The organism is Nocardioides sp., assembly GCF_964229035.1.
Lineage (GTDB): Bacteria > Actinomycetota > Actinomycetes > Propionibacteriales > Nocardioidaceae > Nocardioides.
In genome coordinates this window covers 1-54218 of record NZ_CAXRAZ010000004.1, presented here as the reverse complement: position 1 = coordinate 54218, position 54218 = coordinate 1, and the positions used below count along the sequence as shown (strand labels likewise).

Genomic DNA, 54218 nt, shown 5'->3' with positions numbered 1-54218 from the left:
GGTGTAGGTGGACGTCACCGCGTCGCCGAGCATCCACAGATGCTGGGCACCGGCGAGCAGCGAGCTGTACGAGGACGCCGACGAGGAGGCCGCGAGGGCCGCGACGCTGGCCGCCGAGAGCGTGGTGAGGATGCGGAAGACACCGGAGATCCGACCGGTGAAGTAGGCGACGGGGCTGCCGCTGAGACCGTTGGTGTCGGTCCACCCGACGTGCCACCAGGAGTCGCTGCTCGTGCCGACGAGCAGCACGCCGTCGTTCTGCACGTCGGCGACCGCGCCGTCGACGTACAGCACCATGTCGGTCGTGAGCGACTTGCGCGCCACGGTGAGCGTCACCTGGTGCCACGCTCCGTCGCGGTAGTCGCGACCGCTGGGCGAGGCCAGGGAGAAGATGACGGGGATGACCAGGATCGGCGCACCGTCGAGACGCGCGCGGACGCGACCGTTCGGGTCGAGGAAGATCGAGGGGTTGGCGCCGAGGGTGGTCGTGTCCACCGGACTCGCGTTGAGCGAGAGCAGTCCCCCGCCGCTCGACCCCGCGGCCGCGCGGAACCACAGGCCGATCGAGTAGGACGCCCCGGCCACGATGCCCGTGGTCGTCGGGACGACGTCGGTGGCGTACTGCGTGCTGCCGTCGAAGGCCGCGGCGACCGTGCCACCCCAGGGTCCGGTGACGTTGCGGGTCACGCGGTTGCGGGGCAGCAGCGGGTCCGAGGGCGTGGTGCTGTTGGCGAAGCGGGCCGGCGCGCAGGAGACCACCTGGCCCTGCTGGGTGTAGCCGACTCCCCCGCCGGTGCTGTTGGTGAAGGTGTCGGCCACGCTCTGCGTGCTCCCCGAGGAGGCGGCGGTCGTCAGCAGCGAGCCGGTGCAGGAGGCGTCGGCCGGTCCGGACCCCGAGCAGGTGCCGCCCGGCCACGAGTGGCTGGCGACGAGCCGGGAGGTCGCGGCGGAGTTCGCGGCGTCGACGACGCCGGCCGTCGTCCACGCGGCTCGGGTGCCGGTGGCGGTCAGCAGCGGCAGGACCGCCCCGATGCCGGCCAACGCGAGGAGCACGCGGCGGCCCACGACCTCACACCCCGAGCGTCCAGGTGAGCGGCTGGCTCACGGTGATGTTCTGGCTGGCGATCACGGCACCCGCGCTGAGGGCCACGGTGAAGCGGCAGGTCCACTGCGCGGCGGCGTTGAGCTCGGACCCGGTGGCGGTGTGGGTGCGCGTTGCGGTGGGCGGAGCGGCGGCCGCGTAGGCGAGGTCGCTCCAGGCGGTGCCGGCGCTGTAGGTGGCCCCCGGCGAGCACGACACGGCGACGGTGAGCTCGCCTGCGGTGCACAGGTTGGTGGCCGCGGGGGTGCCGCTGCCGGCGACCGGGCTCTGCGTGCACGTGCCGGGTGCGAGGGCGAAGGTGCTGCCGTTGGCCGATCCGATGTTGGTGAAGGTCACGTCGACGGTGCGGGAGGCACCCGGCAGCAGGGTCGTGGTCGTGCCGCCGTACTTGTTGATGGTCGTGCACGTGGCGGTGTTGCTGGTCTGGTCGCTCGAGCGGCAGGTGGTGGAGCCGTCGGTCTCGGCGAGGATCACCGCCTTGGCGGTGGCCACGGTGTTCGTGTCGTTGCCGATGATCGCCGACGTCCAAGCACCGAGCGTGCCCGAGACCCCGAGCACGAGGACGACGGCCGCCACCGCGCCGGCGACGAGCAGACCACCGGCGCCGGACTCGCGCTCCGCGGCATGGCGCGGCCCACGCGGCACGTCGTCGCCGTGCGCGAGGCGCGCACGCCCCGACGGCGCGGCGTGCCGTCCTCGGGGCGCGGTTCGTGTGCTCACGAAGGGCCGATCGGTCGCCGTTGTGGGGACCTGAGCCCTCGGGCCGCTGTTCCTCATCGCGACGGCGGCCGCCCCCGGGAGGGGACGGCCGCCGTCGTGTGGTTCAGCGCTCGCGTGAGCGGCGGTTCACCAACCGCGCTCGGCGAGCCGGTGCGGCTGCGGGATCTCGTCGACGTTGATGCCGACCATCGCCTCGCCGAGACCGCGCGAGACCTTGGCGATCACGTCGGGGTCGTCGTGGAAGGTGGTGGCCTTCACGATCGCCTCGGCCCGCTGCGCCGGGTTGCCCGACTTGAAGATGCCCGAGCCGACGAAGACGCCGTCGGCACCCAGCTGCATCATCATCGCGGCGTCGGCCGGGGTCGCGATGCCGCCCGCGGTGAAGAGGACGACGGGCAGCTTGCCGGTGCGGGCGACCTCGGCGACGAGCTCGTAGGGCGCCTGCAGCTCCTTGGCCGCCACGTACACCTCGTCCTCGGCGAGCGAGGAGAGGCGACGGATCTCCTTGCGGATGGTGCGCATGTGGCCCACCGCGTTCGAGACGTCGCCGGTGCCGGCCTCGCCCTTGGAGCGGATCATCGCCGCGCCCTCGGTGATGCGCCGCAGCGCCTCACCCAGGTTGGTGGCACCGCACACGAACGGGACGGTGAACTCCCACTTGTCGATGTGGTTCTCGTAGTCGGCCGGGGTCAGCACCTCGGACTCGTCGATGTAGTCGACGCCGAGGGACTGCAGGACCTTGGCCTCGGTGAAGTGGCCGATGCGGGCCTTGGCCATCACCGGGATCGAGACGGCCTCGATGATGCCGTCGATCATGTCGGGGTCGCTCATGCGCGACACGCCGCCCTGCGCGCGGATGTCGGCCGGCACGCGCTCGAGGGCCATGACGGCCACGGCGCCGGCGTCCTCGGCGATCTTCGCCTGCTCGGGGGTGACGACGTCCATGATCACGCCGCCCTTGAGCATCTCCGCCATGCCGCGCTTGACGCGGGTGGTGCCCTGCTCCTGCTGCTCGCTCATACCCAGAATGGTAGAGCGTCGGCACCAGCGATCAGGCCGCAGGCCCCGGCGCCGGACTGCCTCCCGCGCCGGCCTCGGCGTCGAGGGCCAGCGCCTGGCGCCGCACCTTCAGCACCCGGAAGATCACGGTGTAGGTGCTGGCGAAGGCGAGCACCCAGAGCGTGAGGTACATCAGGAAGTAGAAGTCGAACAGGTCGGCGAGGCCGGTCATCACGAGGATCGCCACGAGCCGGTCGGCCCGCTCGGCGATGCCGCCCTTGGCGTCCATCCCGAGGGACTCCGCGCGGGCGCGTGCGTAGGAGGTGACCGAGCCCATGACCAGGCACCACAGCGTCACGTACAGGTAGACCCTGCTGTCGCCGGGGCCGGCGAAGTAGAGCACGAGACCGCCGAAGATGGCGCCGTCGCCGATGCGGTCGAGGGTGGAGTCCCAGAAGGCTCCGAACGCCGACACGCGTCCGGTCTCGCGGGCCATCCGGCCGTCGATGAGATCGCTGAAGACGAAGGCCGTGATCACCAGCACGCCGACGAGCAGCTCGCCGCGCGGGAAGAACGCCAAGGCACCGACGCTCACCCCGAGGGTGCCGACGAAGGTGACGGCGTCAGGGCTGATGCCGAGACGGATGAAGAGCTGGACGAACGGTCGCAGGACCACGCCCGCCCAGAACTCCTTGAAGCGATCCAACACGGGGCGAGAACCTATCCCACCCCGGGGACGGCGGCCCGCTGCGCCTCGTCCCACGCCTCGACGAGCAGGTCGCGGGTGTCCTCCAGCAGCTGGGGCAGCGTCTTGGTGCCCGCCACCACGGTCATGAAGTTCGCATCGCCCGACCAGCGCGGCACCACGTGCTGGTGCAGGTGCCCCGAGAGCGATCCGCCGGCCGGCCCACCCAGGTTGAGGCCCACGTTGAAGGCGTGCGGCTGCGAGATCGCCCGCAGGGCGCGCAGCGCCTCCTGGGTGAGGCTCATCAGCTCGGCGCTCTCCTCGGGCGTCAGCGCGTCCAGGTCGGCGACGTGGCGGTACGGCAGCACCATGAGGTGCCCGGAGTTGTAGGGGTAGAGGTTGAGCACCGCGTAGGCGGCACTCCCCCGCCGCACGACCAGGGCGTCGTCGGCGGACGTCGCCGGGTCGGCGGTGATCCGGCAGAACGGGCACTCCGGCAGGTCGGGGTCGCGCTCGGGGGCGGCCTCACCGCCGGTGACGTACGACATCCGGTGCGGCGTCCACAACCGCTCGAGCGCGTCCGGACGACGGGGGGTGCTCACGCGGTCTCCTCCAGGTCGAGTGCCTCGGGGGCGGGCGTGCCCAGGGCGACGAGCACCTCGGTGAGGGGCAGGCGGGGCAGGTCGAGCCCGCGCCGGCGCGCCATGCCGTCGACCTGGCTCCACGTCGACGCTGCCAGCACGCTCGCCAGCACCTGGGCGGAGGGCTCGCGCACCTCGCGCTCGAGCCAGCGGCGCACGGCGGCGAACACCGCGCCGAGCAGGCCGAAGATCCAGGGGTCCATCACGGCGCGGTCGTCGTCCTCGAGCTGGACGCCGATCGCCCGCAGCACGCCGGTCATGAGCGACTCGATGCTCGCCGCCAGTTGGGCGATGGCCTCGCCGAGAGGGCTGGCCCCCCACCCCGCAGGGTCGCGGTCGACGAAGCGGTAGAGCGTGGGGTGCTCGACGGCCCAGGTGACGAAGGCGTCGATGAGGCGGTGGATGATCTCCTCGGGCGTGCCGTCGGGTGCCAGACCCGGCACGAGGCGGGTCGCGATCTCCTCGCAGATGTGCTGCTGCACGGCGCGGTCGAGATCCGCCCGGTCGCCGAAGTGCCGGTAGATCACGGTGCGGCTGACGCCGGCGGCCTCGGCGACCGCCTGCAGCTGCAGCTCCTCGCCCGGGGCCTGGCGCTCGATGACGTCGACCGCAGCCATCACGATCGCGAGGCGTCGCCCCTGGTTGTGCGCGCGCCAGCGCACGCGACGGCCGTCGGCGACCGCGCCGGCGGAGGCTGCAGGGGGAGCGGCGGGGGTCATGGCGTCCACCCTCTCATCCCTCGCGGGCTCATCGCCGGGGCTCACTTGAAGCGGTGGAAGTAGCGACCCAGGTCGGCCGCGATGCCCGGGCAGGTGAGGTTGCGGTCGCGCTGCTGCTCGACCCACTGCCCCATGACGGCCCGCCCGCCCTGGATCGACCAGTCGTCGCCGCAGCGGCGGCGCGCCTCCTCGCGGGAGGTCTGCCCGGCCGCGCGCCACTCCGGCACCCCGCCGAGTCGCAGGCCCCCGACGACCCGCCGGTAGAGCGCGGGCGTCGAGTAGACGCCGATGTCGAAGCCGGCGTCCACGTAGCCGCGGGCGACGCCCTCGATCACGGCGGCGTTGGCCCGCAGGTCGCTCGACCACTCGAACAGCGGCACCGGCTCGATGTCGATCCAAACGATGGGGCTCACCAGGCCCACCCGGCCCATGGTCGCGATGTTGAAGCGGGCCTGCTGGTAGCCCACGTTGCGCAGCCGGTCGAGGCGATCGGTGGCGTCGTAGGGACCGTCGCCGCCGAACTCCTCCAGCTGCGCGGCACTCGGGAAGCTCGACACCGAGTAGGCGGCCACCAGCACCTGGTTGGTCTTCGCCCACTGCACCTGGTCGGCCAGGCACGGGTTGGGGGTGAAGCCGGGGCCGTTGGTGAGTCCGAGGACGACGTACTCGGCGTCGGGCAGCGGGTAGGGCAGACCCTTGCCCTGCTTCTGCGGGATGCCGGTGCCGACGGGGCACTGCGGCCAGCTCATGTCGCCCCCGAGCACCTCGCCGTCGCGGGGTGCGATGTCGGAGGTCGGCCCGCCGCTCGCGCGGGCGAGGTCCTCGGCGGCCTTCGCCAGGTCGCTGGCTCCGGCGCCGGGGTCGCCGGCGTCGCCACCCGGTCGGGCACCGGCGCTGGTGGGCGCGCTGCTCGCCGCACCCGAGGACGGCGGCCGCGCGGGCGGCTGCGCCGACCCGCCGTCGTCGTCGCTCGCGGAGCAGCCGGCCAGCCCGCCCGCGACGGTGAGCAGGGCGAGGCTCGCCAGGACGACGCGGCGCGGCCGCGTTCGCCCCGGACCCCGTCGCACCGCACCCACGACTCAGACCTGCTCGCGCGCCTCGACGGCGGCCACGACGCGCTCGATCGCCTCGGCGATCGGGACGCCGTTGTCCTGGCGGCCGTCGCGGTAGCGGAAGCTGACGGCGCCCGCCTCGACGTCCTCACCGCCGGCGATCAGCATGAACGGGACCTTCTGCAACTGCGCGTTGCGGATCTTCTTCTGCATGCGGTCGTCGGAGTCGTCGACCTCGATGCGGATGCCCCGCGTGCGCAGCTGGCGGGCGACGTCGTGGAGGTAGTCGCTGAAGGCGTCGGCCACCGGGATCGCCTGCACCTGCACGGGGGCCAGCCACGGAGGGAAGGCGCCCGCGTAGTGCTCGACGAGCACGCCGAGGAAGCGCTCGATGGAGCCGAACTTGGCCGAGTGGATCATCACCGGCTGCTGCTTGGTGCCGTCGGAGGAGGTGTACTCCAGCCCGAAGCGGGCGGGCTGGTTGAAGTCGTACTGCACCGTGCCCATCTGCCAGGTGCGACCGATGGCGTCCTTGGCCTGCACCGAGATCTTCGGCCCGTAGAAGGCGGCACCGCCCGGGTCGGGCACGAGCTCGAGCCCGGTGTCGGCGGCGACGTCCTCGAGGACCTTGGTGGCCACGGCCCAGTCGTCGTCGGAGCCGACGAACTTGTCCTTCTTGGCGTCGTCGCGGGTGGAGAGCTCGAGGTAGAAGTCGTCGAGCCCGAAGTCGCGCAGGACGCTAAGCATGAAGTTCAGCAGGTGCTTGACCTCGGCCGGCGCCTGCTCGGGGGTGCAGTAGGAGTGCGAGTCGTCCTGCGCGAAGCCGCGCACGCGGGTCAGGCCGTGGATGACGCCGGACTTCTCGTAACGGTAGACGCTGCCGAACTCGAACAGCCGCAGCGGCAGCTCGCGGTAGGAGCGCCCGCGGCTGCTGAAGATGAGGTTGTGCATTGGGCAGTTCATCGCCTTCAGCTGGTAGTTCGCGCCCTCGAACTCCATCGGCGGGAACATGGTGTCGGCGTAGTAGGGCAGGTGGCCGGACGTGTGGAACAGGCCGTCCTTGGTGATGTGCGGGGTGCCGACGTAGGAGAAGCCCTCCTCGATGTGGCGGCGGCGGACGTAGTCCTCCATCTCCCGCTTGATCACACCGCCCTTCGGGTGGAAGACCGGCAGGCCGGAGCCGATCTCGTCGGGGAAGCTGAACAGGTCGAGCTCGCGCCCCAGCTTGCGGTGGTCGCGGCGCTCGGCCTCCTCGATGCGGTGGAGGTGCTCGTCGAGGGCCTCCTTGGTGGGCCAGGCGGTGCCGTAGACGCGCTGCAGCTGCTTGTTCTTCTCGTCACCGCGCCAGTAGGCGGCCGCCGAGCGCATCAGTTTGAAGGCCGGGATGCGCTTGGTGGTCGGCAGGTGCGGGCCGCGGCAGAGGTCCTTCCAGGCCACCTCGCCCTTGCGGTTGACGTTGTCGTAGATCGTCAGCTCGCCGGCACCGACCTCGGCCGATGCACCCTCAGCGGCGTCGGCCGCCGAGCCCTTGAGGCCGATCAGCTCGACCTTGTAGGGCTCCTCGGCGAGCTCGACGAGCGCGTCGGCGTCGGTGGTGACGCGGCGCTCGAAGCGCTGGTTCTCCTTGATGATCTTGCGCATCGCCGTCTCGAGCTTGACGAGATCCTCGGGCACGAACGGCGTGGGCACGTCGAAGTCGTAGTAGAAGCCGTCGGTGATCGGGGGCCCGATGCCGAGCTTGGCCTCGGGGAAGAGCTGCTGCACGGCCTGGGCGAGCACGTGCGCGGTCGAGTGGCGCAGGATGTCGAGACCGTCGGGGCTGTCGATCGCCACGGCCTCGACGTCGTCGCCGTCGGCGAGCTCGTAGGAGAGGTCCTTCAGCGCGCCGCCGACGCGGGCGGCCACGACGTCGGCGTCGTCGCGGAACAGCTCCCAGGCCTTGGTCCCGGTGGTGACCGTCGTCTCCTGACGCGCCTCGGCGGAGGTGACGACGACCTTGATCTCGGACACGGGATGCTCCCTCGGCACAGCGGCGTACGACGTGGACGACGACCGGCCGGTCGCCGCGGCGATCGTACCGAGGCCGCGACCCGAAACTCGAAGGGATGCGGTGAACCGCGCCGAAGTGGTTACCGCCTCTGCATGGCCAAGAACCCGACCCTCCACTACACGACTCCCGGTCTCGAGCCTGCCGACGCCCAGCGCGTCGTCCAGCTGCTGCAGGACCGCCTCTTCGCCGCCAACGACCTGCACCTGACGCTCAAGCACGTGCACTGGAACGTCGTCGGCCCCCACTTCATCGCCGTCCACGAGATGATCGACCCGCAGGTCGAGACCGTGCGCGGCTTCGCCGACGACCTCGCCGAGCGCATCGCCACCCTGGGCGGCTCGCCGCAGGGCACCCCGGGCTCGCTCGTCGAGAACCGCAGCTGGGACGACTACTCGATCGGCCGCGCCGGCACCCAGGAGCACCTCGGTGCGCTCGACGTCGTCTACCAGGGCGTGATCACCTCCTACCGCGAGGGCATCAAGGAGCTCGACGAGCTCGACCTGGTCACCCAGGACATGTTCATCGCGCAGACCGAGCAGCTCGAGCTGTTCCACTGGTTCGTGCGCGCCCACCTCGAGGACAAGGGCGGCAATCTCGCCACCGCCGAGGCCTCCAGCGAGCAGGAGGCGGCCAAGGCCGCCAGCTGATCGACGGCGACCCGATCATCTGATCGGTCACGAGAGGCTCCCCGCCACTGGCGGGGAGCCTTTCGTGCGCTCGGACCGGTGCGCGAAGGCGGTCACATCCGCTGGAGCAGCAGCTCCAGCGGGCGCGGCAGCCGGTCGAGCGGCACGGCCTCGCTCAGCAGCGCCGCGTAGCGCGCCTTGTGGCCCGAGCGCCCGGCGATGAACCGGCGCATCTGCTCGGCCTGCGGCAGGCGGCTCAGTGCCGGCTGTGCCTGGAGCCGTCGGAAGGAGGCCGACGCCCGCTGCTCCTCCAGCACCTCCAGGACGCCGCGCTCCCCCACCGCCGCGATCAGCTCGGCCTCGAGGTCGGGCTCGCAGGCGAAGAACCCGAGCTGCTCCAGCCGCCCCCGGTCGTGCACGGCGCCCAACCCCGCCTGCTCGATCGCGCGGGCGAAGAAGTGCTCCTCGGCCTCGTCGTAGAGCCCGCACACGCCCAGCCCGCGCCGTCCCGCGAGCGCGGCGCGCAGGAAGCGACCGATCGTCGCCGCGCCACCCAGCTCGACGACCTCGACGCCCTCGGCCGCCAGGTCGCGGCCGAGCCGCCGCGCCAGCGTGTGGACGGCGATCCGGTCGCTCGCGCCCTCGACGGCGACGAGGCGGCGGTGCGCGGGGTCCACACGCTCCATCGTGCCGCCCGGGAGAAGCGAACAGCCCCCGCCAGCCTGGTGGCCGCCGGGGGCTGTGCTCGCGGTGGGCGATACTGGGTTCGAACCAGTGACCTCTTCGGTGTGAACGAAGCGCGCTACCACTGCGCCAATCGCCCGCGTGCGGGCCGTGAAGCACCGCGGTCGGAGACTCTAACGCATCGTCGCCCACCGTTCACATCGGGGCCGCACGCCCCTGCCTCAGCGCAGGTGGTGCACCTCCTGCAGGCCGAACACCGGCGTCGCCATGCCTGCGTGGCGCGCAGTGAGCTGCAGCGCGAGGTAGAGCGAGTAGTGGCGCGACTGGTGCAGGTTGCCGCCGTGGAACCACAGGTTCGGCTGCTGGGTGGGCTTCCACATGTTGCGCTGCTCGCCCTCCCAGGGGCCGGGATCCTTCGTCGTGTCGGAGCCGAGCCCCCACACCTTGCCGACGCGGTCGGCGACCTCCTGGCTGATCAGGTCGGCGGCCCACCCGTTCATCGATCCGTAGCCCGTGGCATAGACGACGAGGTCGGCGGGCAGCGTCGTGCCGTCGGCGAGCACGACGGCGTCCTCGGTGAGGTGGTCGACCTGCCCGCGAGCGAGCTTCACCTCGCCGTCGGCCACGAGCTCGGCGGCACCGACGTCGATGTAGTAGCCGGATCCGCGGCGCAGGTACTTCATGAACAGGCCCGACCCGTCGTCGCCCCAGTCGAGGTCGAATCCGGCCGCCTCGAGACGGGCGTAGAAGTCGGCGTCGCGCTCGCGCATGCGCTCGTAGAGCGGGATCTGGAACTCGTGCATGATCCGGTACGGCAGGGAGGCGAACACCAGGTCGGCCTTCTCGGTGCTCATGCCGGCCGCGAGAGCGCGCTCGGAGTACAGGTCGCCGAGGCCGATCTCCATGAGCGAGTCGCTCTTGACGATGTGGGTCGAGGAGCGCTGCACCATCGTCACGTCGGCACCGGTCTCCCACAGGGCTCCGCAGATGTCGAAGGCGGAGTTGTTGCTGCCGATCACCACCACCCGCTTGCCGGCGTAGGCGTCGGGCCCGGGGTGCTGCGAGGAGTGGTGCTGCTCCCCCGCGAAGACGTCCTGACCGGGGATCACCGGCACGTTGGGCTTGCCCGACATCCCGGTGGCGAGCACCAGGTGCGTGGGGCGCAGCACCAGCGGTCGGCCCTCGCGCTCGATCTCGACGCGCCACTCGCCGGCGGCCTCGTCGAAGCTCGCCGACGTGGCGACCGTGCTCGACCAGTACGGCACCTCCATCACGCGCGTGTAGAACTCCAGCCAGTCACCGACCTTGTCCTTCGGCGCGAACACCGGCCAGTTGTCGGGGAACTTCAGGTAGGGCAGGTGGTCGTACCAGACCGGGTCGTGCAGGCACAGCGACTTGTAGCGGTTGCGCCACTGGTCACCGGGCCGCGCGTGCTTGTCGATCACCAGCGACGGGACGCCGAGCTGGCGCAGCCTCGCCCCGAGCGCGATGCCGCCCTGCCCCCCGCCGATCACGAGCACGTAGGGCTGGGTCTCCGTGCCGAGTGCGGCCTCCTCCGCGGCGCGTCGCTCGGCCCAGGTCACGCGCTCACGGTTCGCCCCGTGCTCGGCCCCCATCGGACGACGGGTGCCGCGTGGCTCCTCGCGCCCGCTCAGCTCGAAGAGGGTGGTGAGGAAGGTCCAGGCCACCTCGCGCCCGGTGGCGTCGTCGACGACGAGGCGCACGAGCCCACGCCCGCGCCCGACGGCGGTGGCGAACTCGAACCACGCCGTGCGCACGCCGTCCTCGGACGACGAGGGCTCGCTGAGGCGTAGGTCGGTGGGATCGACGCGGTCGAGGGTCGCGCTCAGCAGCTCCACGACGCCGGGGCGGTCCTCGACGGTGGTGATGTTCCACGAGAAGGCCACGAGGTCGCGCCAGAAGCAGGTGGTGGCGAAGTGGGCGGTGGCGGCCCCCACGTCCCGGGCGGCGAAGGCGGCCTGCAGGGAGTCGAGCCACGTCTGGGCGGGATCGGACGTGGGATCGGTGGCGGGATCGGTGGCGGCCACGGGCCGCTCGTCGAGCTGGGTCATGCGCCCAGCACAGCCCCGACGACGCATCGGGCGGAAGCGTTGCAGCGCGTTGCATGTGGCCCCGGTCACATCCGCCTGCGTACCGTGGAGCATGGCCTCGACCGACCTCGCCTCGCGTGCCCGCGATCTCGCCCGCCTGCATGACGCCGTGCTGTCGGGGTCGGCGTCCCCGGCCCAGGTGCGCCCGGTGGTGGCCCGATCGTGGACGCGGATGCTCGACCTCGGTCTCGACCCGCAGGCCCGGGCGTTGAGCGATCCGCTCCCCCCGGTGGAGCTCGAGCGCCGGCGCCGCGAGTCGCGCCTGGCGCTCGTGATCGACGAGATCCGCGAGCTGCTCCTCAGCGCCGCCGACGCCTCCAACTACCTCGTCGTGGTCGCCGACGCCGACGGCGTCGTGCTGTGGCGCAGCGGTTCGCCGCGGGTGCGCCGCCAGGCTGACGGGCTCGGATTCGCCGACGGCGCGCTCTGGACCGAGGAGGCGGTCGGCACCAATGCGATCGGCACCGCGCTCACCGAGGGCGCGCCGGTGCAGCTGTTCGCCGCCGAGCACTACGAGTACGCCCAGCTCCCCTGGTACTGCACGGCCTCCCCCATCCACGACCCCGTGGACGGCGCCCTGCTCGGCGTCGTCGACGTGAGCGGACCGGCACTCACGCTCCACCCGGCCATCCAGGCCCTCGTCACCGCCTCGGTGCGCCTGGCCGAAGCCCGGCTGCGCCACCACCACGATGTCGGGCTGGAGCGCCTCCGCGTCTCCGCCGGGCCGCTCCTGACCGGTGGCGGTGGCCCTCTGCTCGTCGTCGACGACCACGGCTGGGTCGCCGCGACGCGCGGCATCGTGGCCACCGAGCGGGTCGAGGCGCCGCGGGCCGACCGCCCCCTCGCGGTGCCGGGCCTCGGCCTGTGTCGGCCCGAGCGGTTGCGCGGCGGGTGGCTGATCCGCCCGTCGTCCTCGGTGTCGGGTCGGCCCGCGCTGAGCGCCGTGCTCGACCTCACCACCCGGCCGGCGACCCTCGAGGTCGTGGACGACGACGCCGGCTGGCGCACGACCCTCTCCCCGCGCCACGCCAGCCTCGTGCGCCTCATCGCGGCGGCCGGGCCGACAGGTGCCTCCGTGGCGGACCTCAGCCGCGCGATCTACGGCGACCCCGACCATGCGGTGAGTATCCGCGCGGAGGTCTCCCGGCTGCGCCGTCTCCTCGGCGCCCTGCTCGCCACCGCCCCCTATCGCCTCGCCGACGGCGTCACCCTGCACGTCGTAGACGACGCCCACCCCGGCCCCTGAGGACGCCGCGAGAGGCCCGCCGACGCGCTGACCGACCCCCGGTTTTGGCACGCCCCAGGGGATCGGCTAATGTTCTCAACCGCGCCGCAGAGCGGTCCGAAAGGGCCAGGAAAGCGGTGTGATGCGGACGTAGCTCAGTTGGTAGAGCGCAACCTTGCCAAGGTTGAGGTCGCGAGTTCGAGCCTCGTCGTCCGCTCGGAGAGGTCAGACCCACTGGCTGACCAGGTCAGTAGGTCGGGCCTTCGCGGTGGGTTGGCCGAGAGGCGAGGCAACGGACTGCAAATCCGTGTACACGGGTTCAAATCCCGTACCCACCTCCACATCACAACTCCACACGGGCGATTGGCGCAGCGGTAGCGCGCTTCCTTGACACGGAAGAGGTCACTGGTTCAAACCCAGTATCGCCCACCAGCACAGAAATGGCCCCTGACCTGCGGAAACGCAGAGTCCGGGGCCGTTTGCTTTACTCCCCCGTGGGTCCAATGTGGACAAACGGGACCGAGGCGCAACGGTCCTGACTCTCAATCCGAGAGGCCGAACCAATGGACACCAACAGCAACACCACCGCGCTCAACTGCCCGCCCCTCTGCCTGTTCGTCGACGAGCCCCACCGGCACGACGTGGACATTGACGGCGAGGGTCGCGTGCTCGTCGACCACTCGATCGACTTCGGACCCCACGTCTGGGCCAGCATGCGAGTCGACGTGCGCGACGACGACAGGATCATGTCGACGATGGTCGGTATCAGCGACGTGGACAGCGCAGAGAGCGACCTGCCCTACAACCCCGAAGCGCTGCGGAAGTTCGCTGCTGCCGTGATGGACGCGGCGGACTGGTTGGAGGCTCGGCAGGCCTGAGCAGAGCTGAGCCCGAGGGGCCCGACGCGAGCGCATTGCGCGGGGCCGCGTTGCGCGTGCCCCGCGCCCGCCTGCCCACAGGCTCCGAGTTGGGCCCCTTAGGGCGCGCGCGCTGCAACATCGCGCCATGTCACGGGACGTCATGGCGCGCACTGGCACTTGGTGGCACTTGGTGGCACTTGGTGGTACGTGTTGGCACACTGTGATACGTTTCTACGCATCAGCGCCCCACCAAGGCTAGAGTCCCGGACACTGGACGGAACTTCCTGAAATCGGTGGGGCCAATGACTTTTTCGGGTGCGATCGAGCCTGGGCAACACGGCAAGCGCGCGCTCTCCTACTCGGACCAAGTTTCACTATTGCAGTCACGTGGCTTGGCGGTCGGCCTGCCGGACCGCGCAGCAGAGTACTTGCGCGTAGAGAACTACTACCACTTCTCTGGCTACGCTCGACAGTTTCAGCGTGATCCCAGAAATGGCGACAACGCCTTTGAGTCGGGCTGCACCTTCGCTGACATCGTTGCCGCAATGCGAGAGGACGATCGGCTCAAGTCCTGGATTCTCCCGGGCCTGCTTATAGCCGAGCGGGCCATTCGACATAGCGTTGCTCATCATCTCGCCATGGCTCATGGCGACGCGGCCTTTTACCTACAGCCGACCTTCTATTCGGCAGCCACTAAGCAGGGCGACGATATCTGTGACGCTATCGAGTCTCGCCTGCGCCGATCCAAGCATCGGGGCGTACGTCGCTATATGCAGGGCCAGGATTGCACCTCCGTACCGATTTGGGTGGCGGTCCAAGAACTGACATACGGGAACGTTGCGAAACTGGTAACACATGCCGCGAACCGAGATCCGATCAACCAGACTGCGGAAACATTTGGATTCAAGCGAAACCAATTCCCAAGCATCGTCGCATCCTTCGCATATCTGCGAAACAGTTGCGCCCACCACGCTCAACTGTGGCATCGGCATAACACCTCAGTGAGTCCGCTCGTCATCAAGAACTCAGACAAGCGCCATCATCCCCGATGGGGCAATCACAGTCTCTACCCCACGCTTTTGGCGCTAGAGTCGATTCTGCGGCAAATCGAATTGGATCCAAGCGGACCGGGGCGGGCTCGTCTTGGCGAGGCGCTCAGCTATCTCGCGCGAAATGGCCCAAATCAGCCGGGATTCCTAGATCCCAGTCCACGATAGTGCTTGATATCGCCAACGGCGGGCAACCCCGAGAGAGGGTGCCCGCCGTTGTTGTCTCCGCTGAGGGCCGGTTCGGTGGAGACGTGCGCGGCCCCGACTCGCCCGCAACTAGCGGGCCGGGGCCACTTCCGCACCTGAGGCCGATCGCTCCGCCCACAAACCAAAACGGGGCGATCGTCCCTTGCGCTCACCGGTTGAGTAGGCCGGGAGCGGGTGCGGCGTCAGGGGGTCAGGAAGCGCCGCCCACGAACGCCTTCACGGCGCTGGGGTCGGTGAGCTTCCCGTCGAGGCGGTGCAGCGCACGGAACGACGACATGTCGTTGCCGAAACGGAACTGGTCCGAACGCTCGAACCGCAGGCTCTTGGTCTGACGCACCCACACGCGCGAGAAGTCGCCGTAGAGCACCGACTTGGCACCGAGCCCGATCGCCGGGGCGGCCTCGTCGAGGTACACCGGGCGACCGAGCAGGGAGCCCACAGCCTGCGGGTCGTCAGGCAGCGCGTCAGCCTGGAACAGGTAGTCGCCGGTACCGGACGCCTTGAGCTTGCGAACAGCGCCCAGGGTGACCGAACGCATGATCCACGCGGCGTTGCGCTGATACGGCGAGGCGAGCGAGTGCTGAAGGTCGATCAGGTTGTCAGCGGTGAAACCACCCGTGACACCCGTTCCGCCCGTGACACCCGTGGTCGCGACGCTCACGATGCCCTGCGGCTGGCCGGTGTTGTTGCCGGTGAGCAGGTGGGCACCGAACGCCGTACCGATCGCCTCGCCAGCCTGCGCGGCCAGGAAGCTGGGCACGTCGAACGACGTGTCGCTGAGCATCTCGTAGGTGACGTCGATCAGGACGCCGTACTTGAACGCGCGCAGGGTGATCGCGTCGAGGCTGGGGTCGTTCTCGGGGATGGCGGCACCCTCGGCCACGATCGCCGCCGTGCCGCCCGAGAGCGAGCGGGGCACCTTGTAGTCCTCACCGGTCTCGGTGGTCACCAGACGCGCACCAGCAGCGAGCACCGCTGAGGACGCCACCAGCGAGCGCACCAGCTCGTTGGAGTAGGTGGTCGGCAGCCCGTGGCCGCTGGTCGTGGTCAGGTCGCGCGCCTCGCGCCCGTTGGGCAGGTCGCGCAGGTTCAGCTCGAGCGGACGGGGGTCGTTCTCGGAGATACGACGACGCAGCTCGTTGGCGATGTCGGCGTTCTCGGCGTTCAACGAGACGTTGGCGCTCAGGCGGGCGAAGAGGCGGCGGGCAGGCTCAGCGGCGGCGTTGCGGTCCTCCAGGTCCTGAAGCTCGGCGATGCGCTGGTCGACCTCGTCGATCTGGGCCTTGGTGTCGTCGAAGCGGCGCTTCTCGCCGCCGGACAGGTCGCGACCGAACTTCTCAGCCGTGCTCACGATCTGGTCGGCGTCAGCAACGAGCGCACGACGGCGCTCCTTGAGCTTATTGATCATGTCGATACTCATGGGAATACGTCTCCTTGGTGGACGCGAGAATGAACGCGCGGGATTCAGATACCGCGCAGGGTTCAGAGGATGGGGCCGGCAAATCCATGCCGTTCCGCGTCAACTCAGGGCGTCCGCCGTCAGCGAGGCACATTCATCCGTACCAATCGCGACACTTTCCGTCGACACCTCAGTATATCGCGGACGGCGTCGTAATTCATGCGCCGTCGTCGCCCTGGTCGCTGTCCTGATCGGCGTCCGGTTCGTCGTCGAGGATCAGCCCGCCCGTCGCTTCGGGATCAGCGAGACGGGCGATCAGATCGCGCTCGTGCTTATCCACGTCGAACGTCAGGCAAGCCAGAGCGTTGTAGACGGCGGCGAGCTTGTGATCACCCTCGGTCGCCAATGCGTCGCGCGACCTCGTGAGAGCAATTCCGAGGTTGCGCCGGCCCTTGCCGAAGTCGGCGAGAGCGTCGATGAGATACGTCGTGTCGAGCGCGTGTAATGCGCCGTCGTGGTCGGTGTTCGTCATGGTTGCGGGTTCCTTTTTCAAGAGAGAGAGAAAGTTCGGGCAGGAGTTACGTGGCCTGCGCCACCTGAATTAATGGGTTGTTGGCGAGGCCCTGCCCCCTAGATCCGGGACGGGTCGAATGGCTCGTCAGGAGTGGCGAGGGCGCGGGCGATCGGGTCGAAGTCGTCGGGCGAGCTGATCGAGATTGCGTCCATCAGCCGCGCCAGCTCGGCGGCAGTCTGAGCAGCCGACGCCGCGCCCTGGTCGAGACGTCGCGCGAGCGATCGGGCGGCAGCAGCTCGCACCCGATCGGGCGGCAGCAGCTCGCGCCCGTCGAGCACGTCGACCACAGCGGCCTCAACAGGACCGACGTCGTCGCGTCCGGCGTCGAGGTAGTCGAGCACAAGCGAGCGCAGCAACGTGGAGGGAGTCGAGCCCTTCTCTGCTGCGATTGCGCGGAACCGCTCAGCAGCAGCGAGGGGAACAGCGGCGCTGAGGGTCGAGGTCGAGTCACGGTCGGGCATCGGTCGCCCTTTCTTGGGATTGGAGTTGGAGGGATCGGGGGCGTGGATGTGCGGTGGCGATGCCAGGAGTCGCCACGAGCACCCCAGAAAGATGTGGGGTACTCATTCAGCGAGTGCCCTTGTCGAGTTGCTCGCGCAGGTCGCGAATCTCGGCGGCTTGCAGGGTCAACAGGTGCTTGGTTTCGCGGACGAACCGTTGGTGTTGTGCGCGTAGTCGAGCGAGGGCGATCGCCTCGCGAGTGACGCAGTCGCATGGCCGCGTCATGCTGCGGTCCCCTCGTCGGGTCCGGCGTTGTCGTCGGTACCGGTGGATAGATAGAAGAGAGGGCCACCGCTCAGGGTGTCCGCATCAGCACGGACACTTGGGGGTGAAGTGTCCACGTCTGACACGGACACTTGAGGGTCAGGTGTCCGCTCCAGCACGGACACTTGGGAGCAGCGGGCGCACTCGCAGCCGTCGCGGTGTGCCTGCGCCGACCGGACCCGATGGGCCTTGCGGCACCGGTACTCGGCACCCTTGCCACCCTGCACGTCGTCAGTCGGCACGACGAGACACAGAGCGTCGGAACCGGGCATCAGGTAGCCCCAGTGAACGCACCGCTTGATCGCCTCGGACACGCGACGCCGATCAGGCACGACACCAGCCGTCGACACCAGCACCTCGGCCAGCTCGCCCGGATCGAACGGCGCATGACCACCGACACGACGACGACCCAGCGCAGCGAAGTAGACGCGCAGCGGTAGCGGGTGCTGAGGGTTGATCGCCTTCTCCAGCCACCCGCCGTTGCGGTGGGCAGAGAACTCGCGCACGCCCCCGTCGTCGTAGCCGAAGTCGATCTTCGGATCAGTCCGACTCATGCGGCACCCCCGAACCGACCCACCTCGGCAGCCATGCGGAACGCACGCGCCCGGTCGTCGAGGGACTGCCAGCGGGCACGCAACTGCTCCTCGCTCGCCTGCCCGGTGAAGTCGCCGGCCCTCGGCTTGGCCCACTCGAAACGATCCGCACGCTCGCGAAGCTGACGGGCATTCACAGCGGCGATGGCATCGGCCAGCACCCGCGCAGCGAAGTGCGCGGCGTACTCGTCGAGGGCGTCGAAGTCATCGTCCATCAGCGCACCTCCGCCCACTCGTCGAGCACCACGAGGAAGCCACGAGACTCGGCGAACGCGATCAGGTCCGACGTGCGCCACGGGCCGATCACCCACCCGCGCGGGTTCCGGTTCCACAGCGGCGGCCTGCCATTCCGCAGATCCGTGATGAGGTCGCGTGCACCCCACCCGCTCACCGTGCTCAGCGACGGGTTCACCGACGTGATCGTGATGCGCCCGCTCACTCGTCCTCACCGCCCACCACGAGCGCCGCAGAGCCAGGAACGGGCACGAGCTGGCACAGGACGATGTCGAAGCGCCTACCGGCCTTCTGGGCACGCTCAGCGGCCTTCACGGCGTTGTGCAGCGACAAAAACACACGACGGCGTGCGGTCGCCCCGTCGTCGTCGAGGGTGAGCACCACGAACGCAGGCGCGACAGCACGCGAGTCGTCGGCCTTCACGACGACACCGGCCATTCGTGACGCTTGACCGGGCGAGGCTTGCGAGCACCGGGCGCACGCCGCATGAGGCGGTCGAGCACGTCGAGGTCGCTCACCCGGTCCTTCGCGGCGAGCGCGTCGAGGGCGTGGCGAACGTCGGCACCGCTCGGGTTGATCCCGGCAGCCTTGGCGACGGTGATGATCCGTGCTGCCATCTGGCGCTTGGTCTCGGCCTTGGTGCGGGTGCCGGTGATCCCGTTCGGCGCAGGCGTCGAGCCCGCTGAGGTATTCACGATTCCCCGCTCGTGGCCGAGGGAACGGGGCGCAGCAGATTGTCGAGGTCGTCAGCTGCGATGCGGATCAGCCGTGATCCGCTGATCCTCCGCGCAGGGAGTACGCCGCGCGCGATGTAGTTGCGGATGGTCCGATCGGTGACGCCGAGATACTCGGCGGCTGCCTGCTGGTCGAGCCAGCGGCGGGCGATGGCGCGTTGGGCCATGTGTGCTCCAAGGGGTCACATAGTGACCGCACCTTTGAGCACGGGAATCCGGTAGGGACAGGAACTATCGTACATGAACCACTAGGCGGGTAGCGGTCGTCACGAATTCACGGCAATGGCGAGACATCCACGAAGGGAAGCCCTTCATTCCGAGCGCCCTCTAGATAGGCGTTCCAATCCCTTCGACGGACGCGATGGGTGAGGTTGCAACTTGGGCAACTGGTCTCGATTGAGCCGGGACCTTCATTCACCGATCCGACCGCACGCCCCTCGGCAGAAACAACGGGCCGAACATTCTGAGCAGTAGCAACGATGTGCGACCTTCCCCCACGGGGTCCGGGGTCATCTGGCATGCCACACCACGCCCAGGCAAAGCGGCCCACTCCATTGCCCGAATCGAAGTAGGCGCCGATAAGGGTGATCTTGTGGGGAATGGCACGAGAACCACGACACACGATCGGTAGCCAATCGCGCTGCGCGTCGAAAGTAGGCACGGCGATCAGCCAGTCAGGGACGTCGTTCACAGTGAACCCCCGGCCATCTCGGACAGCCTGCGGGCAATCTCCTGATCGCGCTCGGCAGCGGCGTGCTGGTAACGCAATGCGGCGGCAGGGGTCGAGTGCCCGAGTCGTCCCATGAGCTCGGCGAGCGTCGCGCCCGTCTGAGCGGCGAGCACGGCGCCGGTGTGCCGAAGGTCGTGGAAGCGCAGATCATCGCGCCCAGCGGCCTGCCGTGCGGCGTACCAGCCCCATCCCGCACGCTTCACGGTGCCGTCCTTCGCCAGCACGGCAGCACGTCCATAGAACGTCGAGGGCGCCAGGTGCTCGCCGCTCGCAGTGGCGAACAACAGCCCATCCCTGCCCGGTGCGGTGTGCTCCAACAGGTGAGCTCGCACGAGCGGCAGAAGGTGAGGCGGGATCGCCACGTCACGGATACCTGCGTCGCTCTTGGGCGCCTTGGTGACGACGCCTTCCGAGGATCGGACGACGCCGCGCCGGACATGGAGCACGCCGTTCTTGGAGTCCACGTCCTTGCGTCGAAGCTCGGCCAGCTCGCCGAACCGCAGAGCGCACCATGCGGCCAGCAGCACCATCAGGCGGTGCCGCTCGGGCATGTTCTCGGCGATCGTCGTCAGCTCGTCGAGGCTGGCAGGCTTGACCTTCTTCGCGCGGGTCGTCGAGCCACCTCCGCGCACCTTGGCAGGGTTGGCGGTCTTGATCAGGCCGCGATCGACGGCGGTGCCGAGGATCGTCCGCAGGAGCGAGTAGGCGTGTGCCTGCGTCGTGGGGCGCCCGACCGCGCACAGCTCGTACCAGTGGTCGACTTGCTCGGGCGTGATGGAGGTCAGCGGCATATCCGCGAATGTCGGCAGGATGTGGTCGTCGAGCAACGCCCGGTAGTGGTCTCGGGTGCGGACGGCGAGCGGGCGTCCCTTGACCTTCCGGCCAGCGAGCCAGGCATCGGAGTAGGGGCCGAATGTGACGTCGGCGGCCTTCTGCTTCGCCATCTGCTGCCGAGGCGGCACCCACCCCATCGGGTCGGCCTCGATGCGCTGCATCTCCTCGAGGAGATACCTTCCGGCGGCCTTCTTGTCGTCGAACAACCAGGGGCCCTTGTGGCGCTGGCCGTCCGGTCCCGTGAACCGCACTCGGTAGCGCCCGGACGGCAGCTTCTCGACGGTCCCGGTCTTGGGTCGGCCCTTGGCTGGTCGTGCCATCGCGCGGCGCCTCTCGTGGATTCAACGTGGACAGAACGCAGCCTAGTTGATTCCGTGGACTTCCGGCGGATGCCACGTTACTGTTCTGCGTAAGCGCAGGTCAGGAACGTATCTTGCAGGTCAGACCCAGTAACGCCGGGTCGCCAACGTACTGGTTCAAACCCAGTATCGCCCACCGATCATGAGGCCCCTCCTCCGCGGTGACGCGGAGGAGGGGCCTCATTGAATTTCCAGCAGGGCTGATCGGCGGTTGATCGTCCTCTCGTCGTCAGGCCGAAGGAACGGCCCCTCCGTCGATCACGAGCTCTCCCGCTCCTGGCCCGCTCACGAGGCCAGGACGATGTCGAGACGGGCGATGAGGTCGGCGGCGAGCAGGAAGCGGTAGTCGAGGTCCGCCGTCCCGCCCGGGAAGTCGCCCGCAAGGTGGTGACCGACGACCCAGGCACCACCGTCGCGACGCACCCCCGTGACCTCGGTGGTGAAGGCGAACTCCGTGCCCGCCGTGGCGATGAATCGGCGCAGGCTCTCCTTGCCGCTGTGCGCCTCACCGACATCCGAGATGACGGCGTCGGGCGTCAGGAGCCGCAGGGCGGTGTCGGCGTCGTGCGCCCGATGCGCCTGCAGGAAGGCGTGGACGACGGGGGGCAGGTCGCCCTCGCCTCGCGTGTCGTTGTCGTGCGGGTCGTTGGCGTCGGTGCTCGTGTGTTCCAGGTTCATGTGTTCCAGCCTGGGCACTCGCGCCGCGCGAGGGTCAAGGACTGGTGTCTCCCCCGGGGGGAGAGTCCACCATGGACCCATGTTGGCGATCGGCGAGTTCTCGCGCCTCACGCACCTCAGCATCCGCACGCTGCGGCGCTACCACGAGGGAGGACTCCTCGAGCCGGAACTGGTCGACGCCTCCAGCGGCTACCGCTACTACTCGGCCGACCAGATCCCCGTCGCCCAGGTGATCCACCGCCTGCGCGAGCTCGACGTGCCCCTCGCCGACGTCCGACGCATCCTCGGAACCTCCGACCCCGATGCCCGAGCCGCGCTGGTGGCCGCGCACCTATCCCGCCTCGAGGCCGAGCTCGCCCGCACCCGACACGCGGTCACCTCGCTGCGGCGCCTGCTGACGCCGGAGCCAGCACCGCTGCACGTCGAGCTGCGAGCCGAGCCGGAGACGATGGTCGCCGCCGTCGCGGACGACGTCAGCACCGGCGACGTCGCCGCCTGGTTCGCCGGCGCGATGTCCGAGCTCGACGCCGTCCTCGGCCCGAGCGCCGAGCACGGACCGGCCGGCGGCCTCTACGACAACAGCCTCTTCGAGCACGGGCGCGGACGCCTCCTGCTCTACCGGCCCTCCGCCGCGCCACCGCAGCGCGGCCGCGTCCACCCGGTCCACCTGCCCGCGGTCGAGCTCGCCGTCACCACGCACCACGGCGACCACGACGACGCCGACGTCACCTACGGCCAGCTCGGCGCCTGGGTGGTAGCCAACGCCCTCACTGTGGCCGGGCCGGTGCGCGAGCGCTACCTGGTGGGGCCGCGTGACACCGACGACGTCGCCGCCTGGCGCACCGAGATCGGGTGGCCGGTGTTCCGGGTGGCCTCGGAGGCGCCGCACCCGTGATGCGTGAATTTCTCGCCTCGCGGTTTCGGTGACAACTGTCACGGGTAGAGGGCTGGCAGCGGGGCGTCTGACGTGGGAGCAGACGACGCACCGCTTCTCGGAGGCAGGGCCCCACCCCGGCCTCCGGCCCCGCCCATCCATCGGATCGGGCGGGGCCGCCTCCTCCGCGACACGGCGGCCGTCAAGCATTCAATTTCAATGCTTTACCAACACCGCTAACCTCCGCGAGCGGACTCCCCCGTTCGCACCGGGCTGATCACGGGCGCCCGGCCGTCGGGGGCCGACCTCCCCCTCGCAACCGGCCCCACACGGGCGCGAGGTGCGTCGCCACGGGCGGGCGGCGCCGGAGGGCCGGAAACGGTCCGCGGCAGGGATCCCGAGATCCTGCTCTCGGTCCCCCAGACCGGCCGATCTGTCGCGGCCGGGTCCCTGCCCCACGGGAGCGATCCCCCAACAGACCGGAATCCCCCAGCAAGCACAGCGCCCCGTCCCGCAGGATGCGGGACGGGGCGGTGTCGGCCGGCGCGTGTGGGGAGCGTCGGCCGAGATGGTTAGGAACCGCTGTCGACGCTAGTGGTCGTCGTCACGCGACGAGGGCTAATCGCTGCATCCTTGACCGTCGAGAAGGTAAAACTTCCGCGCGACGGGCGATGCACCGACACCGACGGGACGACGTCCCCGCCATGGTGCTCCGGACGAGCCCCTCACCCGTAGGCCGAGCCCGTGTTGGGCGAGGACTTGATCGGGCGCAGGTTGCCAGCGGGGAGCCACTCGGTGACGATGCGGCCGTCGCGATCGGCGTAGCTGACCAGGCCGCGCCAGCCGTCGTCGTCGCAGCGCCACTCGATGAGCAGGCCGGGCAGCTCGACCGGCACGAAGGCCGGGCGCACCCAGACATGCCGAACGCCCACCATGGAGACAGGTTAGAACATATGTTCGAATCCGTCCCAGGGTGGGCGCCCTCGACATCAGCGGCTCAGGCCGTCGGCTCCTGCGGAGCATCGGCGGCCGCACGGTTGCTCGGCGCGGGGGTCGCGGGGGCCGTGTACTGCTGGTACGGCGCCGGCGCCGACTGACGGCGCAGGCCGACGACCACGGCACCTGCCGCAGCGGCCACCAGGCCGAGCAGCAGGACCTTGCGGCCGCGGCGCTTCTTCTTCGGCAGGCGCTGGGCGAGCGCCTCGGGGAGGCGGTCGACCACGTCGTCCGGGATGCGCTCGGCGAGAGCCTCACCCAGCACCGAGCCGCGGGCGGCCGCCTTCGCGCGGCCACGCTCGAGCGCGGGGCCGGCGTTGTCGGCGATCGCGGAGCCGAGCTGGCTGCCGCGGGCCACGGCGGTCTCGCGGCCGTGCTCGAGTGCGGGCCCCGCCTTCTCGGCGATGGTGTGAGCGGCCGACTCGATGCGCGGCGCCACGGCCTCGCGGACGTCGTCGGCGAAGTCGAGCAGGCCGTCCTTGACGTGAGCGGTGCGCGAGCGGGTCATGATGCGTCTCCTCGGGTCGGGGTCATGGCCCCGTTGTACCCGCTCGCGCGCACCCCACCCGGTACGGCCGGCAGCGGTTCACCCGGCTCGGTAGTGCTCCTGGGCACACTCGTTGCACTTCACCCGTTCGGCCTCCTGGGCGGGCGCACCGCCCAGGTGCCAGCGGGTCTGCTCCGTCCGGCGGGCGCAGCGGGGGCACCAGTCGTGGCGCACCCAGGGCCCGTAGTCCATCCCCATGCGAGAAGCCTGCACCCTCGCTCCCCCGTTGTCGCCGATCGAGGCGAGTCGACCTCGGCGCACCCAGCACTTCTGCCCGGTCGTCGGGCGCCGCGCTGGTCCCGTCGGACCATCGGGTCCCGATCGGCGCCGAACAGTCCCGGGCCGTCAGTCCTCGTCGACCGCGAAGTCCTCGTTGTGCGTCCCCGGCCGCGGCGCCCACGGCAGCTCCTTCGAGGCTCGGACGACGACCAGCCGGTCACCGCGCGCCAGCAGGGTGACGACCGGGTCGAAGTAGCGGTAGACCCGCTCGTCGCGCACCACGGCGATGACCTGGTCGGGCAGCGACTGCGGCGGCCGACCGACCTCGTTGACAAGCAGCTCACGCTCGGCCACCTCGAGGCCCTCGCCGTAGGTGAGGAGGTCCTCCATCACGGTGCCGAGGGTCGGCGACAGGGTCGAGAGTCCGAGCAGTCGGCCGACCGCGTCGGAGGAGGTGATGACAGAGTCGGCACCGGACTGACGCATCAGCGGGGCGTTCTCCTGCTCGTTGACCGCCGCGACGATCCACGCGTCGGGGTTGAGCTGGCGCACCGTGAGCGCGGCGAGCACGTTGGAGTCGTCGCGCCCCGTGGTGATGATGACCTGGTCGGCGTCGGCCACGTTGGCGCGCTGCAGCACCCCGCGACGGGTGGCATCGCCCGTGACGACGGCCAGCTGGTCGGCGTGGGCGTCGGCCAGCGCCACCGGGCTGGGGTCGACCACCACGAACTTCTCGCGGTCGAGGCCGTTGCCCACGAGCGTCTCGACGGCGCTGCGACCCTTGGTGCCGTATCCGATCACCACGACGTGGTGGTCCATCTGCTTCCTCCAACGGGAGATCCGGATGAGCTCGCGGCCGCGCTGGGCGAGCACCTCGAGGGTGGTGCCGATCAGCAGCACCAGGAACGCCACGCGTGCCGGCGTGATGACGAACGCGTTGATCACGCGGGCGTTGTCGCTGACCGGCGCGATGTCGCCGTAGCCGGTCGTGCTCAGCGTGACGGTCGTGTAGTAGATCGCGTCGATCAAGGAGATCGACCCGAACGGATCGGTCGGGGTCGCATCGCCGGCGTCGCGGTAGCCCTCGCGGTCGAAGTACACCAGCATGACCGTGCCGATCATGATGCTCAACGCCATCAGGATGCGGCGGGTCAGCTGCCACCACGGCGAGCGCAGCCGCTCGGGCAGCTCGACCTGGCCCAGCGACGGGCTGCGCGGCAGGTCCTCGGACTCCTCGGGCACGGCGGCGAATCTAGCCCACGCGCTCCTGGCCCGCGCCCACCGGACGGCGGAGCAGGCGTGCCATGAGCTCGCGCCGCGCCCGCTGGGTGGTCTCCTGCGGGAACACCTCGTCGAAGGCGGCGTTCACGCCGGCTCCGATCAGCACCGCCAGCGCGAGCAGGTAGAGCCACACGAGGATCGCGATCGGCGCGGCCAGCGGGCCGTAGACCGAGTGGGAGTCCTGAGCGGTGACGGTGAGCACCCAGCGCAGCAGGTAGGAGCCGAGGATCCAGGTGACGAGCGAGAACGTGGCGCCCGGCAGGTTGAAGCGCCAGCGCGTGCGCACCGGCACCGACACGTGGTAGAGCGTGGCCAGGAAGCACACGCACAGAGCCACGACGAGCGGCCAGTAGAAGGCCATCAGGAACTCGGCGCGGTTGGGCAGCCACGAGCGCACCAGGCGCGGGCCCGCCACCATCAGCGGCAGCGTGAGCGCACCGGTGATGACCGCGAGGATGTACAGCACGAACGACAGGGCGCGGGTGCGCAGGATCCCGCGGTGCCCGCCGAGGCCGTGCATGATCGTGATGGTGTCGACGAAGACGTTGAGCGCGCGCGAGCCCGACCACAGCGCCAGCACGAAGCCCAGCGAGATCACGTCGAAGCGGCCACCGGCCAGCACGTCGTCCACGGTGGGGGCGATGACGGTGTCGACGGCGTCGGCGGTGAGGAAGCTGGCGAAGAGGTCGATGATCGCCCGACGCACCTCCTCGACCTGCGCGGCGGTGAAGTACTGCGTCACGTAGCCGACCCCACCGGCGAGGGCGAAGATGAGCGGCGGCACCGACACCACCGCGAAGAACGCCCCCTCGGCCGCCAGACCCGTGACCCGGTAGCGCAGGCACGAGGCCACCGTCGTGACAATCAGCCGCCACAGCAGGTGGACGACGTGGCGCACCCGCTGCGCGAACCGCACCCGCCGCCCCGGTCGCCCGGTCGGCTCTGCTGGCTCGCTGTGGTCGAGGGGTCGCCGGACGCCGCGCACGCGTCGTCCGACCAGCTCATCGACCATGCGTTCCACCGTAAGGCGTGGCGGCCGTGCGCTCCGCGCCCACGCGCCCGGGATGTGGCGGACATCGCACACATCCCGGGCGCTGCCGACTCAGCGGGCGCCGGTCGCCTCACCGACCGCAGGCACTGCCGCCGGAGCGTCGTGCTCATCGTGGTCGTCGACCATCGTGGCCTCGTCGAAGGGGTCCTTGCCGGCCAGCACACGATCGAGTCGCTCGCGGTCGAGACTGTGGGTCCAGTGGCCGATGAGCACGGTGCCCACCGCGTTGCCGGCGAAGTTCGTCAGCGCGCGGGCCTCGGACATGAAGCGGTCGATGCCGATGATCAGGCCGACACCGTCGACGAGCTCGGGGCGGTGCGACTGCAGGCCGCCGGCCAGCACGGCCAGGCCCGAGCCCGTGACGCCGGCGGCGCCCTTGGCGGCGATCATCATGAAGAGCAGCAGCGAGACCTGCTCGCCGATCGACAGCGGTGCGCCGACGGCCTCGGCGATGAAGATCGACGCCATCGTCAGGTAGATCGCGGTGCCGTCGAGGTTGAACGAGTAGCCCGTCGGCACGACGACGCCCACCGTCGTCCGCTCGACGCCGGCGTGCTCGAGCTTGGCGATCACCCGCGGCAGCGCCGACTCCGAGGACGACGTGGCGAGGATGAGCAGGAACTCGCGGCCGAGGTAGCGCAGCAGCGCGAAGATGTTGATGCCGGTGGCGGCCTTGAGCACCACGCCGAGCACGACGAAGACGAACAGCGCGCAGGTGATGTAGAAGCCGATCATCAGCACGGCGAGGCTGCGCAGCGCGTCGACGCCGCCCTGGCCGGTGACGGCGGCCATCGCACCGAAGGCCCCGACGGGCGCCACCCACATCACCATCGCGAGCAGGCGGAAGACCAGCCGCTGCAGGTGGCCGACCACCGTGAGCACCGGTGCGCCGGCGGCGCCCATGCGCTGCAGGGCGAACCCGACGAGGAGGGCGACGAACAGGGTCTGCAGCACGCTGCCGCTCGTGAAGGCGCTGAACAGCGAGGTCGGGATGATCCCGAGCAGGAACGCGGTGGTGTCGGCGTGCCCCTCGGCCGCCTTCTCCTGCGCGGTCGCCGCGGCGGCCTGGGTGATCTGCAGTCCGTCGCCCGGGTGGAGCAGGTTGCCCACCACCATGCCGATGCTGAGGGCCACCGTCGACATCACGAGGAAGTAGACGAGCGCCAGTCCACCGACACGACCGACCTTCGCGGCACTGGCCACGGAGCCGACGCCCAGCACGATCGTGCAGAAGATGATGGGCTGGATCATCATCTTGATGAGGTTCACGAAGCCCTCGCCGAGCGGCTTCAGCTCGGTCGCGAAGCCGGGGAACAGCAGGCCGGTCGCGATGCCGAGCAGCACCGCCACGATGACAGCCAGGTAGAGGTAGTGCGTCGCGCGGGTGCTCGAGCGGCGGGGCCCGGGACCCTGTGCCGCGACGGCACCGGACGATGGGGTGGGAGTGGTGGACATGGTGCTCCTCGTGCTGCGGCGCCCCGCGGGGCGGCGGGCGGTCGCGGAGTGCGACCCGGTCCCACCCTGCGTCGCGACGTGACGACCGTCACCGTTGTGTTCGTAGTGTTCGCGGGGCGGGTGAGGCCGGTGGGTGAGAATGACCGGATGCCGCCCGTCGTCCACCGCCCGCAGCCGTGGCCGGCCCTGCGGCGCTGGGCCGCCGAGGCGCCGGTAGCGCGGCAGGTCATAATGCTCCAGGTCGGCGTGGTGGTGGCGCTCGTGGCGATCGCGATCGTGCTCGCGGGCCTCGACGCGCGCCGCGACGCCCGCGACCAGGCCACGGCGCGCGCCCTCGTCGTCGCGCGCGCGGTGGCCGACTCCCCCACCGTGCGCGAGGCGGTGGCCACCCCCGACCCGAGTCCGCGCCTGCAGCCCTACGCCGAGCAGGTGCGACGCGACACCGGCACCGACTTCGTCGTGGTGATGGGCCTCGACCGGGTGCGGTTCACCCACCCCACCCCCGCCCGCATCGGCCAGCGCTTCGTGGGCGACGTGGGCGCCGCACCCCGCGGCGGCGTCCTCACCCAGGAGTACACCGGCACACTCGGGCCGTCCGTCCGCGCGGTCGTGCCCGTGCGCGGCGAGGACGCCGAGCAACCGCCGGTGGCGCTCGTCGCCGTCGGCATCGCCGTGCGCGACATCGACGCGCAGCTGCGCCGCGACGTGCTCACCGTGCTGGGCTTCGCCGCCGGCGTGCTCGGGCTCGGGCTGCTCGGCACCGCGGCGATCGGACGACGCCTGCGCCGCGCCACGCACGGGCTCGGCGAGCGCGAGCTGACGCGGATGTACGAGTACTACTCCGCGGTGCTGCACTCGGTGCGCGAGGGCCTGCTGCTGCTCGACGGCGACGGGCGGGTGCAGCTGGTCAACGACGAGGCGCGCCGCCTGCTCGACCTGCCCGACCGCGTGGTCGGGCGCGCGATCGGCGAGCTCGGCCTCGCCCCCGCCCTCGTGGACGCCGTGCGCGGCGCCACCGCGGAGAGCGACGAGATCTTCCTCTCGGGCGACCGCGTGCTCGTGGTCTCCTCGGCCCCGGCACGGTGGGACGGGCGCGACGTCGGCGCCGTCGTGACGCTGCGCGATCGCACCGAGCTGCAGGAGGTGAGCGGCGAGCTGGAGGTGGTGCGCCGACTCTCCGAGTCGCTGCGCGCACAGAACCACGAGTCGGCCAACCGCCTGCACACCGTGGTGTCGCTGGTCGAGCTCGGACGCCACGAGCAGGCGGTCGAGTTCGCCACCGCCGAGCTCGAGGTCGCGCAAGGACTGACCGACGCGGTGGTCGGCGCCGTCGAGGAGCCGGTGGTCGCCGCCCTGCTGCTCGGCAAGTCGGCCGAGGCGGCCGAGCAGGGCATCCGGCTGCGCGTCGAGGGTGCGCTGGAGTCCTCACCGCTCCCCCCGCGCGAGCTCGTCACCGTGCTCGGCAACCTCGTGGACAACGCCTTCGAGGCGCTCGGCGAGGAGCCCGGGCGGCGCGAGGTGCTCGTGCGGCTCGGTGATGGGTCGGACGAGACCAGCGCCTCCGGCCGGACGCTGCTCACGGTCGACGACTCCGGTCCCGGCCTCGACGACGACGCCGCCCGCCACGCCTTCGAGCGCGGGTGGACGACGAAGGCCGCTCCCGGCTCCGGCCGCGGGCTCGGCCTGGCGCTGGTCGCCCAGACGGCCCGGCGCCACGGTGGTGAGGTGCGCGTGGCGGGCTCTCCGCTCGGGGGCGCCTCCCTGAGCGTCGTCCTCCCGCACGCCCAGGAGGAGGGGCCGTGACGGTGCGGGTGCTGGTGGTCGAGGATGAGGAGCTGGCCGCCGAGGCGCACGCCTCCTACGTGGCGCGCGTGCCGGGCTTCGCGCTCGCCGGCGTCGCGCGCTCGGCGCGCGAGGCCACCCGGGCCGTCGAGGCAGCGCGCGAGAAGGGGGCCCCGGTCGACCTGCTGCTGCTCGACATGAACCTGCCCGACGGCCACGGGCTCGCGCTGGTGGCCGGCCTGCGGGCGGCCGGGCACCACTGCGACGTCATCGCCGTCACCGCGGCGCGCGACGCGGCCGTCGTCCGCCAGGCCGTGGTGCAGGGGGTGGTGCTGTACCTGCTCAAGCCGTTCACGTTCGCGGCCTTCCGCAGCCGCCTCGAGCAGTACGCCGAGTACCGCGCCCGCCTGGCCACGGCGCCCGTCGAGATCGCCCAGGACGACGTGGACGAGCTGCTCGGCACCCTGCGGGCCGCCGGGGAGGGGCCGCTGCCGAAGGGCATGAGCGCCGAGACCATGCGCGCTGTGCGGCAGGCGCTGCGCGCCGCCGCCGACGGACTCTCGGCGAGCGCCGCCGCCGAGGCGGTGGGCACCTCGCGGGTCACCGCACGTCGCTACCTCGAGCACCTCAGCGACCAGGGGCTGGCCGCCCGCGGTGCCCGTTACGGCAGCGCGGGCGGTCGCCCGGAGGTCGTCTACACCTGGCGCTGAGATCCCGGGGGGTCAGGACAGGTCGAGGCCGGGGTACAGCGGGTGCTTGTCGAGCAGCTCGGCCGACCCGGCGCGCACCTTGTCGGCCACGCCCTCGCCCAGCACGTAGGACGCCTTCGAGGCGGTGCCGGCCTTGGTGGTGCCGGGCTCGGTGTTCTCGAGGGTGTGCACGATGAGGTCGGCGACGGTGTCGAACTCGTCGGCTCCGAAGCCGCGGGTGGTGAGCGCCGGGGTGCCGATGCGGATGCCGGAGGTGTACCAGGCGCCGTTGGGGTCGGCGGGCACCGAGTTGCGGTTGGTGACGATGCCGGCGTCGAGCAGCGCGGACTCGGCCTGGCGGCCGGTGAGGCCGAACGAGGTGACGTCGATGAGCACGAGGTGGTTGTCCGTGCCGTCGGTGACGAGCTTGGCGCCGCGACGATGCAGGCCCTCGGCGAGGGTTTGGGCGTTGTCGGCCACCTGCTGCGCGTACGACTGGAAGGCGGTGGTGCGCGCCTCGGCGAAGGCCACCGCCTTGGCGGCCATGACGTGCGACATGGGGCCACCGAGCACCATCGGGCAACCGCGGTCGACCGAGGGGGCGTACTCGCCGGTGGCCAGCACGAGACCGCCGCGCGGTCCGCGCAGCGACTTGTGGGTGGTGGAGGTGACGATGTCGGCGAACGCGACGGGGTCCTCGTCGCCGGTGAACACCTTGCCGGCCACCAGGCCCGCGAAGTGGGCCATGTCGACCATGAGGGTGGCGCCGACCTCGTCGGCGATCTCGCGCATCTTCGCGAAGTTCACGCGACGCGGGTAGGCGGAGTAGCCGGCCACGAGCACGAGCGGCTTGAACTCCTTGGCCTTGGCGCGCAGCGCGTCGTAGTCGAGCAGGCCGGTCTCGGGGTTGGTGCCGTACTGCTGCTGGTGGAACATCTTGCCGCTGATGTTCGGGCGGAAGCCGTGGGTGAGGTGACCGCCGGCGTCGAGGCTCATGCCGAGCAGGCGCTGGTTGCCGAGCTCCTTGCGCAGCGCCTCCCAGTCGGCCTCGGTGAGGTCGTTGACGTTCTTGGCCTCGGCCTTCTCCAGCCACGGCCCCTCGACGCGGTGGGCCAGGATCGACCAGAAGGCGACGAGGTTGGCGTCGATGCCGGAGTGGGGCTGCACGTAGGCGTACTCGGCACCGAAGAGCTCGCGGGCGTGCTCGGCGGCGAGCGACTCGACCGTGTCGACGTTCTGGCAGCCCGCGTAGAAGCGGTGACCGACCGTGCCCTCGGCGTACTTGTCGCTGAACCAGGTGCCCATGGTGAGCAGCACCGCGGGCGAGGCGTAGTTCTCGCTCGCGATCAGCTTCAGCGAGCTGCGCTGGTCGGCCAGCTCGGCACGGGTGGCGTCGGCGATGCGCGGCTCCACCGAGGCGATGACCTCGAGCGCCTGCCGGTAGACGCTGCTGACGAGATCGCCCTGGGGGCTCGGGAGGGAGTGCTCGCTCATGACGCACAGCGTAGTCGGGAGCACCGACCCACCGAGGCAGGTCGCAGGGATCGCCCGTGCCGCTCACCGCGACAGGCCCCGCCTGGTGTGACATGTGTCGCAGCCGGGTTGCACCGCAGGCGGGCTGAGCGTCACCTAGAGTTCACATCGCGAGACTCGTGTCCGGACTGTGGGATCCGCAGTTGGTGGGGGCTCGTCCGAGGACTGAGACTCATTGACATGGTCTCCGCTGACACCCATGCGCACCTCGTGGTTCGACGCCACGTGGACCTCGGGCGCACCCGCAGCATGCTGTGTCGCCCCCACTGAGGCGACCCACCGCACCGCTCACCCCGACGTCCACGACCGAACGACGCGCCCCGCGCCCCAGCGCTCCAGCGAAGGAACCAGCACCCGCATGACCGACCTGCGCTACCAGGCCAGCCCCGCCCAGCACACCGAGATCCCGCGCCCGAAGCGCGCCGAGGGTCAGTGGGCGCTCGGGTACACCGAGCCGCTGAACAAGAACGAGCAGTCGAAGAAGGACGACGACCCGCTCAACGTGCGCGACCGGATCCTCTACACCTACTCCAAGCGCGGTTTCGACTCCATCGACCCCGCCGACCTGCGCGGCCGCTTCCGCTGGATGGGCCTCTACACCCAGCGCAAGCCCGGCATCGACGGCGGCCGCACCGGCTCGATGGAGGAGGAGGAGCTCGACGACCGCTACTTCATGCTCCGCGTGCGCTCGGACGGCAAGCTGCTCTCGGCCGACGCCGTGCGCGCCCTGGGCGAGGTCGGCGTGGACTACGCCCGCGACACCGCCGACGTGACCGACCGCGAGAACATCCAGTACCACTGGATCCGCATCGAGGACGTGCCCGCGATCTGGGAGCGGCTCGAGACGGTCGGCCTGCACTCCCTCGAGGCGTGCGGCGACTCGCCCCGTCCCTTCCTGGGCTCGCCGGTGGCCGGCGTGGCCAAGGACGAGATCATCGACGGCACCCCCGCGCTGGTCGAGATCGAGCGTCGCTACCTGAACAACAAGGAGTTCTCGAACTTCCCGCGCAAGTTCAAGACGGCGCTGACCGGTCACCCGAGCCTCGACGTCTCCCCCGAGACCAACGACGTCGCCTTCGTCGGCACCGTGCACCCCGAGCACGGCCCCGGCTTCGACGTCTGGGTAGGCGGCGGCCTTTCGACCAACCCGATGCTCGCCCAGAAGATGGGCGTCTGGATCCCCCTCGAGGACGTCCCGGACGTGTGGTCCGGCGTGGCCTCGATCTTCCGCGACTACGGCTACCGGCGGCTGCGCTCGCGTGCCCGCCTGAAGTTCCTCGTCGCCGACTGGGGCATCGCCAAGTTCCGCGAGGTGCTCGAGAAGGAGTACCTCGGCCGCGAGCTGGTCACGCTCACCTCCCCCGAGGCGCCCGTCGGCCACCGCGACCACATCGGCGTCCACGAGCAGAAGGACGGCCGCTTCTACATCGGCGTCGCGCCCACCGCCGGCCGCGTGTCGGGCTCGATGCTCGTCGCGCTCGCCGACGCGATCGAGGAGTTCGGCGTGGACGGCGCCCGCCTGACGCCGTACCAGAAGATCGTGCTCATCGGCGTGGACGGCGACCGCGTCGACGCCCTGCTCGACCGACTCGACGAGATCGGACTGAGCGGGCGCCCGTCGAACTGGCGGCGCAACACGATGGCCTGCACCGGCATCGAGTTCTGCAAGCTCGCGATCGTCGACACCAAGAACCGCGCCCGCGACCTCATCGGCGAGCTGGAGAAGCGCTTCCCCGAGCTCGACGTGCCGATCACGGTCAACATCAACGGCTGCCCGAACGCCTGCGCGCGCACCCAGATCGCCGACTTCGGCCTCAAGGGCCAGCTCGTCACCGACGAGGCCGGCAACCAGGTGGAGGGCTTCCAGGTGCACCTCGGCGGTGCCACCGGCCTGCGTGCCAACTTCGGTCGCAAGCTGCGTGCCCACAAGGTCACCAGCGCCGGCCTGGACGACTACATCACCACGGTCGTGTCGAACTACCTCGTCGACCGCACCGAGGGTGAGGCCTTCGACAGCTGGGTGCACCGCGCCGACGAGGAGCTGCTGCGCGGCGACAAGGCGCTCGAGGCACGTCGATGAGCGAGGAGTCGGCCTCGGCGCGGGCAGTGCCCTACCACTGCCCGTACTGCGCCGAGACCGACCTGTGGCCCCACGAGCCGAGCGGCTGGGAATGCCGAGGGTGCCAGCGAGCCTTCCAGGTTCAGCTGATCGCCTACCGCGCCGGCTCGTCCACCGCACCGTCAACCACGAAGGAGGTGCCGAAGTGACCGCCCCCGCCACCGAGAGCGCGCGCAACTTCCGCGGCACCCACACCGAGGGCCGCTCCCCCGAGGAGCTGCGCGAGATCGTCTCCCACTGGGGGGCCGAGCTCGAGCTCGCGCCCGCCGAGGTCATCATCGAATGGGCTGCCGCCACGTTCGGCGAGCGCTTCTGCGTCACCTCGTCGATGGGCGACGCGGTGCTATCGCACCTGGCCGCCAAGGTCGTGCCCGGCATCGACGTCGTCTTCCTCGACACCGGCTACCACTTCATCGAGACCATCGGCACCCGCGACGCCGTCGCGGCGACCATGGACGTCAACCTGATCTCGATCACGCCGGTGCAGAGCGTCGCCGAGCAGGACGCCGAGTACGGCCCGGAGCTCTACAAGCGCGACCCCGACCTGTGCTGCGCCATGCGCAAGGTCAAGCCCCTGAACGAGTCGCTCGCGGGCTACGACGCCTGGGCCACCGGCCTGCGACGCGCCGAGACCCACAACCGCGTCATCGCTCCGGTGATCGGGTGGGACGCGCGCAAGCAGAAGGTCAAGGTCTCGCCGATGGCGCGCTGGAGCGACGAGCAGGTCGAGGCCTACATCGCCGAGAACGGCGTGCTCGTCAACCCGCTCGTCTACGACGGCTACCCCTCGATCGGGTGCGCACCCTGCACCCGACGCGTCGCGCCCGGAGAGGACCCCCGATCGGGTCGCTGGGCCGGCACCAACAAGACCGAGTGCGGCATCCACTCCTGATCCGCACCCGATCGCGACGATCGCGGCCTCGATGGGGAGTAGCCGCGATCACCACCCTCCAGGACACCACCAGGGAGAGCACCACCGCACCACCAGCACCGGAGAAGCACCCACCTCAGCACGGATGACAGGGAGGCACATGATGACCGCACCGGCCCTCATCGCCCTTGCCCACGGCAGCCGCGACCCGCGCGCCGCCGCCACCGTCACCGCGCTCGTCGACGCGACGAAGACGTTGCGTCCCGACCTGCGCATCGAGAAGGCGTTCCTGGACGCCACCCGACCCGGCTTCCAGACCGTGGTCGACCGCCTCGTGAAGGCGGGCTACGACGAGATCGTCGTCGTACCCCTGCTGCTCACCGAGGCCCACCACGCGCAGGTGGACGTACCGGCCGTCGTCGCGGAGGCGCTCACCCGCCACCCGGGGCTGCGCATCGGTGCCACGGACGTGCTCGGGCTCGAACCGCGCTTCCTCGAGGTGCTCGACGAGCGGATGCGCGAGGCGCTGCGCTCGGCGCGGGTGCGCGAGCTCGACGCGCTCGTGCTGGCCGCTGCCGGCTCGAGCGACCACCTGGCCAACCAGGCCGTCGCCCGCCTGGCGCGCCTGTGGGGCACCCACCACCGCCTGCCCGTGACGGCCGCCTACGCCACGAGCGCTCCGCCCGCCACCGGGGAGGCCGTGCGTGCCTTCCGCGCCGAGGGTCGTCGCCACATCGCGGTCGCCTCGCTGTTCCTGGCACCGGGCGCACTCGTCGACCGCGCCACCGAGCTCGCGCTCGAGGCCGGCGCCATCGCGGTCTCCGAGCCGCTGGGAGCCCACCCCGAGGTCGCCCGCACGATCCTCGCCCGCTACGCCGTGGGCGCGGTCGAGCTCGTCCCGGTCTGAGGCCGCCGCCCGACGACCGTCCCGACCGCTCCGGCGGCGGCGCTCAGCCCACCAGCGTCGAGAGCAGGTGGGCGAGCGTCGCCTCCGGGTCGCGGGTCAACCCGCCGTGCACGGGGCTCGGCTGAATGACGGTGCTGCGCGGCGCCTTGACGAGGCCGAAGCGGGTGCCGGCGTCCTCGCGCACCTCGCGCGTGCCGTAGGCGGTGGCGCGTACGCCCGCGCCGTAGCCGCCCTGCGCGCGCCCCGAGCAGAGCCTGTCGACGTGGTCGAGGGCGGTCAGCACGGCGGCGGGGTCGACCCCGCGGTGCACCGCGCGCAGGCGCTGCTCGTCGATCGAGGTGCGCGCCTGCAGGAAGTCGAGCTCGGGGCAGTGCAGCACGACGCCGACGTTGAGGAACTCCTCGCGCTCGACCCGCGGCACCCAGCGGAGCACGACGTACTGGTAGGCGTGCCAGGGCGCGCTCATCCCTCGCCCCCGGTGGGCAGCCAGGGGCGCACGCCGTCGACGCCGTCGCGCCGGGCGGCGAGGAAGCGCCGGTAGCGCTCGCGCAGGTCGGCTGGCGTGTCGGCCTCCGGCACCGGTTCGAGCCAGGTGTCGGGAACGGCGGCGAGGACGCCGGCCAGCGCGTCGTCGTCGAGGCGGGCGGCCAGCTCGTCGTCCTGCTCGCGAGCGGCCTCAGCGGCCTCGCGCAGCACGTGCTCGCTGGTGTCGTAGGGCTGGGCCGCGAAGCGGGCGGGGTCGCCGGGGCGGCCGGGCCACGAGTGGTGGAAGTAGAGCGACGCGCCGTGGTCGATGGCCTGCAGGGTGCCGCCCCACAGCAGCAGGTTGGGGTTGCGCCAGCTGCGGTCGACGTTGGCGGTGAAGGCGTCGAGCCACAGGATGCGGCCGGCGAGGCTGCGGTGCGCTGCCCGGTCGGCGCCGGGCTGGGGGTCGTAGCCGAAGGAGCCGGGGAGGAAGTCGATGCCGAGGTTCGCTCCGGGGCTTGCGTCGATGAGGTCCTGCACCTCCTCGTCGGCCTCGTAGCGCGCGATCCGAGGGTCGACGTCGAGCACCACCTGGTCGGGGGTGGGCACCTCCAGCAGGCGCGCCAGTCCGGCCACGATCACCTCGGCCACCAGCACCCGCGGGCCCTGGCCCGCGCCGCGGAACTTGCAGACGTAGGTGCCGAGGTCGTCGCCCTCCACGAGCCCGGGCAGGCTGCCACCTTCGCGCAGCGGCGTCACGTAGCGGACGACGCGCACCTCGGGCAGGCCCGCGGGAGAACTCACGAGGAGGGCTCGTCGGTGAGCCGGCGGCGCTGCTCCTCGACGTCGAAGTCGGCCGCCGGCCACTGCGGGTCGAGGTGGCGCAGCGCGTCGTCGAGCAGGGTGGCGATGGCGAGGTTGCGGTACCACTTGCGATCAGCGGGGACGACGTGCCACGGCGCGACCGCGGTGGAGGTGCGCTCGATGGCGATCTCGTAGGCCTCCTGGTAGGCGGGCCAGAGCTGACGCTCGTCGATGTCGCCGGGGTTGAACTTCCAGTGCTTGGTGGGGTCGTCCAGCCGGGCGAGCAGCCGTTCCTTCTGCTCCTCGCGCGAGATGTGCAGGAAGCACTTGATGATCACGGTGCCCTCGGCGGCGAGCTCGGCCTCCCACGCGTTGATGGCCTCGTAGCGTCGTTCGATCTCCTCGGGAGGGGCCAGCGCGCGCACGCGGGCGATGAGGACGTCCTCGTAGTGCGAGCGGTCGAAGACACCCACCATCCCGACCTCGGGCAGCGCGCGGGTGATGCGCCAGAGGAAGTCGTGCGCGAGCTCCTCACGCGTGGGGGCCTTGAACGAGGTGATCCGCACGCCCTGCGGGTCGAGCAGGCCCACGGTGGAGCGCAGGGTGCCCCCCTTGCCCGAGGTGTCCATGCCCTGCAGCACGAGCAGCACGTTGCGCCGACCACCCGAGCGACCCTCGGCGAAGAGGCGCTCCTGGAGGTCGGCGAGCGGCTCGGCGAGCTCGGCGAGGGCCCGCTCGCCGGCCGCCTTGTCGCCGTCGAAGCCCGGCGTGCCGGTGGTGTCGAGCGCCGCGAGGTCGATCGGCCCGCCCGCGTGGCGCAGCAGCGCGCCGCGCTCGGAGACGGCGAACGCGGCCCGACCCTCGGGGGCGGGGGTCGGCATCAGTGCGCCTGCCCGCCGCGACGGTCGACCAGCGGCGGGGTGGAGGACCACGGGAAGTCGATCCAGTCGGAGGTGCGACGCCAGACGTACTCGGGACGGATGACCGTCCACGGCTTCTCGTAGATCACGGCGGTGCGGGCCTCGGCGACGTGGTCGGCGAAGAAGTCGCGCACCACCTCGAGGGTCTTGCCGGTGTCGGCGACGTCGTCGGCGATGAGCACCTTCATGCCGGTGAGGTCGATGGCCGCCGGCGTGGGGGGCAGCATCATCGGGACGTCGAGACGCTGGTCGACACCGGTGTAGAACTCCACGTTGACCGCGGAGAGGTTCTTCACGTCGAGCGCGTAGCCCAGACCCATCGCCAGGCCGAGCCCGCCGCGGGCGATGGCGAGCACGATGTCGGGCTCGAAGCCGTCGTCGACGACCTGCTGGGCCAGGTCGCGCACGGCGGTGCCGAAGAGGTCGTAGGTGAGGATCTCGCGCTGCGGGGCGGCCTCGGCCGGCTCAGTCGTGGTCACCGGCCCATTCTGCACCGGCGCGCGCATCGAGCTCCTCGGCCCCCTCGACCCGTGCGGCTTCGAGCTCCTCGCGCACCACGGCGTAGGCCAGACCCGCGCCGTAGCCCTTGCGGGCCAGCATGCCGACGAGGCGGCGGGTCGCGACCGTGGCCTCCAGCCCGCGCATCGAACGGAGCTTGCGCTGCACGAGGGCGCGGGCCGTGGCCCGCTCGTCGTCAGGCTCGACCTCCGCCAGCACCTCGCGCACGGTGTCGTCGTCGACGCCCTTGCGGCGCAGCTCGACCGCCAGTGCCGGGCGGGCGAGGCCGCGTGATCGCTGACGGCTCTCGACCCAGGAGCGGGCGAACGCCTCGTCGTCGACGAGCCCGACCTCCTCGAAGCGGTCGAGCAGCCGCTCGGCGATCTCCTCGGGGACCCGGCGCCGCGCCAGTCGCTGCTCGAGCTCGTGTCGGGTGCGGGCGGTCATGCTCAGCTGGTCGAGCAGGATGGTGCGCGCGACCGTCTCGGGGTCGGCGTCCTCGTTCCACCCCTGCTCCTGCTCGCCGTCGACCGGCGGCTCGGCGGAGCGGTCGTAGGGGTGGCGTGCCCCGAAGGAGCCCATGATCCCTCCCATGTCGTGACGGTCACCGGCAGCGCCGCACCTGCTGAACCACCGGGGGGTCGAACGCGCGGGTGCGTCGTTCCGCGCCGAAGGCGCGTCGAGGGAGAGGGGGTAGCGAAGCGCCCCCGAGCCCTCGACCGAACGACGCCCCCGCGCCATCCAACTCAGAAGCTGTCGACGCCGATGGGCTCGTCGGACAGGTCGGACTCGGCGTCGACCTGCGGGGTGACGCCCAGCTTCTCGAGGATCTTCTTCTCGAGCTCGTTGGCGAGGTCGGGGTTGTCCTTCAAGAAGTTGCGGGCGTTCTCCTTGCCCTGGCCGAGCTGGTCGCCCTCGTAGGTGTACCAGGCACCGGCCTTGCGGATGAGGCCCGCCTCGACGCCGACGTCGATCAGGCCGCCCTCGCGCGAGATGCCCTTGCCGTACATGATGTCGAACTCGGCCTGCTTGAAGGGCGGGGCGACCTTGTTCTTGACGACCTTGACCCGGGTGCGGTTGCCGACCATGTCGGTGCCGTCCTTGAGGGTCTCGATGCGGCGCACGTCGAGGCGCACGGAGGAGTAGAACTTCAGCGCGCGACCACCGGTGGTGGTCTCGGGCGAGCCGAACATGACGCCGATCTTCTCGCGCAGCTGGTTGATGAAGATGGCGGTGGTCTTGGACTGGTTGAGCGCACCGGTCATCTTGCGCAGCGCCTGGCTCATGAGGCGGGCCTGGAGACCGACGTGGCTGTCACCCATCTCGCCCTCGATCTCGGCGCGGGGCACGAGCGCGGCCACGGAGTCGATGACGATGAGGTCGAGGGCGCCGGAGCGGATCAGCATGTCGGCGATCTCGAGGGCCTGCTCACCGGAGTCGGGCTGGGACACCAGCAGGGCGTCGGTGTCGACGCCGAGGGCCTTGGCGTAGTCGGGGTCGAGCGCGTGCTCGGCGTCGATGAAGGCCACGATGCCGCCGGCGGCCTGGGCGCTGGCGACCGCGTGGAGCGCCACGGTGGTCTTACCGCTGGACTCGGGGCCGTAGATCTCCACCACGCGACCGCGGGGCAGACCGCCGAGGCCGAGGGCGACGTCGAGGGCGATCGAGCCCGTGGGGATGACTTCGAGGGGAGCGCGGGAGTCGTCGCCCAGACGCATCACCGAACCCTTGCCGTACTGCTTCTCGATGGTGAGCAGCGCCGCGTCGAGCGCCTTGGAACGATCGTCTCCAGCCATGGTGATGTCCTGTCGTGTCGTGGTGGGCCAGGTACGTCGGCGACGCTACGCAGGGGGTCCGACACAACCTGGTCAGTCGTGTCGCCGCTGTGGAGAGACCCCGGGGAACGTCGTACCTGTGGACGGGGATCGCTCCCCGCTGTGACGGCGAATCTACCCGAACACCTGTTCGACGGGCTCCTTCGGCGACGGCGTGTCGCGCGCGATCGCCGCTGCGGCGGCAGCGGCCGAGGCGAGGACCCCGACGACGAGCGCGAGACAGGTCAGCGCCAGGGTCGGGTAGCCGGCCACCTGCACGACCAGCCCGGCCAGCGCGCCGCCGCCGGCACCGGCCACACCCATCGCGAGGTCGGACATGCCCTGCACATCCGGGCGCGCGTCGAGCGGGGCGTGCTCGGCCACGAGGGTCGAGGAGGCGACCATGCCGAGCGACCAGCCCAGGCCCAGCAGGAACAGCCCGGCCGACACCTGCCACGAGGCGCCCTCGGGCGAGGAGGCGCACAGCAGCAGCGCCGCCAGGAGCGTGGCGCCGCCCGCGGCCAGCACGCGCGGGCGCCCCCAGCGGTCGGCCGCCCACCCGACGAGGGGCGCGAAGGCGAACATGCCGAGCACGTGCACGCTGATCACCAGCCCGATCACCTCGAGCCCCGCGCCGCCGTGCTCCATGTGCAGCGGCGTCATCACCATCACCGCGACCATCGTCGCGTGCGCCAGGGCGAGCCCCGCTATCGCGCTCACCAGCACCGGGCGCTCGCGCAGGGCGGCGCGGGCGCGCCGCCAGGACGCACCGCTCCCCCGCTCGGGCTCCTTGAACTGCGGGCCGTCGCACGCCTCGCCGCGACGCTGGCGGGCCAGCAGGAGCGGGTCGGGCCGCAGGAGCACCCCGACGACGACGGCCGCGAGGCCGAGCCCCCAGCGAGCCGATGACGAACGGTCCGGTGAGCCGCGGCACGCCGAGGAGGTCGGCGAGGTCACCGGAGAGCCCGGTGAGGTTCGGCCCGGCGACGGCGCCGATCGTGGTGGCCCAGACGACGAGCGAGAGGGCCCGGCCGCGGGCGTCGTCCTCGGCGAGGTCGGTGGCGGCGTAGCGGGCGGCGCTGTTGGCCGAGGTGCCCGCGCCCAGGAGCACGGCGCCGAGCAGGAGCAGCGGGAGGGAGCCGACGGCACCGGCCACGACCGCGAGCGCCGCGCCGCCGGCGGCGGTGAGGTAGCCGGCGAGGAGGCCGACGCGTCGTCCACGCCGGGCCATGAGCGGGGCCAGCAGGAAGGAGATGACGGCTGCGCCCAGCACCTGCGCGGTTTGCGCGAGACCGGCCAGGGCCGTGGAGCCCGACAGGTCGCGGGCCAGGAGCGAGGCGGTGGCGATGCCGATCGTGATGCCCACGGCCCCCACGGCCTGGGTGAGCACGAGGGTGCGCACGGTGCGACGCTGCGTGGCGCCGGCACCGCGGGTGGGGTCGAGGTCGACGAGGTTGACGGGGCCGCTCACCCCTCAGCGCTCGCTGGCCGGCAGCTCCAGCATCTGCCACACCGCGCGCCAGACCTGCTTGGGCTCGACCCCGGCGTCGAGGGCCTGTTGAGGCGTGCGGCCGTCGAGGGAGGACAGCACGATCTGCGAGGCCCACACCCGGGCGTAGCCGTCGCCGAGGTGGTGCTCCATCCGAGACCAGAACTCCGTGTGCCGCACCGCCCCATCATCGCGCGACGTCCCAGCGGTGGTGCACCAGGTCGTGCAGGTGGTAGCGCCCGAGGGACTCGACGGTGAACCGGCTCCCGTTGCTCCGCCGGCCGGGACGCGCCCAGGCCCCGCCCGCAACGGAGCGGTACAGGTCGGCGGCCTCCGCGGCAGCCTCGGCAAGCTCGCGCCTCACCACCGCGGCATCCGCGAGGTCGTAGCGCTCCTCCAGGGCCGTGGCGTCCTGGTCCCAGTTCGCGAAGACTGGGTTGTCGTCGCCGAGCATCAGCCGCACCCGCCCCGCCATCACCCGGTGGACGTCGCGCACGTGGCAGGCGTACTCCAGCGGCGACCACACCCCCGGTGCCGGACGACGCCCGGCGACGGGGTCGGCGAGCACCTCCGCCCACCGGGCGGCGTCGTCCTCGATCGCCGCGGCGTAGGTCGACGCCGGCACGGCTGCTGGGTCGAACCCGCAGTCGGCGCAGGGTCGCTCGAGGACCCAGGTCCAGTCCTTGGTGTCGGCGGGCGGTGCCTCGGGGAGATCCATGCTCCGATCATCGATTGGCAGGAATAGCGGTGACAATCGATATCCTGCCAACCGTCGCCGAACCGCTGCCGACCTGCCGCCGATCTGCTGCCGATTCAGGCGCGCCGCGCCCGCAGACGCTCGACGAAGCGCATCCGGCGCGCCGACATGCGCGACCACACCGCCTGCTGGAAGGCGAGCGTGAGCCAGCCCGCCACCGCCATGCCGCCCATGTTGACCGCGAGCTGGAGCACGCTGCCGAGGATCTCGTCGGGCAGCCAGAACGCCAGCCCCAGCGCGACGTTGCCGGCCGCCGGGATCGTGGTGACGGAGATGAAGACCCCCGAGAGGCCGCCGACCTTGGCCGAGGTGAGCGAGAGCGCACCGGCCGCGGCGGCGATGAGCGCGACGATGAAGGACCACTTGTCGGGGGTGTAGATGAACGCCGTGGCCGGTCGTGGCGCGGTGACCTGGTCGACGACGATCCAGCCCAGGGCGCGCCCGACGAGCGCGAAGAGCGTGGCCACCGCGATCGCGACGACGAACCCGACCAGCAGGGAGCGGGCCGCGAAGTAGAACAGCGAGGGGCGCCGTCGCACCAGCGCGAGCCCCAGGGCGGCGATCGGGATGAACTCCGGGCCCAGCACCATCGCGCCGATCACGAGGATCTGGGAGTCCAGCACGATGGCGATCGAGGCGATGAGCGTGGCCAGGCTCATGAAGGTGAGGTAGGTCCAGTTGAGCTCGGACTCCTCGTAGGCGCGCTGGGTGACGTCGGCCCAGACCACGGCGTCGGCCGACGAGCCGGGCGTCACCCGCTCGGAGTCGAAGCCGGCCTGCGAGAGCCACGCCGGCACCGGCCCCAGGTGGATCGATCCCTCGCGCTGGACGCCGATCGCGCGCAGCGTGTCGAGCACCTCGTTGACCGCCTCGCGCGGCAGGTCGGCCTCGATGAGGTCGCCGGCCGGATCGACGACGGCGCCGGGCAGGTGGGTCAGGCAGGTGACCGCCGGGTCGTGGCGCAGGAGGTCCAGCACGGCCGGCACCATCGCCTCGGGGGTGAAGATCCGCAGGTGTTGCACCGGGTCATCCTGCCCGTCCGGCCGCCTGCGGTCAGGCGACCCGCCGTCCGCGCTGCCAGGTCGCGGCCACCAGCGGCACCCCGGGACGGTAGGCGAGGTGGCGGTGCGAGGGTGCGTCGAGGACGACGAGGTCGGCGCGTCGTCCCGGAGCGAGGACGCCGACGTCGTGGCGGTCGAGCGCCGCCGCGCCGCCCGCGGTGGCCGCCCACAGCGCCTCGGCCGGCGTGAGACCCATCTCGCGCACGGCGAGGGCCAGGCAGAACGGCAGCGAGCTGGTGAAGCAGGAGCCCGGGTTGCAGTCGCTGGCGAGGGCCACGGTGACGCCCGCGTCGAGCAGGCGTCGCGCGTCCGGGTAGGGCTGGCGGGTGCTGAACTCGACGCCGGGCAGCAGCGTGGCCACCGTGCCGGACTCGCGCAGCGCGTGGACGTCGGCGTCGTCGAGGTAGGTGCAGTGGTCGACGGCGGCGAGGCCGAGCTCGGCCGCCAGCCGCACGCCCGGGCCCGGGCCGAGCTGGTTGGCGTGCAGGCGACCGCGCAGGCCCGCAGCCGCGCCCGCCGCCAGCACGGTGCGGGCCTGGTCGGCGTCGAAGGCGCCGCGCTCGCAGAAGACGTCGATCCACCGGGCGTGCGGAGCGGCGGCGGCGAGCATGGGGCCGGTGACGAGGTCGACGTAGCCGTCGGGATCGTCGGCGAACTCGGGCGGCACCACGTGGGCGCCGAGGAAGGTGGTCTCGTCGGTGATCCGGCGGGCCAGGCGCAGCGACCGGGCCTCGTCGGCCACGGTGAGGCCGTAGCCGGACTTCACCTCCACCGTGGTGGTGCCCTGGCGCAGCATCTCGCTCGCGAGCCGCTCGAGCCCGGCGGCCAGCTCGTCGTCGGAGGCGGCGCGCGTGGCCGCGACCGTGGTGCGGATGCCGCCGGCCGCGTAGGACTCCCCCGCCATGCGCGCCTCGAACTCCCGTGCCCGGTCGCCGGCGAAGACCAGGTGGCTGTGGCTGTCGACGAAGCCGGGCACGACCGCACGGCCACCGACGTCGTGCAGCTCGTCGGCCGCCGGGGCGGCGCTCGCCGGGCCAACCCAGGCCACGCGGCCGTCGTCCACGAGGAGGGCGGCGGCGCTGCGCGCACCGAGGCGGGCGTCGACGTCGGCGGCCGGGGTGCCGGGTGCCTCGGGGTCGTTGGTGACGAGCTCGCCGATGCCGGTGAGGAGCACGCTCATGCCCAGGCTCCCTCGATCGCGGTGGCGAGGGAGCGGCCGATGGCGGCGTGGTCGCCCTCGAAGACGACGCGCCCTCCGGCCACCACGTGGACGACGTCCGCCGCCGTGGCTGCGAAGAGCGCCGTGTGCGCCCCACCGCCGGTGCCGGCCGTGCGCGGGCTGGCGAGGTCGAGGGTGACGAGATCGGCGGGCTCGCCGACGGCGATGCGTCCGCCGCCGAGGCCGAGCAGCTCGTCGGTGGAGAACCGACCGCGCTCGCCCGAGGCGAGGCGCTCGTCGGTCTCGACGGCGCGGATCTCCTCGAAGGCGTCGACGACGGCCTGGCTGTCGCTGCCGACGCTGAGGCGCACCCCGGCGTCTGCCAGCGCCCGGGCCGGGCCGATGCCGTCGCCGAGGTCGCGCTCGGTCGTGGGACACAGGCTCACCTCGGTGTCGCTGGCCGCCAGCACGGCGATGTCGTCGGCGGTGAGGTGGGTGGCGTGCACGGCGGTGGTGAGCGGCCCGAGCGCGCCCGCCTCGGCGAGCAGCTGCACGGGCGTGAGGCCGTAGGCCGCGAGGCAGGCCTCGTTCTCCGCCGGTTGCTCCGACACGTGCGCGTGCAGCGGGCGGCCCGCGCAGGCGCTGGCGACGGCGGGGAGCTGCTCGCGCGGCACCGCGCGCACCGAGTGGATGGCGCCACCGACGCGGTCGTGCTCGATGGCCGCCATGCGCTCGGCCCACGCGTCGGCGTCGGGGTCGGCGAAGCGGCGCTGCACGGGCTCGAGGGGGCGATCGATGCCGCCGGCGAGGTAGCAGGTGTCGATGAGGGTGAGGCGGATCCCCACCGAGCGGGCCGCCTCGACGACGGCCTCCCCCATCGCATTGGGGTCGGCGTAGGGCGTGCCGTCGCCCTGGTGGTGCAGGTAGTGGAACTCGGCCACCGAGGTGTAGCCCGCGGCGAGCATCTCGGCGTAGGTGGCCCGCGCCAGGCGGTGCAGGCGGTCGGGGTCCAGGCGGGCGGCGAGGTCGTACATCTGCTCGCGCCAGGTCCAGAAGGAGCCCCGGCCGCGCTGGGTGCGCCCACGCAGGGCTCGGTGGAAGACGTGGCTGTGCGTGTTGGCCACCCCGGGCACGGTGAGCCCGCGCAGCGGTGTCGCGGGGCGGTCGGTGTCGGGCTCGACCGCGGTGATGACCCCGCCCTCGACCTCGACGCGCACGGTGTCGCGCACGCGCCCCTCGACGAGGGCGTGCTCGAGCAGCCAGGCGCTCACGCGACGGCGCCGTTCGCGCCCTCGCCCAGGAGATCGGCGAGCACGGCGCCCAGGGCCTCCACGCCGGCGAGGCAGTCCTCGGCCTCGGCGTGCTCGGCCGGCGAGTGGGAGACCCCCGTGGGGTTGCGCACGAACAGCATGGTCGAGGTGATGCCCGCCGCCTGCAGCACGCCGGCGTCGTGCCCGGCCTGGGTGGGCAGCACCGGGGCGCCGCCGAGCACCGCGGAGCACCGCGCCGTCAACGCCGCGTCGAAGGCGAGCTCGCCGGTGAGCGACTCGGCCGCCACCCGCAGCGTCGTACCGTCGCGCTCCGCGCGCTCGCGCGCCTGCCGCTCGATGCCGGCCACCAGCTCCTGCAGCGCCGCGTCGGACTCCGCGCGCGCGTCGAGCCAGGCCGACACCCGCGAGGGCACGGCGTTGGTGCCGTTGGGGTGCACCTCCACCCGGCCGAAGGTGGCGCGCTGGCCACTGATCCGGGCCTGCTTGTTGGCCGCGAGCACCGTCATCGCCACGGTGAGCATCGGGTCCACGCGGTCCTCCATGCGGGTCGTGCCCGCGTGGTCGGCCCGACCGAGGACGTCGTAGCGCCACCGGCCGTGCGGCCAGATCGCGCTGCCCACCCCGACGGCCGCGCCGCGGTCGACGAGCGCGCGGCCCTGCTCCACGTGCAGCTCCACGTAGGTGTCGGCCTCGAGGAGCCAGCCGTCGGGCGCGCCACCGGGCACCAGGTCGCCCAGGCGGGTGCCGCCGGCGTCGACGAGCTCGCGGGCGTCGTCCCAACCGGTGGTGCCGGAGGCCAGCCGCGAGCCGAGGCAGGCCCGGCCGAAGCGCGAGCCCTCCTCCTCGGCGAAGACGGCGATGCCGAGCGGGCGCGCGGGCGCGACGCCCTGCTCGCGCAACAGGTCAAGAGCGGCGAGGGCCGACACGACGCCCAGGGGGCCGTCGAAGGCGCCGCCGTCGGGCACGGAGTCGAGGTGGGAGCCGGTGAGGACCGCGCGGGCGCCGTCCGTGCCGGCCGGGCGCCACCACGCCACGAGGTTGCCGAACGGATCCTCCTCGACCGCCAGGCCGCGATCACCGGCCTGCTGGCGGAACCAGGCGCGCAGCTCGAGCTCCGCACCGTGCCAGGGCGAGCGGTCGTAGCCGCCGGAGCGTGCCGAGCGCCCGATCGGCGCGAGGTCGCGCCACATCCGCTCCAGGTCGTCGGGACGGCTCACGCGCCGCCCTCCCGGAGGGGGATCCGGACGCCGCGCTCGGCGGCCACCTCGACGGCGCGGTCGTAGCCGGCGTCCACGTGGCGGATCACGCCCATGCCGGGGTCGTTGGTGAGCACGCGCTCGATCTTCGCAGCCGCCAGCTCGGTGCCGTCGGCCACGCACACCTGGCCGGCGTGGATGGATCGGCCCATGCCGACGCCGCCGCCGTGGTGGATCGAGACCCAGGTGGCGCCCGAGGCGGTGTTGACGAGGGCGTTGAGCAGCGCCCAGTCGGCGATCGCGTCGGAGCCGTCGAGCATCGCCTCGGTCTCGCGGTAGGGCGAGGCGACCGAGCCGCAGTCCAGGTGGTCGCGCCCGATCACGAGCGGCGCCTTCAGCTCGCCGGTGCGCACCATCTCGTTGAAGCGCAGGCCGGCGAGGTGCCGCTCGCCCTGGCCGAGCCAGCAGATCCGGGCGGGCAGGCCCTGGAAGTGCACGCGCTCCTGGGCCATCGTGATCCAGCGGTGCAGGCGCTCGTTGTCGGGGAAGAGCTCGAGGATCGCGGCGTCGGTGGCGGCGATGTCGGCGGGGTCGCCCGAGAGCGCGGCCCAGCGGAACGGCCCCTTGCCCTCGCAGAAGAGCGGGCGGATGTAGGCCGGCACGAAGCCGGGGAACTCGAAGGCGCGGTCGTAGCCGCCCTTGCGGGCCTCGTCGCGGATCGAGTTGCCGTAGTCGAAGACCTCGGCGCCGGCGTCCTTGAACTCGACCATCGCCCGCACGTGGGCGGCCATCGAGGCCTGCGCCTCCTTCGTGAAGCCGTCCGGGTCGCGCGCTGCGCGCTCGTGCCACTCCTCGAAGGGCACGCCCACCGGCAGGTACGACAGCGGGTCGTGCGCGGAGGTCTGGTCGGTGACGATGTCGATGGGCGCGCTCATCTCGAGCAGCCGCGGGAAGACCTCCGCCGCATTGCCCAGGAGGCCGATCGAGAGCGGACGACGCGCGTCGCGCGCCTCCACCGCCAGTCGCAGCGCGTGGTCGAGGTCGTCGGCGCGCACGTCGAGGTAGCGGTGCTCGATGCGCCGCTCGATGCGGGCGGGGTCGACGTCCACGCAGATCGCCACGCCGTCGTTCATCGTGACGGCCAGCGGCTGGGCGCCGCCCATGCCGCCGAGGCCGGCGGTGAGCGTGATGGTGCCGGCCAGGGTGCCCCCGAACCGGCTGTCGGCGACGGCGGCGAAGGTCTCGAAGGTGCCCTGGAGGATGCCCTGGGTGCCGATGTAGATCCAGGAGCCGGCCGTCATCTGGCCGTACATGGTGAGTCCGAGCTCCTCGAGGCGCCGGAACTCCTCCCAGTTGGCCCAGTCGCCGACGAGGTTGGAGTTGGCGATGAGCACGCGGGGCGCCCACTCGTGGGTGCGCATCACGCCCACGGGCTTCCCGCTCTGCACGAGCATGGTCTCGTCGGGCTCGAGGTCGCGCAGGGTGCGCACGAGCGCGTCGTAGGCCTCCCAACTGCGCGCGGCGCGGCCGGTGCCGCCGTAGACGACGAGGTCCTCGGGCCGCTCGGCGTTCTCCGGGTCGAGGTTGTTCATCAGCATCCGCAGCGGCGCCTCGGTCTGCCAGCACTTCGCGGTGAGCTCGGTGCCGGTAGCGGCGTGGATGGGCAGGCGCGGGTTCGGGGTCATCGAAGGTCTCCGATCACGGTGACGGCGGCGGCGCTCACGGCGCGGCCGGTGACGAGGTGGTGGGCGAGGTCGATCTCGGGGGCGAGGAAGCGGTCGTCGCCGGGGCCGCCCACGCCGGCGGCGCGCAGGGCGGCGACGACGGCGGCGGTGGCCGGGGCCGGGGCGAGCGGGGCCCGGAGCTCGAGGGCTCGGGCGGCGGCCATCACCTCGACGGCCAGCACGCGGGCGAGGCCGTCGACGCTGCGGCGCAGCTTGCGCGCGGCCGACCAGCCCATCGACACGTGGTCCTCCTGCATGGCGCTGGACGGGATCGAGTCGACCGAGGCGGGGGCGGCCAGTCGCTTCAGCTCCGAGACGATGGCGGCCTGGGTGTACTGCGCGATCATCAGGCCCGAGTCGACGCCGGGGTCGGCGGCGAGGAAGGGCGGGAGCCCGTTGCTGCGGGCGCGGTCGAGCATCCGGTCGGTGCGACGCTCGGCGATGGAGGCGACGTCGGCGGCGACGATGGCGAGGAAGTCGAGCACATAGGCGACGGGGGCTCCGTGGAAGTTGCCGTTCGACTCCAGGCGGGGCTCGTCGCCGTCGGCGTCGAGCACCACCGGGTTGTCGATCGCGGAGGCCAGCTCGCGCGAGGCCACGAGCTCGGCGTGCGCAAGCGTGTCGCGTGCGGCGCCGTGCACCTGGGGTGAGCACCGCAGCGAGTAGGCGTCCTGCACGCGCGTGCAGTCGGGCCCGCGGTGCGAGGCGACGATGCCCGAGTCGGCGAGCAGCGCGACCAGGTTGCCCGCCGAGGCCGCCTGGCCGGGATGCGGACGGATCGCCTGCAGCTCCGGGGCGAACACGCGGTCGGTGCCGAGCAGCGCCTCCACCGACATGGCCGCCGCCACGTCGGCGGTGCGCAGGAGGTCGCGCAGGTCGTGGATCGCCAGCGCCAGCATGCCGAGCATGCCGTCAGTGCCGTTGATGAGCGCCAGGCCCTCCTTCTCCTGCAGCTCCACGGGGCTGAGGCCGGCGGCGGCGAGCGCGGTTCCGGCGTCGGTGAGCGTGCCGTCGGCCGTACGCACGGGGCCCTCCCCCATCAGCGCCAGCGCGCAGTGCGAGAGCGGGGCGAGATCGCCCGAGCAGCCCAGCGACCCGTACTCGTGGACGACGGGCGTGATGCCGTGGGTGAGGAGGCCGGCCAGCAGCTCGGCGGTCTCGCGGCGCACCCCGGTGCGACCGGTCGCGAGCGTCGAGAGGCGCAGCAGCATCAGGGCGCGCACCACCTCCCGCTCCACCTCGGGCCCGCTGCCCGCGGCGTGGGAGCGCACGAGCGAGCGCTGCAGCCGGGTGCGCAGCTCGGGCGCGATGTGGCGCGTGGCGAGGGCGCCGAACCCGGTCGAGACGCCGTAGGCGGGCGTGGGCGAGGCGGCCATCCGGTCGACGACCGCACGCGCGCGGTCGATGGCGGCCAGCGCCTCGTCGTCCAGGACGACGGGGGCGCCGTGCCGCGCCACGGCCACGACGTCGTCGATGCTCAGGGCTGCGACACCGACGGCGACGGGGGTGCGGGTGGCCACGATCGTGCTCATGGCTCTATCTCAGCGGCGGCGGTCGTGATGCCGCTACGGCCGGCGGGGCGAATGCGTCTCGGATTTGAGACACGGTGCGCTCCCGGTGGGAGGATGCCGCCATGTCCCAGGTACCCGCCGCCACCCGCGCCCTGCGGGTGCTGCGCCTACTGGCCGCGCAGCCCGAGCCGCTGCCGGTGGAGCGCATCGCCGCGGAGGTGGGCCTCCCGCGCTCATCGACCTACCACCTGCTGGCGACCATGGCAGCGGAGGGCTTCGTGGTGCACCTGCCCGACGAACGCACCTACGGCCTGGGGGTTGCGGCCTTCGAGGTGGGCAGCGGCTTCGCCCGGCAGGCGCCGCTGCAGCGCATCGCGCGTCGTCCACTCGCGGCGCTCGTCGACCGCATCGGCCAGAGCGCGCACCTGGCGGTGCCGCACGGGCGCGACGTGCTCTACGTGCTGGAGGAGCGCGCGCCCGGGCGTCCGCCGCTCGTCACCGACGTCGGCGTCCGCCTGCCGGCGCACCTGACCGCCAGCGGGCGGGCGATCCTGGCCGGCCTGCCCCGCGAGCAGGTGCGCGCGCTCTACCCCGATCGGACGGCGTTCGTCGACCGCACCGGCCTCGGGCCGGCGTCCCCCACCGCCCTGCGGGAGCTCCTGGTGGAGACCCGGCGCCGCGGCCACGCGGTCGAGGACGGCGAGGTGACCCCCGGCCTGGCGAGCGTCGCGGCCGCGGTCAACGACCACAACGGACTGCCGGTGGCCGGCGTGGCTCTCACCTTCGAGGCCGACCTGCCGGTCTCCCAGCGGGCCGGCGTGGCCGCCGCCGTGCGCTCAGCGGCCGCGCAGCTGACCAGACGTCTGCACGGTCAGGACAGCAGCAGCGTCGCGACCCGTCGCCGCACGACGACCAGCGACACCGCAGCAATCAGCACCAGGTAGACCACCGAGACGGCCGAGCCGACACCCACCTGCCCCAGGCACAGCTCGCGGCACAGCACCACGCCCCGGTAGAGCGGCGTGGCCTCCACGACCCAGCGCACGGCGTCGGGCAGCTCACCCACGGGGAAGAACGTGCCGGAGAACAGCAGCATCGGCATGGTCGCGAGGGTGACGTAGTCGAAGTCCTGGAACGAGCGCATGTAGGTGGTCAGCGCCATGCCCACCGCGGCGAAGGCCGCGGTGACCAGCAGCGCAGCCGGCAGCGCCAGCACCGCCAGCGGCGAGGAGGTCATGCCGAGCGCCACCATCGCCACCCAGAAGAACAGCGAGTAGGCGCCGCCGCGCACGAGGGTCCAGGCGAGCTCGCCGCGCACGATGTCACCGGGCCCGAGCGGGGTCGCGAGCCACTGCTCGTAGAGGCGGTCGAACTTCAGGTAGTGGAAGAAGTTGTAGGTGGAGTCGAACAGCGCGCCGTTCATCGCGGCCGTGGCGAGCATCGCCGGGGCGACGAAGTCGACGTAGTCGACCGCGCGGCCGCCGAACGAGATGCTGCCCACGAGCGCGCCGACCCCGACGCCGATCGACAGCAGGTACATCGGCGCCTCGAGGAAGCCGGTCACGAAGGCGATGCGGGAGTTCTGGAACACGAGGTACTTGCGCCGCAACACGTGCGCGACGAAGGCGCGGCGCCCCGGAATCGCCGCACGCGCGGCCTCCGGCCGCAGGTGCTGATCCGCCACCCGGCTCATCGCACCAGCCGCCGGTCGAGCGCCCGCACGGCGAGGACGGCCCCGGCGACGGCCCACACCGCCAGGAAGGCGAGGTGGACGACGACGCCGCGGGTGTCCGCGGTGCCGAGCGCGATCGTCCGCGAGAGGTCGACACCGTGCCAGAGCGGGGTCAGCCGGGCCGCGACCTCCAGTGCCCCGGGCAGGTTCGCGATCGGGAAGAAGGCGCCCGAGAACAGGAAGAGCGGCGTCGACACGATGCGCCAGAGCAACGTGATCACCGCATCGCTCAGGGTCGCCACGGTCACGGCGTGGACGACGCCCGCGAACGCGAGCGCCAGGAGCACCTGCACCGGCACCAGCAGTGCCGCACTCCCCCAGCTGTCGACCGCACCGCCCAGGCGCAGCACCACGACCGACCCCGCGCTGACGAGGGCCGTCTTCGCCGCGATCGCCGCGAGGTGGGCCACCACGATGTCGCGCACCCGCAGCGGGGTCGCGGCCATCGCGACGTAGGAGCGCTGCCAGACGACCATGCCCTTGACGGGCCACGTGGCCTCGCTGAAGACGTTGAGCATCACCTGCGACGCCAGGAGTCCGGGGCCCACGAACAGCAGGTAGGACGACGCCCCCTCGAGACTCGCCGGCCCCGACCGCGCATCGACGAGGTCGCCGAGCACGAGACCGAACGCACCGATGAACAGGGCCGGCATCACCAGGGCCGTGATGGCGGCGCTGCGCCACGTGCGCCGCAGCGTGATCAGCCAGTAGTCGAGCAGGTGCCACGGCGACGGGCGGCGCCGGAGCGTCGGGGACGCGACGGCGCTCACTCGACCAGGCTCCGTCCGGTGAGGCGGAGGAAGACGTCCTCCAGACTGGCGCGGCGCACGAGCACCGAGGCCGGTCGCAGCCCGATCTCGCCGAGCCGGGCGGCCACGCGGTCGCCGTCCTCGGTGTAGACGAGGACGCGGTCGGGCAGCACCTCGAGGCGCCCGCCCATCAGGTCGCCCCACTTCTCGGCGGTCTCGGGGTCGTCGAGGGTGTCGGGCTGCTCACCGGGGGCGAAGCGCACCTCGGCCACCTCGCGGGTGACGTGCTGCTCGATGAGCGCGCGAGGCGATCCCTCGGCGACGATGAGGCCACCGTCCATCACCACGAGTCGGTCGCAGAGCTGCTCGGCCTCATCCATGTAGTGGGTGGTGAGCACCAGCGTGACGCCCTGCTGCTTGAGCCGGAACAGCCGCTCCCACAGCACGTGACGCGCCTGCGGGTCGAGGCCGGTGGTGGGCTCGTCGAGCAGCAGGATCTCGGGCCGGTTGATGAGCGAGCGAGCGATCGTGAGACGTCGCTTCATGCCGCCGCTGAGCTGGTCGACCTTGCTCCGCGCCTTGTCGGTGAGCTGCACGAACTCCAGCAACTCGTCGGCGCGGGCACGGACCTCGCGGCGCGAGAGGCCGAAGAAGCGGCCGTAGACCAGGAGGTTCTCGAGCACGTCGAGCTCGGTGTCGAGCGTGTCCTCCTGCGGGCACACCCCGATGCGAGCACGGATCTGCGGGCCGTCGGTGGCCGGGTCGAGGCCGAGGATCCGGAGCTCGCCGTCGGAGACCGGCGAGACGGCGGCGACCATCCGCATCGTCGAGGACTTCCCGGCGCCGTTGGGGCCGAGGAAGCCGAACGCCTCGCCGCGATGCACGGCGACGTCGATACCGCGCACCGCCTCGAAGTCGCCGAAGCGCTTGCGCAGGCCACGGGCGCTGATGAGGACCTCGTCACCGGACACCCGCCGGATCCTACGGCGCAGGCGTAGCGCGGGCGTCGTCCACGCGTTCACGAGGTGTGACGACGACGCGCCCGCTCCCGCCCCGCCGCACCACCCCCCGCACCACCCCCCGCACCACCCGCCGCACCCGCCGCCGCCGCGCG

General features: G+C 71.7%; 58 protein-coding genes, 4 tRNA genes and 1 pseudogene (1 of these 63 running past the window's edge). 15 read left to right on the top strand and 48 right to left on the bottom strand.

The genetic code is table 11. From position 1 onward, the window contains the following. The 8 genes from ACERUN_RS01955 to thrS form a co-directional block, all read right to left on the bottom strand. A protein-coding gene (locus tag ACERUN_RS01955; RefSeq protein ID WP_370287951.1) for a hypothetical protein crosses the window boundary here: on the bottom strand, positions 1–1065 show its 5' portion. It extends 321 nt beyond the left edge of the window; the window shows 1065 of its 1386 coding nt (coding positions 1–1065); its start codon is at positions 1063–1065; the stop codon falls past the left edge of the window. Between the two features lie 4 nt (positions 1066–1069). Then, a complete protein-coding gene (locus ACERUN_RS01950; protein ID WP_370287949.1) occupies positions 1070–1822 on the bottom strand; it encodes a hypothetical protein in 753 nt (250 codons plus the stop codon). Positions 1823–1948: 126 nt separating this feature from the next. After that, complete coding sequence (gene pdxS / locus ACERUN_RS01945) at positions 1949–2842, bottom strand: pyridoxal 5'-phosphate synthase lyase subunit PdxS (protein WP_370287948.1); 894 nt, start codon at positions 2840–2842, stop codon at positions 1949–1951. A 31-nt stretch (positions 2843–2873) separates the two neighbouring features. Beyond that, positions 2874–3530, bottom strand: a complete 657-nt coding sequence (gene pgsA, locus ACERUN_RS01940; RefSeq protein ID WP_370287946.1) for a phosphatidylinositol phosphate synthase — start codon at positions 3528–3530, stop codon at positions 2874–2876. A gap of 11 nt (positions 3531–3541) precedes the next feature. Beyond that, positions 3542–4108, bottom strand: coding sequence for an HIT domain-containing protein (locus tag ACERUN_RS01935; RefSeq protein WP_370287943.1), 567 nt, complete (start codon positions 4106–4108; stop codon positions 3542–3544). Continuing rightward, the gene (locus tag ACERUN_RS01930) at positions 4105–4866 is read right to left on the bottom strand and encodes a TetR/AcrR family transcriptional regulator (protein WP_370287941.1); all 762 of its coding nucleotides are present in this window, start codon (positions 4864–4866) and stop codon (positions 4105–4107) included. The genes ACERUN_RS01935 and ACERUN_RS01930 overlap by 4 nt, the downstream gene beginning before the upstream one ends. A 41-nt stretch (positions 4867–4907) precedes the next feature. Next, complete coding sequence (locus ACERUN_RS01925; RefSeq protein WP_370287938.1) at positions 4908–5942, bottom strand: hypothetical protein; 1035 nt, start codon at positions 5940–5942, stop codon at positions 4908–4910. Between the two features lie 3 nt (positions 5943–5945). Beyond that, positions 5946–7928 carry a threonine--tRNA ligase gene (thrS, locus tag ACERUN_RS01920; RefSeq protein WP_370287933.1) on the bottom strand — a complete coding sequence of 661 codons (1983 nt, stop codon included), beginning with the start codon at positions 7926–7928 and terminating at the stop codon, positions 5946–5948. A 132-nt stretch (positions 7929–8060) separates the two neighbouring features. Here thrS and ACERUN_RS01915 point away from each other — a divergent pair, with 132 nt between their 5' ends. Further along, positions 8061–8615 (top strand): Dps family protein, encoded by a 555-nt coding sequence (locus tag ACERUN_RS01915; RefSeq protein ID WP_370287929.1) that lies wholly within the window; start codon positions 8061–8063, stop codon positions 8613–8615. Positions 8616–8707: 92 nt separating this feature from the next. On the opposite strand, the gene ACERUN_RS01910 is transcribed toward ACERUN_RS01915, so the two are convergent. The 3 genes from ACERUN_RS01910 to ACERUN_RS01900 all read right to left on the bottom strand — a co-directional run bounded on the left by ACERUN_RS01910 (position 8708) and on the right by ACERUN_RS01900 (position 11350). Then, entirely contained in the window at positions 8708–9271 is a 564-nt protein-coding gene (locus tag ACERUN_RS01910; protein WP_370287925.1) for a TOPRIM nucleotidyl transferase/hydrolase domain-containing protein, read from the bottom strand. A 74-nt stretch (positions 9272–9345) separates the two neighbouring features. Next, positions 9346–9417: transfer RNA gene (locus ACERUN_RS01905), tRNA-Val, on the bottom strand. Between the two features lie 82 nt (positions 9418–9499). After that, positions 9500–11350 (bottom strand): flavin-containing monooxygenase, encoded by a 1851-nt coding sequence (locus tag ACERUN_RS01900; RefSeq protein WP_370287923.1) that lies wholly within the window; start codon positions 11348–11350, stop codon positions 9500–9502. Positions 11351–11441: 91 nt separating this feature from the next. Between ACERUN_RS01900 and ACERUN_RS01895 the strand changes: the two genes are divergently transcribed. The 6 genes from ACERUN_RS01895 (at position 11442) to ACERUN_RS01870 (ending at position 14691) form a co-directional block, all read left to right on the top strand. Further along, the gene (locus ACERUN_RS01895) at positions 11442–12635 is read left to right on the top strand and encodes a GAF domain-containing protein (RefSeq protein ID WP_370287921.1); all 1194 of its coding nucleotides are present in this window, start codon (positions 11442–11444) and stop codon (positions 12633–12635) included. Between the two features lie 123 nt (positions 12636–12758). Next, positions 12759–12831 (top strand) — tRNA-Gly (locus ACERUN_RS01890). A gap of 50 nt (positions 12832–12881) precedes the next feature. Beyond that, positions 12882–12955: transfer RNA gene (locus ACERUN_RS01885), tRNA-Cys, on the top strand. A gap of 16 nt (positions 12956–12971) precedes the next feature. After that, positions 12972–13046, top strand: a tRNA-Val gene (locus ACERUN_RS01880). A gap of 131 nt (positions 13047–13177) precedes the next feature. Beyond that, positions 13178–13492 (top strand): hypothetical protein, encoded by a 315-nt coding sequence (locus ACERUN_RS01875; RefSeq protein WP_370287918.1) that lies wholly within the window; start codon positions 13178–13180, stop codon positions 13490–13492. A 284-nt stretch (positions 13493–13776) separates the two neighbouring features. Next, a complete protein-coding gene (locus tag ACERUN_RS01870; RefSeq protein WP_370287913.1) occupies positions 13777–14691 on the top strand; it encodes an Abi family protein in 915 nt (304 codons plus the stop codon). Positions 14692–14920: 229 nt separating this feature from the next. Here ACERUN_RS01870 and ACERUN_RS01865 read toward each other — a convergent pair whose 3' ends face one another. The 11 genes from ACERUN_RS01865 to ACERUN_RS01815 all read right to left on the bottom strand — a co-directional run bounded on the left by ACERUN_RS01865 (position 14921) and on the right by ACERUN_RS01815 (position 21630). Beyond that, positions 14921–16150 carry a phage major capsid protein gene (locus ACERUN_RS01865; RefSeq protein ID WP_370287911.1) on the bottom strand — a complete coding sequence of 410 codons (1230 nt, stop codon included), beginning with the start codon at positions 16148–16150 and terminating at the stop codon, positions 14921–14923. 196 nt (positions 16151–16346) lie between these two features. After that, entirely contained in the window at positions 16347–16661 is a 315-nt protein-coding gene (locus ACERUN_RS01860) for a hypothetical protein (RefSeq protein WP_370287908.1), read from the bottom strand. Between the two features lie 98 nt (positions 16662–16759). Further along, positions 16760–17164 carry a hypothetical protein gene (locus ACERUN_RS01855; protein WP_370287904.1) on the bottom strand — a complete coding sequence of 135 codons (405 nt, stop codon included), beginning with the start codon at positions 17162–17164 and terminating at the stop codon, positions 16760–16762. A 261-nt stretch (positions 17165–17425) separates the two neighbouring features. Next, complete coding sequence (locus ACERUN_RS01850) at positions 17426–18022, bottom strand: hypothetical protein (protein ID WP_370287902.1); 597 nt, start codon at positions 18020–18022, stop codon at positions 17426–17428. After that, entirely contained in the window at positions 18019–18276 is a 258-nt protein-coding gene (locus ACERUN_RS01845) for a hypothetical protein (protein WP_370287899.1), read from the bottom strand. The genes ACERUN_RS01850 and ACERUN_RS01845 overlap by 4 nt, the downstream gene beginning before the upstream one ends. Next, the gene (locus tag ACERUN_RS01840; protein ID WP_370287896.1) at positions 18276–18473 is read right to left on the bottom strand and encodes a hypothetical protein; all 198 of its coding nucleotides are present in this window, start codon (positions 18471–18473) and stop codon (positions 18276–18278) included. Before ACERUN_RS01840 ends, ACERUN_RS01845 begins: the two co-directional genes overlap by 1 nt. Before the next feature lie 23 nt (positions 18474–18496). After that, the gene (locus ACERUN_RS01835; protein ID WP_370287894.1) at positions 18497–18733 is read right to left on the bottom strand and encodes a hypothetical protein; all 237 of its coding nucleotides are present in this window, start codon (positions 18731–18733) and stop codon (positions 18497–18499) included. After that, positions 18715–18990 carry a hypothetical protein gene (locus tag ACERUN_RS01830; RefSeq protein ID WP_370287892.1) on the bottom strand — a complete coding sequence of 92 codons (276 nt, stop codon included), beginning with the start codon at positions 18988–18990 and terminating at the stop codon, positions 18715–18717. Before ACERUN_RS01830 ends, ACERUN_RS01835 begins: the two co-directional genes overlap by 19 nt. Further along, positions 18987–19196, bottom strand: coding sequence for a helix-turn-helix domain-containing protein (locus ACERUN_RS01825; protein ID WP_370287890.1), 210 nt, complete (start codon positions 19194–19196; stop codon positions 18987–18989). The genes ACERUN_RS01830 and ACERUN_RS01825 overlap by 4 nt, the downstream gene beginning before the upstream one ends. A gap of 520 nt (positions 19197–19716) precedes the next feature. After that, positions 19717–20913, bottom strand: a complete 1197-nt coding sequence (locus ACERUN_RS01820; protein ID WP_370287888.1) for a tyrosine-type recombinase/integrase — start codon at positions 20911–20913, stop codon at positions 19717–19719. 324 nt (positions 20914–21237) lie between these two features. Continuing rightward, positions 21238–21630, bottom strand: coding sequence for a nuclear transport factor 2 family protein (locus ACERUN_RS01815; RefSeq protein ID WP_370287885.1), 393 nt, complete (start codon positions 21628–21630; stop codon positions 21238–21240). Positions 21631–21709: 79 nt separating this feature from the next. Between ACERUN_RS01815 and ACERUN_RS01810 the strand changes: the two genes are divergently transcribed. Continuing rightward, a complete protein-coding gene (locus ACERUN_RS01810; protein ID WP_370287883.1) occupies positions 21710–22525 on the top strand; it encodes a MerR family transcriptional regulator in 816 nt (271 codons plus the stop codon). A 704-nt stretch (positions 22526–23229) separates the two neighbouring features. Here the strand turns inward: ACERUN_RS01810 and ACERUN_RS01805 are convergent. The 6 genes from ACERUN_RS01805 to ACERUN_RS01780 all read right to left on the bottom strand — a co-directional run bounded on the left by ACERUN_RS01805 (position 23230) and on the right by ACERUN_RS01780 (position 28053). Beyond that, the gene (locus ACERUN_RS01805; RefSeq protein ID WP_370287881.1) at positions 23230–23439 is read right to left on the bottom strand and encodes a hypothetical protein; all 210 of its coding nucleotides are present in this window, start codon (positions 23437–23439) and stop codon (positions 23230–23232) included. Between the two features lie 62 nt (positions 23440–23501). Further along, on the bottom strand, positions 23502–24008 hold the full coding sequence (locus ACERUN_RS01800) for a hypothetical protein (protein WP_370287880.1): 507 nt from the start codon (positions 24006–24008) through the stop codon (positions 23502–23504). Positions 24009–24086: 78 nt separating this feature from the next. Further along, positions 24087–24245 carry a hypothetical protein gene (locus ACERUN_RS01795; protein ID WP_370287878.1) on the bottom strand — a complete coding sequence of 53 codons (159 nt, stop codon included), beginning with the start codon at positions 24243–24245 and terminating at the stop codon, positions 24087–24089. Between the two features lie 147 nt (positions 24246–24392). Next, positions 24393–25403, bottom strand: coding sequence for a TrkA family potassium uptake protein (locus ACERUN_RS01790; protein WP_370288044.1), 1011 nt, complete (start codon positions 25401–25403; stop codon positions 24393–24395). Between the two features lie 115 nt (positions 25404–25518). Next, the gene (locus tag ACERUN_RS01785) at positions 25519–26559 is read right to left on the bottom strand and encodes a YihY/virulence factor BrkB family protein (protein ID WP_370287877.1); all 1041 of its coding nucleotides are present in this window, start codon (positions 26557–26559) and stop codon (positions 25519–25521) included. A gap of 90 nt (positions 26560–26649) precedes the next feature. After that, positions 26650–28053, bottom strand: coding sequence for a cation:dicarboxylate symporter family transporter (locus tag ACERUN_RS01780; protein ID WP_370287875.1), 1404 nt, complete (start codon positions 28051–28053; stop codon positions 26650–26652). Positions 28054–28200: 147 nt separating this feature from the next. On the opposite strand from ACERUN_RS01780, the gene ACERUN_RS01775 reads away from it, so the two are divergent. Together ACERUN_RS01775 and ACERUN_RS01770 are read left to right on the top strand one after the other, a co-directional pair. Beyond that, entirely contained in the window at positions 28201–29856 is a 1656-nt protein-coding gene (locus ACERUN_RS01775; protein WP_370287873.1) for an ATP-binding protein, read from the top strand. After that, complete coding sequence (locus ACERUN_RS01770) at positions 29853–30545, top strand: response regulator (protein WP_370287871.1); 693 nt, start codon at positions 29853–29855, stop codon at positions 30543–30545. The genes ACERUN_RS01775 and ACERUN_RS01770 overlap by 4 nt, the downstream gene beginning before the upstream one ends. A gap of 12 nt (positions 30546–30557) precedes the next feature. Here ACERUN_RS01770 and ACERUN_RS01765 read toward each other — a convergent pair whose 3' ends face one another. Then, a complete protein-coding gene (locus ACERUN_RS01765; protein WP_370287867.1) occupies positions 30558–32018 on the bottom strand; it encodes a glycine hydroxymethyltransferase in 1461 nt (486 codons plus the stop codon). A 397-nt stretch (positions 32019–32415) separates the two neighbouring features. Here ACERUN_RS01765 and ACERUN_RS01760 point away from each other — a divergent pair, with 397 nt between their 5' ends. From ACERUN_RS01760 to ACERUN_RS01745, 4 genes are all read left to right on the top strand, one after another. Continuing rightward, entirely contained in the window at positions 32416–34137 is a 1722-nt protein-coding gene (locus ACERUN_RS01760) for a nitrite/sulfite reductase (RefSeq protein WP_370288043.1), read from the top strand. Next, positions 34134–34325 carry a hypothetical protein gene (locus tag ACERUN_RS01755; protein ID WP_370287863.1) on the top strand — a complete coding sequence of 64 codons (192 nt, stop codon included), beginning with the start codon at positions 34134–34136 and terminating at the stop codon, positions 34323–34325. The genes ACERUN_RS01760 and ACERUN_RS01755 overlap by 4 nt, the downstream gene beginning before the upstream one ends. 68 nt (positions 34326–34393) lie before the next feature. Then, positions 34394–35068: a phosphoadenylyl-sulfate reductase gene (locus tag ACERUN_RS01750; protein WP_372740691.1), complete on the top strand. Its 675-nt coding sequence runs from the start codon at positions 34394–34396 to the stop codon at positions 35066–35068. Between the two features lie 142 nt (positions 35069–35210). Beyond that, entirely contained in the window at positions 35211–35954 is a 744-nt protein-coding gene (locus ACERUN_RS01745) for a sirohydrochlorin chelatase (protein ID WP_370287858.1), read from the top strand. Between the two features lie 43 nt (positions 35955–35997). On the opposite strand, the gene ACERUN_RS01740 is transcribed toward ACERUN_RS01745, so the two are convergent. From ACERUN_RS01740 to hutH, 16 genes and pseudogenes are all read right to left on the bottom strand, one after another. Continuing rightward, complete coding sequence (locus tag ACERUN_RS01740; RefSeq protein WP_370287857.1) at positions 35998–36420, bottom strand: DUF3037 domain-containing protein; 423 nt, start codon at positions 36418–36420, stop codon at positions 35998–36000. Continuing rightward, positions 36417–37223, bottom strand: coding sequence for a HipA family kinase (locus ACERUN_RS01735; protein WP_370287855.1), 807 nt, complete (start codon positions 37221–37223; stop codon positions 36417–36419). Before ACERUN_RS01735 ends, ACERUN_RS01740 begins: the two co-directional genes overlap by 4 nt. Further along, positions 37220–38104, bottom strand: coding sequence for a polyphosphate kinase 2 family protein (locus ACERUN_RS01730; protein WP_370287852.1), 885 nt, complete (start codon positions 38102–38104; stop codon positions 37220–37222). The genes ACERUN_RS01735 and ACERUN_RS01730 overlap by 4 nt, the downstream gene beginning before the upstream one ends. After that, entirely contained in the window at positions 38104–38622 is a 519-nt protein-coding gene (locus ACERUN_RS01725; protein WP_370287850.1) for a phosphoribosyltransferase, read from the bottom strand. The genes ACERUN_RS01730 and ACERUN_RS01725 overlap by 1 nt, the downstream gene beginning before the upstream one ends. Further along, a complete protein-coding gene (locus tag ACERUN_RS01720) occupies positions 38609–39235 on the bottom strand; it encodes a regulatory protein RecX (protein ID WP_370287847.1) in 627 nt (208 codons plus the stop codon). Before ACERUN_RS01720 ends, ACERUN_RS01725 begins: the two co-directional genes overlap by 14 nt. A 152-nt stretch (positions 39236–39387) precedes the next feature. Then, a complete protein-coding gene (recA, locus tag ACERUN_RS01715) occupies positions 39388–40437 on the bottom strand; it encodes a recombinase RecA (protein WP_370287841.1) in 1050 nt (349 codons plus the stop codon). A 153-nt stretch (positions 40438–40590) separates the two neighbouring features. Beyond that, positions 40591–41103 (bottom strand): MFS transporter, encoded by a 513-nt coding sequence (locus ACERUN_RS01710; protein ID WP_370288042.1) that lies wholly within the window; start codon positions 41101–41103, stop codon positions 40591–40593. A gap of 232 nt (positions 41104–41335) precedes the next feature. Next, positions 41336–41821, bottom strand: a pseudogene (locus ACERUN_RS01705) (MFS transporter); the annotation flags it as partial. A gap of 108 nt (positions 41822–41929) precedes the next feature. Beyond that, positions 41930–42124, bottom strand: a complete 195-nt coding sequence (locus ACERUN_RS01700) for a DUF3046 domain-containing protein (protein ID WP_370287837.1) — start codon at positions 42122–42124, stop codon at positions 41930–41932. Between the two features lie 7 nt (positions 42125–42131). Continuing rightward, positions 42132–42662, bottom strand: coding sequence for a DinB family protein (locus ACERUN_RS01695; protein WP_370287834.1), 531 nt, complete (start codon positions 42660–42662; stop codon positions 42132–42134). A 95-nt stretch (positions 42663–42757) separates the two neighbouring features. After that, entirely contained in the window at positions 42758–43723 is a 966-nt protein-coding gene (locus ACERUN_RS01690) for a DUF389 domain-containing protein (RefSeq protein WP_370287833.1), read from the bottom strand. A gap of 31 nt (positions 43724–43754) precedes the next feature. After that, positions 43755–44942 (bottom strand): imidazolonepropionase, encoded by a 1188-nt coding sequence (hutI, locus tag ACERUN_RS01685; protein WP_370287832.1) that lies wholly within the window; start codon positions 44940–44942, stop codon positions 43755–43757. Continuing rightward, complete coding sequence (locus ACERUN_RS01680; protein WP_370287831.1) at positions 44939–46192, bottom strand: formimidoylglutamate deiminase; 1254 nt, start codon at positions 46190–46192, stop codon at positions 44939–44941. The genes hutI and ACERUN_RS01680 overlap by 4 nt, the downstream gene beginning before the upstream one ends. Further along, positions 46189–47409 carry an allantoate amidohydrolase gene (locus tag ACERUN_RS01675; RefSeq protein ID WP_370287830.1) on the bottom strand — a complete coding sequence of 407 codons (1221 nt, stop codon included), beginning with the start codon at positions 47407–47409 and terminating at the stop codon, positions 46189–46191. Before ACERUN_RS01675 ends, ACERUN_RS01680 begins: the two co-directional genes overlap by 4 nt. Further along, a complete protein-coding gene (gene hutU / locus ACERUN_RS01670; protein ID WP_370287829.1) occupies positions 47406–49073 on the bottom strand; it encodes a urocanate hydratase in 1668 nt (555 codons plus the stop codon). The genes ACERUN_RS01675 and hutU overlap by 4 nt, the downstream gene beginning before the upstream one ends. Further along, on the bottom strand, positions 49070–50644 hold the full coding sequence (gene hutH / locus ACERUN_RS01665; protein ID WP_370287828.1) for a histidine ammonia-lyase: 1575 nt from the start codon (positions 50642–50644) through the stop codon (positions 49070–49072). The genes hutU and hutH overlap by 4 nt, the downstream gene beginning before the upstream one ends. Positions 50645–50745: 101 nt before the next feature. On the opposite strand from hutH, the gene ACERUN_RS01660 reads away from it, so the two are divergent. Continuing rightward, positions 50746–51567 (top strand): IclR family transcriptional regulator, encoded by an 822-nt coding sequence (locus ACERUN_RS01660; RefSeq protein WP_370287827.1) that lies wholly within the window; start codon positions 50746–50748, stop codon positions 51565–51567. Here the strand turns inward: ACERUN_RS01660 and ACERUN_RS01655 are convergent. The 3 genes from ACERUN_RS01655 to ACERUN_RS01645 are packed head-to-tail and all read right to left on the bottom strand — an operon-like array spanning position 51495 to position 54075. Further along, positions 51495–52307, bottom strand: coding sequence for an ABC transporter permease (locus ACERUN_RS01655; protein ID WP_370287826.1), 813 nt, complete (start codon positions 52305–52307; stop codon positions 51495–51497). The genes ACERUN_RS01660 and ACERUN_RS01655 overlap by 73 nt on opposite strands. Positions 52308–52312: 5 nt before the next feature. Next, entirely contained in the window at positions 52313–53125 is an 813-nt protein-coding gene (locus ACERUN_RS01650; protein WP_370287825.1) for an ABC transporter permease, read from the bottom strand. Next, entirely contained in the window at positions 53122–54075 is a 954-nt protein-coding gene (locus ACERUN_RS01645; protein ID WP_370287824.1) for an ABC transporter ATP-binding protein, read from the bottom strand. Before ACERUN_RS01645 ends, ACERUN_RS01650 begins: the two co-directional genes overlap by 4 nt. Positions 54076–54218 lie beyond the last annotated feature (143 nt).

What these genes read in the sequence shown, in the direction of transcription:
- pdxS (WP_370287948.1), bottom strand. Translation starts at nt 2,842, where the DNA reads ATGAGCGAGCAGCAGGAGCAGGGCACCACCCGCGTCAAGCGCGGCATG.
- ACERUN_RS01930 (WP_370287941.1), bottom strand. Translation starts at nt 4,866, where the DNA reads ATGACCCCCGCCGCTCCCCCTGCAGCCTCCGCCGGCGCGGTCGCCGAC.
- ACERUN_RS01915 (WP_370287929.1), top strand. Translation starts at nt 8,061, where the DNA reads ATGGCCAAGAACCCGACCCTCCACTACACGACTCCCGGTCTCGAGCCT.
- ACERUN_RS01900 (WP_370287923.1), bottom strand. Translation starts at nt 11,350, where the DNA reads ATGACCCAGCTCGACGAGCGGCCCGTGGCCGCCACCGATCCCGCCACC.
- ACERUN_RS01895 (WP_370287921.1), top strand. Translation starts at nt 11,442, where the DNA reads ATGGCCTCGACCGACCTCGCCTCGCGTGCCCGCGATCTCGCCCGCCTG.
- ACERUN_RS01875 (WP_370287918.1), top strand. Translation starts at nt 13,178, where the DNA reads ATGGACACCAACAGCAACACCACCGCGCTCAACTGCCCGCCCCTCTGC.
- ACERUN_RS01870 (WP_370287913.1), top strand. Translation starts at nt 13,777, where the DNA reads ATGACTTTTTCGGGTGCGATCGAGCCTGGGCAACACGGCAAGCGCGCG.
- ACERUN_RS01865 (WP_370287911.1), bottom strand. Translation starts at nt 16,150, where the DNA reads ATGAGTATCGACATGATCAATAAGCTCAAGGAGCGCCGTCGTGCGCTC.
- ACERUN_RS01860 (WP_370287908.1), bottom strand. Translation starts at nt 16,661, where the DNA reads ATGACGAACACCGACCACGACGGCGCATTACACGCGCTCGACACGACG.
- ACERUN_RS01855 (WP_370287904.1), bottom strand. Translation starts at nt 17,164, where the DNA reads ATGCCCGACCGTGACTCGACCTCGACCCTCAGCGCCGCTGTTCCCCTC.
- ACERUN_RS01850 (WP_370287902.1), bottom strand. Translation starts at nt 18,022, where the DNA reads ATGAGTCGGACTGATCCGAAGATCGACTTCGGCTACGACGACGGGGGC.
- ACERUN_RS01845 (WP_370287899.1), bottom strand. Translation starts at nt 18,276, where the DNA reads ATGGACGATGACTTCGACGCCCTCGACGAGTACGCCGCGCACTTCGCT.
- ACERUN_RS01835 (WP_370287894.1), bottom strand. Translation starts at nt 18,733, where the DNA reads ATGGCCGGTGTCGTCGTGAAGGCCGACGACTCGCGTGCTGTCGCGCCT.
- ACERUN_RS01825 (WP_370287890.1), bottom strand. Translation starts at nt 19,196, where the DNA reads ATGGCCCAACGCGCCATCGCCCGCCGCTGGCTCGACCAGCAGGCAGCC.
- ACERUN_RS01820 (WP_370287888.1), bottom strand. Translation starts at nt 20,913, where the DNA reads ATGGCACGACCAGCCAAGGGCCGACCCAAGACCGGGACCGTCGAGAAG.
- ACERUN_RS01815 (WP_370287885.1), bottom strand. Translation starts at nt 21,630, where the DNA reads ATGAACCTGGAACACACGAGCACCGACGCCAACGACCCGCACGACAAC.
- ACERUN_RS01810 (WP_370287883.1), top strand. Translation starts at nt 21,710, where the DNA reads ATGTTGGCGATCGGCGAGTTCTCGCGCCTCACGCACCTCAGCATCCGC.
- ACERUN_RS01805 (WP_370287881.1), bottom strand. Translation starts at nt 23,439, where the DNA reads ATGGTGGGCGTTCGGCATGTCTGGGTGCGCCCGGCCTTCGTGCCGGTC.
- ACERUN_RS01800 (WP_370287880.1), bottom strand. Translation starts at nt 24,008, where the DNA reads ATGACCCGCTCGCGCACCGCTCACGTCAAGGACGGCCTGCTCGACTTC.
- ACERUN_RS01795 (WP_370287878.1), bottom strand. Translation starts at nt 24,245, where the DNA reads ATGGGGATGGACTACGGGCCCTGGGTGCGCCACGACTGGTGCCCCCGC.
- ACERUN_RS01790 (WP_370288044.1), bottom strand. Translation starts at nt 25,403, where the DNA reads ATGGCGTTGAGCATCATGATCGGCACGGTCATGCTGGTGTACTTCGAC.
- ACERUN_RS01785 (WP_370287877.1), bottom strand. Translation starts at nt 26,559, where the DNA reads ATGGTCGATGAGCTGGTCGGACGACGCGTGCGCGGCGTCCGGCGACCC.
- ACERUN_RS01780 (WP_370287875.1), bottom strand. Translation starts at nt 28,053, where the DNA reads ATGTCCACCACTCCCACCCCATCGTCCGGTGCCGTCGCGGCACAGGGT.
- ACERUN_RS01775 (WP_370287873.1), top strand. Translation starts at nt 28,201, where the DNA reads ATGCCGCCCGTCGTCCACCGCCCGCAGCCGTGGCCGGCCCTGCGGCGC.
- ACERUN_RS01765 (WP_370287867.1), bottom strand. Translation starts at nt 32,018, where the DNA reads ATGAGCGAGCACTCCCTCCCGAGCCCCCAGGGCGATCTCGTCAGCAGC.
- ACERUN_RS01760 (WP_370288043.1), top strand. Translation starts at nt 32,416, where the DNA reads ATGACCGACCTGCGCTACCAGGCCAGCCCCGCCCAGCACACCGAGATC.
- ACERUN_RS01755 (WP_370287863.1), top strand. Translation starts at nt 34,134, where the DNA reads ATGAGCGAGGAGTCGGCCTCGGCGCGGGCAGTGCCCTACCACTGCCCG.
- ACERUN_RS01745 (WP_370287858.1), top strand. Translation starts at nt 35,211, where the DNA reads ATGACCGCACCGGCCCTCATCGCCCTTGCCCACGGCAGCCGCGACCCG.
- ACERUN_RS01740 (WP_370287857.1), bottom strand. Translation starts at nt 36,420, where the DNA reads ATGAGCGCGCCCTGGCACGCCTACCAGTACGTCGTGCTCCGCTGGGTG.
- ACERUN_RS01730 (WP_370287852.1), bottom strand. Translation starts at nt 38,104, where the DNA reads ATGCCGACCCCCGCCCCCGAGGGTCGGGCCGCGTTCGCCGTCTCCGAG.
- ACERUN_RS01720 (WP_370287847.1), bottom strand. Translation starts at nt 39,235, where the DNA reads ATGGGAGGGATCATGGGCTCCTTCGGGGCACGCCACCCCTACGACCGC.
- recA (WP_370287841.1), bottom strand. Translation starts at nt 40,437, where the DNA reads ATGGCTGGAGACGATCGTTCCAAGGCGCTCGACGCGGCGCTGCTCACC.
- ACERUN_RS01710 (WP_370288042.1), bottom strand. Translation starts at nt 41,103, where the DNA reads ATGGAGCACGGCGGCGCGGGGCTCGAGGTGATCGGGCTGGTGATCAGC.
- ACERUN_RS01695 (WP_370287834.1), bottom strand. Translation starts at nt 42,662, where the DNA reads ATGGATCTCCCCGAGGCACCGCCCGCCGACACCAAGGACTGGACCTGG.
- hutI (WP_370287832.1), bottom strand. Translation starts at nt 44,942, where the DNA reads ATGAGCGTGCTCCTCACCGGCATCGGCGAGCTCGTCACCAACGACCCC.
- hutU (WP_370287829.1), bottom strand. Translation starts at nt 49,073, where the DNA reads ATGACCCCGAACCCGCGCCTGCCCATCCACGCCGCTACCGGCACCGAG.
- hutH (WP_370287828.1), bottom strand. Translation starts at nt 50,644, where the DNA reads ATGAGCACGATCGTGGCCACCCGCACCCCCGTCGCCGTCGGTGTCGCA.
- ACERUN_RS01660 (WP_370287827.1), top strand. Translation starts at nt 50,746, where the DNA reads ATGTCCCAGGTACCCGCCGCCACCCGCGCCCTGCGGGTGCTGCGCCTA.